51 protein-coding genes (1 of these 51 running past the window's edge) are annotated in these 57671 nt (G+C 60.2%); 32 read left to right on the top strand and 19 right to left on the bottom strand.

The window, feature by feature from the left end; translation table 11 throughout:
• The 5 genes in view from AC1DIS_RS01910 to fabI are tightly spaced (at most 22 nt apart) and all read left to right on the top strand, a layout consistent with a single transcriptional unit that may run on beyond the window.
• Window positions 1-880, top strand: partial view of an extracellular solute-binding protein gene (locus AC1DIS_RS01910; RefSeq protein ID WP_477742984.1) — the end only. It extends 962 nt beyond the left edge of the window; the window shows 880 of its 1842 coding nt (coding positions 963-1842); its start codon lies off the left edge, out of view; its stop codon occupies window positions 878-880.
• Window positions 881-884: 4 nt separating this feature from the next.
• Window positions 885-1958 carry a microcin C ABC transporter permease YejB gene (locus AC1DIS_RS01905; protein ID WP_018929626.1) on the top strand — a complete coding sequence of 358 codons (1074 nt, stop codon included), beginning with the start codon at window positions 885-887 and terminating at the stop codon, window positions 1956-1958.
• Window position 1959: 1 nt separating this feature from the next.
• Window positions 1960-2979 (top strand): ABC transporter permease, encoded by a 1020-nt coding sequence (locus tag AC1DIS_RS01900; protein WP_007906755.1) that lies wholly within the window; start codon window positions 1960-1962, stop codon window positions 2977-2979.
• A gap of 1 nt (window position 2980) precedes the next feature.
• A complete protein-coding gene (locus tag AC1DIS_RS01895) occupies window positions 2981-4591 on the top strand; it encodes an ABC transporter ATP-binding protein (RefSeq protein ID WP_477780732.1) in 1611 nt (536 codons plus the stop codon).
• A 22-nt stretch (window positions 4592-4613) separates the two neighbouring features.
• On the top strand, window positions 4614-5408 hold the full coding sequence (fabI, locus tag AC1DIS_RS01890; RefSeq protein ID WP_007937760.1) for an enoyl-ACP reductase FabI: 795 nt from the start codon (window positions 4614-4616) through the stop codon (window positions 5406-5408).
• Between the two features lie 69 nt (window positions 5409-5477).
• Here fabI and AC1DIS_RS01885 read toward each other — a convergent pair whose 3' ends face one another.
• Entirely contained in the window at window positions 5478-6332 is an 855-nt protein-coding gene (locus AC1DIS_RS01885) for a LysR family transcriptional regulator (RefSeq protein ID WP_477742983.1), read from the bottom strand.
• Window positions 6333-6446: 114 nt separating this feature from the next.
• Between AC1DIS_RS01885 and AC1DIS_RS01880 the strand changes: the two genes are divergently transcribed.
• Window positions 6447-6872, top strand: a complete 426-nt coding sequence (locus tag AC1DIS_RS01880) for a VOC family protein (RefSeq protein ID WP_019579332.1) — start codon at window positions 6447-6449, stop codon at window positions 6870-6872.
• Entirely contained in the window at window positions 6869-8146 is a 1278-nt protein-coding gene (locus tag AC1DIS_RS01875; RefSeq protein WP_477780731.1) for an amidase, read from the top strand. The genes AC1DIS_RS01880 and AC1DIS_RS01875 overlap by 4 nt, the downstream gene beginning before the upstream one ends.
• Here the strand turns inward: AC1DIS_RS01875 and AC1DIS_RS01870 are convergent.
• The 4 genes from AC1DIS_RS01870 to AC1DIS_RS01855 form a co-directional block, all read right to left on the bottom strand.
• Window positions 8137-8745, bottom strand: coding sequence for a GGDEF domain-containing protein (locus AC1DIS_RS01870; RefSeq protein WP_477742981.1), 609 nt, complete (start codon window positions 8743-8745; stop codon window positions 8137-8139). The genes AC1DIS_RS01875 and AC1DIS_RS01870 overlap by 10 nt on opposite strands.
• A gap of 74 nt (window positions 8746-8819) precedes the next feature.
• On the bottom strand, window positions 8820-9398 hold the full coding sequence (locus tag AC1DIS_RS01865; RefSeq protein WP_018929632.1) for a hypothetical protein: 579 nt from the start codon (window positions 9396-9398) through the stop codon (window positions 8820-8822).
• A gap of 1 nt (window position 9399) precedes the next feature.
• The gene (locus AC1DIS_RS01860; RefSeq protein WP_086946056.1) at window positions 9400-11568 is read right to left on the bottom strand and encodes a xanthine dehydrogenase family protein molybdopterin-binding subunit; all 2169 of its coding nucleotides are present in this window, start codon (window positions 11566-11568) and stop codon (window positions 9400-9402) included.
• Between the two features lie 36 nt (window positions 11569-11604).
• Entirely contained in the window at window positions 11605-12060 is a 456-nt protein-coding gene (locus AC1DIS_RS01855) for a (2Fe-2S)-binding protein (RefSeq protein ID WP_007937751.1), read from the bottom strand.
• 265 nt (window positions 12061-12325) lie between these two features.
• Here AC1DIS_RS01855 and AC1DIS_RS01850 point away from each other — a divergent pair, with 265 nt between their 5' ends.
• The 3 genes from AC1DIS_RS01850 (at window position 12326) to AC1DIS_RS01840 (ending at window position 17558) form a co-directional block, all read left to right on the top strand.
• Window positions 12326-12829 (top strand): VOC family protein, encoded by a 504-nt coding sequence (locus tag AC1DIS_RS01850; protein ID WP_477742980.1) that lies wholly within the window; start codon window positions 12326-12328, stop codon window positions 12827-12829.
• Between the two features lie 34 nt (window positions 12830-12863).
• On the top strand, window positions 12864-13697 hold the full coding sequence (locus AC1DIS_RS01845; RefSeq protein WP_477742979.1) for an AraC family ligand binding domain-containing protein: 834 nt from the start codon (window positions 12864-12866) through the stop codon (window positions 13695-13697).
• 177 nt (window positions 13698-13874) lie between these two features.
• On the top strand, window positions 13875-17558 hold the full coding sequence (locus AC1DIS_RS01840; protein ID WP_477742978.1) for a hypothetical protein: 3684 nt from the start codon (window positions 13875-13877) through the stop codon (window positions 17556-17558).
• Between the two features lie 24 nt (window positions 17559-17582).
• Here the strand turns inward: AC1DIS_RS01840 and AC1DIS_RS01835 are convergent, their stop codons facing one another.
• Window positions 17583-18170 (bottom strand): LysE family translocator, encoded by a 588-nt coding sequence (locus AC1DIS_RS01835; protein WP_477780730.1) that lies wholly within the window; start codon window positions 18168-18170, stop codon window positions 17583-17585.
• 241 nt (window positions 18171-18411) lie between these two features.
• On the opposite strand from AC1DIS_RS01835, the gene AC1DIS_RS01830 reads away from it, so the two are divergent.
• Both AC1DIS_RS01830 and AC1DIS_RS01825 read left to right on the top strand, forming a co-directional pair.
• Window positions 18412-18624, top strand: a complete 213-nt coding sequence (locus AC1DIS_RS01830; protein ID WP_007937743.1) for a DUF1059 domain-containing protein — start codon at window positions 18412-18414, stop codon at window positions 18622-18624.
• Window positions 18625-18804: 180 nt separating this feature from the next.
• Entirely contained in the window at window positions 18805-19425 is a 621-nt protein-coding gene (locus AC1DIS_RS01825; protein ID WP_019579340.1) for a LysE family translocator, read from the top strand.
• 3 nt (window positions 19426-19428) lie between these two features.
• On the opposite strand, the gene AC1DIS_RS01820 is transcribed toward AC1DIS_RS01825, so the two are convergent.
• On the bottom strand, window positions 19429-19842 hold the full coding sequence (locus AC1DIS_RS01820) for a VOC family protein (protein WP_086946053.1): 414 nt from the start codon (window positions 19840-19842) through the stop codon (window positions 19429-19431).
• A gap of 126 nt (window positions 19843-19968) precedes the next feature.
• Here AC1DIS_RS01820 and AC1DIS_RS01815 point away from each other — a divergent pair, with 126 nt between their 5' ends.
• The 4 genes from AC1DIS_RS01815 to AC1DIS_RS01800 all read left to right on the top strand — a co-directional run bounded on the left by AC1DIS_RS01815 (window position 19969) and on the right by AC1DIS_RS01800 (window position 23177).
• A complete protein-coding gene (locus AC1DIS_RS01815) occupies window positions 19969-21051 on the top strand; it encodes a bifunctional transcriptional activator/DNA repair enzyme AdaA (protein WP_064618236.1) in 1083 nt (360 codons plus the stop codon).
• 45 nt (window positions 21052-21096) lie between these two features.
• Window positions 21097-21909, top strand: a complete 813-nt coding sequence (locus tag AC1DIS_RS01810) for an isocitrate lyase/PEP mutase family protein (protein ID WP_086946052.1) — start codon at window positions 21097-21099, stop codon at window positions 21907-21909.
• Window positions 21910-21983: 74 nt separating this feature from the next.
• Complete coding sequence (locus tag AC1DIS_RS01805) at window positions 21984-22601, top strand: DNA-3-methyladenine glycosylase family protein (RefSeq protein ID WP_064618238.1); 618 nt, start codon at window positions 21984-21986, stop codon at window positions 22599-22601.
• A gap of 87 nt (window positions 22602-22688) precedes the next feature.
• Window positions 22689-23177 (top strand): GFA family protein, encoded by a 489-nt coding sequence (locus AC1DIS_RS01800; protein WP_019648936.1) that lies wholly within the window; start codon window positions 22689-22691, stop codon window positions 23175-23177.
• On the opposite strand, the gene AC1DIS_RS01795 is transcribed toward AC1DIS_RS01800, so the two are convergent.
• The 3 genes from AC1DIS_RS01795 to AC1DIS_RS01785 form a co-directional block, all read right to left on the bottom strand.
• On the bottom strand, window positions 23174-24460 hold the full coding sequence (locus AC1DIS_RS01795) for an ATP-binding protein (RefSeq protein ID WP_477742977.1): 1287 nt from the start codon (window positions 24458-24460) through the stop codon (window positions 23174-23176). The genes AC1DIS_RS01800 and AC1DIS_RS01795 overlap by 4 nt on opposite strands.
• Window positions 24461-25168, bottom strand: coding sequence for a winged helix-turn-helix domain-containing protein (locus AC1DIS_RS01790; protein WP_064621290.1), 708 nt, complete (start codon window positions 25166-25168; stop codon window positions 24461-24463). It lies immediately after the preceding gene.
• 160 nt (window positions 25169-25328) lie between these two features.
• The gene (locus AC1DIS_RS01785; RefSeq protein ID WP_018929651.1) at window positions 25329-25937 is read right to left on the bottom strand and encodes a MiaE family protein; all 609 of its coding nucleotides are present in this window, start codon (window positions 25935-25937) and stop codon (window positions 25329-25331) included.
• Window positions 25938-26096: 159 nt separating this feature from the next.
• Here AC1DIS_RS01785 and AC1DIS_RS01780 point away from each other — a divergent pair, with 159 nt between their 5' ends.
• The gene (locus tag AC1DIS_RS01780) at window positions 26097-26960 is read left to right on the top strand and encodes a universal stress protein (RefSeq protein WP_018929653.1); all 864 of its coding nucleotides are present in this window, start codon (window positions 26097-26099) and stop codon (window positions 26958-26960) included.
• Between the two features lie 110 nt (window positions 26961-27070).
• Here AC1DIS_RS01780 and AC1DIS_RS01775 read toward each other — a convergent pair whose 3' ends face one another.
• Entirely contained in the window at window positions 27071-27541 is a 471-nt protein-coding gene (locus AC1DIS_RS01775) for a DUF1289 domain-containing protein (protein ID WP_007937731.1), read from the bottom strand.
• Window positions 27542-27950: 409 nt separating this feature from the next.
• Here AC1DIS_RS01775 and acnB point away from each other — a divergent pair, with 409 nt between their 5' ends.
• The gene (gene acnB, locus AC1DIS_RS01770; RefSeq protein ID WP_018929654.1) at window positions 27951-30560 is read left to right on the top strand and encodes a bifunctional aconitate hydratase 2/2-methylisocitrate dehydratase; all 2610 of its coding nucleotides are present in this window, start codon (window positions 27951-27953) and stop codon (window positions 30558-30560) included.
• 147 nt (window positions 30561-30707) lie between these two features.
• Window positions 30708-31388 carry a glycosyltransferase gene (locus tag AC1DIS_RS01765; protein WP_158245534.1) on the top strand — a complete coding sequence of 227 codons (681 nt, stop codon included), beginning with the start codon at window positions 30708-30710 and terminating at the stop codon, window positions 31386-31388.
• A gap of 12 nt (window positions 31389-31400) precedes the next feature.
• Here the strand turns inward: AC1DIS_RS01765 and AC1DIS_RS01760 are convergent, their stop codons facing one another.
• Window positions 31401-32681, bottom strand: coding sequence for a serine/threonine transporter (locus AC1DIS_RS01760; protein ID WP_064618247.1), 1281 nt, complete (start codon window positions 32679-32681; stop codon window positions 31401-31403).
• Window positions 32682-33200: 519 nt separating this feature from the next.
• On the opposite strand from AC1DIS_RS01760, the gene AC1DIS_RS01755 reads away from it, so the two are divergent.
• Window positions 33201-34172: a 2-hydroxyacid dehydrogenase gene (locus tag AC1DIS_RS01755; RefSeq protein ID WP_018929656.1), complete on the top strand. Its 972-nt coding sequence runs from the start codon at window positions 33201-33203 to the stop codon at window positions 34170-34172.
• On the opposite strand, the gene tssA is transcribed toward AC1DIS_RS01755, so the two are convergent.
• The 5 genes from tssA to AC1DIS_RS01730 all read right to left on the bottom strand — a co-directional run bounded on the left by tssA (window position 34169) and on the right by AC1DIS_RS01730 (window position 41730).
• The gene (gene tssA, locus AC1DIS_RS01750; protein ID WP_111453522.1) at window positions 34169-35266 is read right to left on the bottom strand and encodes a type VI secretion system protein TssA; all 1098 of its coding nucleotides are present in this window, start codon (window positions 35264-35266) and stop codon (window positions 34169-34171) included. The two genes, AC1DIS_RS01755 and tssA, sit on opposite strands and share 4 nt — an antisense overlap.
• A complete protein-coding gene (locus tag AC1DIS_RS01745) occupies window positions 35263-39081 on the bottom strand; it encodes a type VI secretion system protein (RefSeq protein WP_477742976.1) in 3819 nt (1272 codons plus the stop codon). The genes tssA and AC1DIS_RS01745 overlap by 4 nt, the downstream gene beginning before the upstream one ends.
• A complete protein-coding gene (locus AC1DIS_RS01740) occupies window positions 39078-39845 on the bottom strand; it encodes a DotU family type IV/VI secretion system protein (protein WP_086946045.1) in 768 nt (255 codons plus the stop codon). The genes AC1DIS_RS01745 and AC1DIS_RS01740 overlap by 4 nt, the downstream gene beginning before the upstream one ends.
• A gap of 18 nt (window positions 39846-39863) precedes the next feature.
• Entirely contained in the window at window positions 39864-41195 is a 1332-nt protein-coding gene (tssK, locus tag AC1DIS_RS01735; RefSeq protein WP_064618253.1) for a type VI secretion system baseplate subunit TssK, read from the bottom strand.
• Between the two features lie 85 nt (window positions 41196-41280).
• Window positions 41281-41730, bottom strand: coding sequence for a type VI secretion protein (locus AC1DIS_RS01730; protein WP_477743226.1), 450 nt, complete (start codon window positions 41728-41730; stop codon window positions 41281-41283).
• A gap of 228 nt (window positions 41731-41958) precedes the next feature.
• On the opposite strand from AC1DIS_RS01730, the gene tssB reads away from it, so the two are divergent.
• From tssB to AC1DIS_RS01680, 10 genes are all read left to right on the top strand, one after another.
• Complete coding sequence (gene tssB / locus AC1DIS_RS01725; RefSeq protein ID WP_026331704.1) at window positions 41959-42507, top strand: type VI secretion system contractile sheath small subunit; 549 nt, start codon at window positions 41959-41961, stop codon at window positions 42505-42507.
• Window positions 42508-42536: 29 nt separating this feature from the next.
• Window positions 42537-44024, top strand: a complete 1488-nt coding sequence (tssC, locus tag AC1DIS_RS01720; protein ID WP_019648924.1) for a type VI secretion system contractile sheath large subunit — start codon at window positions 42537-42539, stop codon at window positions 44022-44024.
• Window positions 44025-44099: 75 nt separating this feature from the next.
• Complete coding sequence (locus AC1DIS_RS01715) at window positions 44100-44597, top strand: Hcp family type VI secretion system effector (protein WP_018929664.1); 498 nt, start codon at window positions 44100-44102, stop codon at window positions 44595-44597.
• 15 nt (window positions 44598-44612) lie between these two features.
• The gene (gene tssE / locus AC1DIS_RS01710) at window positions 44613-45056 is read left to right on the top strand and encodes a type VI secretion system baseplate subunit TssE (RefSeq protein WP_019648923.1); all 444 of its coding nucleotides are present in this window, start codon (window positions 44613-44615) and stop codon (window positions 45054-45056) included.
• Complete coding sequence (tssF, locus tag AC1DIS_RS01705; RefSeq protein ID WP_477742975.1) at window positions 45040-46833, top strand: type VI secretion system baseplate subunit TssF; 1794 nt, start codon at window positions 45040-45042, stop codon at window positions 46831-46833. The genes tssE and tssF overlap by 17 nt, the downstream gene beginning before the upstream one ends.
• Window positions 46797-47822 (top strand): type VI secretion system baseplate subunit TssG, encoded by a 1026-nt coding sequence (gene tssG, locus AC1DIS_RS01700; protein WP_477742974.1) that lies wholly within the window; start codon window positions 46797-46799, stop codon window positions 47820-47822. The genes tssF and tssG overlap by 37 nt, the downstream gene beginning before the upstream one ends.
• Before the next feature lie 2 nt (window positions 47823-47824).
• Window positions 47825-50368, top strand: coding sequence for a type VI secretion system ATPase TssH (gene tssH, locus AC1DIS_RS01695; protein ID WP_019648920.1), 2544 nt, complete (start codon window positions 47825-47827; stop codon window positions 50366-50368).
• A gap of 140 nt (window positions 50369-50508) precedes the next feature.
• Entirely contained in the window at window positions 50509-51960 is a 1452-nt protein-coding gene (locus AC1DIS_RS01690; RefSeq protein ID WP_064618264.1) for a hypothetical protein, read from the top strand.
• A 61-nt stretch (window positions 51961-52021) separates the two neighbouring features.
• A complete protein-coding gene (locus AC1DIS_RS01685) occupies window positions 52022-54031 on the top strand; it encodes a type VI secretion system Vgr family protein (RefSeq protein ID WP_477780729.1) in 2010 nt (669 codons plus the stop codon).
• 12 nt (window positions 54032-54043) lie between these two features.
• Entirely contained in the window at window positions 54044-54586 is a 543-nt protein-coding gene (locus tag AC1DIS_RS01680) for a toxin-antitoxin system YwqK family antitoxin (protein WP_477742972.1), read from the top strand.
• Between the two features lie 194 nt (window positions 54587-54780).
• Here AC1DIS_RS01680 and AC1DIS_RS01675 read toward each other — a convergent pair whose 3' ends face one another.
• Window positions 54781-55176 carry a DUF4280 domain-containing protein gene (locus tag AC1DIS_RS01675; RefSeq protein WP_477780728.1) on the bottom strand — a complete coding sequence of 132 codons (396 nt, stop codon included), beginning with the start codon at window positions 55174-55176 and terminating at the stop codon, window positions 54781-54783.
• Window positions 55177-55364: 188 nt separating this feature from the next.
• Between AC1DIS_RS01675 and AC1DIS_RS01670 the strand changes: the two genes are divergently transcribed.
• The gene (locus tag AC1DIS_RS01670; RefSeq protein WP_477742971.1) at window positions 55365-56432 is read left to right on the top strand and encodes a phosphotransferase family protein; all 1068 of its coding nucleotides are present in this window, start codon (window positions 55365-55367) and stop codon (window positions 56430-56432) included.
• A 25-nt stretch (window positions 56433-56457) separates the two neighbouring features.
• Entirely contained in the window at window positions 56458-57225 is a 768-nt protein-coding gene (locus tag AC1DIS_RS01665) for an SDR family oxidoreductase (RefSeq protein WP_018929676.1), read from the top strand.
• 279 nt (window positions 57226-57504) lie between these two features.
• Here AC1DIS_RS01665 and AC1DIS_RS01660 read toward each other — a convergent pair whose 3' ends face one another.
• Window positions 57505-57666 (bottom strand): DUF3224 domain-containing protein, encoded by a 162-nt coding sequence (locus tag AC1DIS_RS01660; protein ID WP_477780740.1) that lies wholly within the window; start codon window positions 57664-57666, stop codon window positions 57505-57507.
• Between the last annotated feature and the right edge of the window lie 5 nt (window positions 57667-57671).

Genomic DNA, 57671 nt, shown 5'->3' with positions numbered 1-57671 from the left:
GTTCCAGGATGTGCGCGTGCGCCAGGCGCTGACCCTGTTGCTGGACTTCGAGTGGACTAACAAGCAACTGTTCAACGGCGCCTACGTGCGTACCCGCAGTTACTTCGAAAACTCGGAAATGGCCGCCACTGGCCTGCCGGACGCCGATCAACTGGCGATTCTCGACCCGTTCCGCGGCAAGATTCCCGAGCAAGTGTTCAGCGAGGCGTTCCAGAACCCGCTGACCGACGCCAGCGGCATGATCCGCACCCAGCAGCGCAAAGCCTATCAACTGCTGCAAGAGGCCGGCTGGCGGATCGTCGACGACAAGATGGTCGACGCCACCGGCAAACCGGTGACCATCGAGTTCCTGCTGGCCCAGACCGAGTTCGAGCGGGTGCTGCTGCCGTTCAAGCGCAACCTCAGCGACCTGGGCATCGATCTGGTGATCCGTCGGGTCGACGTCTCGCAATACATCAACCGCGTACGCTCCCGGGACTTCGATATGATCGTCGGCAGTTTCCCGCAATCCAACTCGCCGGGTAACGAACAGCGCGAGTTCTGGATGACCGCCGCCGCCGACAAACCCGGCAGCCGCAACTCCATGGGCCTTAAAGACCCAGTGGTGGACCAACTGGTCGAGCAACTGATCAACGCCGATTCGCGCAAAAGCCTGGTGGCCCACGCCCGGGCGCTGGACCGGGTGCTGCAATGGGGCTATTACGTGATCCCCAACTGGCACATCAAGACCTGGCGCGTGGCGTACTGGAACCACATCGGCCACCCGAAGATTTCACCCAAATATGACATCGGCATCAATACCTGGTGGGTCAAACCCGACGCGACACCTGCGATAGAAGTCGAAACAAAACTGCAAGCCGACCCTGCGGGCACGGAGTAATCAGATGCTGGCGTATATTTTTCGGCGACTGCTGCTGATCATCCCGACCCTGTTTGGCATTTTGCTGATCAACTTCGTGATCATCCAGGCCGCCCCCGGTGGGCCGGTGGAACAGATGATCGCCAAACTCGAAGGCTTCGAAGGCGCCACCAGCCGCATTGCCGGCGGCGGAGCCGAAGTGTCGGTGGCAGGTTCCGCCTATCGCGGCGCCCAGGGCCTGGACCCGGCACTGGTCAAGGAAATCGAGCACATGTACGGCTTCGACAAATCGGCGCCGGAACGCTTGTGGATCATGATCAAGAACTACGCCACCCTGGATTTCGGCGACAGCTTCTTCCGCGACGCCAAGGTCATCGACCTGATCAAGGAAAAGATGCCGGTGTCGATCTCCCTCGGGCTGTGGAGCACGCTGATCATGTACCTGGTGTCGATCCCGCTGGGGATCGCCAAGGCGACGCGACACGGCAGCCACTTCGATGTGTGGACCAGTTCGGCGATCATCGTCGGTTACGCGATCCCGGCGTTCCTGTTCGCCATCCTGCTGATTGTGGTGTTCGCCGGCGGCAGCTATTTCGACTGGTTCCCGCTACGGGGCCTGACCTCGAACAACTTTGATGAGCTCAGCACCGGCGGCAAGATCCTCGATTATTTCTGGCACCTGGCTCTGCCGGTCACTGCACTGGTGATCGGCCACTTCGCGACCATGACGCTGCTGACCAAAAACAGCTTCCTCGACGAAATCAACAAGCAATACGTGGTCACCGCCAAAGCCAAGGGCCTGACCCGTCACCGCGTGCTCTACGGCCATGTGTTTCGCAACGCGATGCTGTTGGTGATCGCTGGTTTCCCTTCAGCGCTCATCGGCATTTTCTTCACCGGCTCGTTGCTGGTGGAAGTGATCTTCTCCCTCGACGGCCTCGGCCTGATGAGTTTCGAAGCAGCGATCAACCGCGACTACCCGATCGTCTTCGGCACGCTGTTCATCTTCACGCTGCTGGGGCTGGTGCTCAAGCTGATCGGCGACCTCACGTACACCCTTGTCGATCCGCGCATCGACTTCGAAAGCCGGGAGCATTGAGATGAACCTGTCCCCTCTCAATCGCCGACGTTTCGAGCTGTTCAAGGCCAACAAGCGAGGCTGGTGGTCGTTGTGGCTGTTTCTGATTCTGTTCGGCGCAAGCCTCGGCGCCGAGCTGATCGCCAACGACAAACCGCTGGTGGTGCATTACGACAACGCCTGGTACTTCCCGGCGCTCAAGCGCTATCCGGAAACCGCGTTCGGCGGTGAATTCCCGCTGGAAGCCAACTACAAGAGCCCGTACATCCGCGAACTGCTCAAGGCCAAGGACGCCTGGGTGGTGTGGGCGCCGATCCCCTACAGCTACCAGAGCATCAACTACGACCTGAAAGTCCCGGCCCCGGCGCCGCCGTCCGCCGACAACCTGCTGGGCACCGATGACCAGGGCCGCGACGTGTTGGCCCGGGTGATTTACGGTTTCCGGATTTCGGTGCTGTTCGCTTTGACGCTGACCATTCTCAGCTCGATCATCGGCGTGATCGCCGGCGCCTTGCAGGGCTTTTATGGCGGCTGGGTCGACCTGGCCGGGCAGCGTTTCCTGGAGATCTGGTCCGGGCTGCCGGTGCTGTACCTGCTGATCATCCTCGCCAGTTTCGTGCAGCCGAACTTCTGGTGGCTGCTGGGGATCATGTTGCTGTTTTCGTGGATGAGCCTGGTGGATGTGGTGCGCGCGGAGTTCCTGCGCGGGCGGAATCTGGAATACGTGCGCGCGGCCCGGGCGCTGGGCATGCAGAATGGTGCGATCATGTTCCGCCACATTTTGCCCAACGCCATGGTCTCGACCATGACCTTCATGCCGTTCATCCTGACCGGCGCCATCGGTACGCTGACCGCCCTCGACTTCCTTGGCTTCGGTTTGCCGCCGGGCGCCCCGTCCCTGGGTGAGTTGGTGGCCCAGGGCAAATCCAACCTGCAAGCGCCGTGGCTCGGTATGAGTGCGTTTGCGGTGCTGGCGTTGATGTTGAGTTTGCTGGTATTCATCGGCGAGTCCGCTCGCGATGCCTTCGACCCGAGGAAGTGAAATGAATCAGGACAATCTGATCGAAGTGCGCGACCTGGCCGTCGAATTTGTCGTTGGCGAGCACGTTCAGCGGGTGGTCGAAGGCGTCAGCTTCGACATCAAGCGCGGCGAAACCCTGGCGCTGGTGGGTGAAAGCGGCTCCGGCAAGTCGGTGACCGCCCACTCGATCCTGCGGCTGCTGCCCTATCCGCTGGCCCGGCATCCGTCCGGCACCATCACCTATTCCGACCGGAACTTGTTGGAGCTGAAAGAGAAAACCATCCGCCACATCCGCGGCAACCGGATCGCGATGATCTTTCAAGAGCCGATGACCTCGCTCAACCCACTGCACTCGATCGAGAAGCAGATCAACGAGGTATTGGGCATCCACAAGGGCCTGACCGGCAAAGTCGCGACCAGGCGCACGCTGGAGCTGCTGGAGATGGTCGGCATCYCGGAACCCGAGAAGCGTCTCAAGGCCCTGCCCCACGAATTGTCCGGTGGCCAGCGCCAGCGGGTCATGATCGCCATGGCCCTGGCCAACGAGCCGGAACTGCTGATCGCCGACGAACCGACCACCGCTCTGGACGTGACTGTTCAGCTGAAAATCCTCGAATTGCTCAAGGAATTGCAGGCCCGCCTGGGCATGGCGCTGTTACTGATCAGTCACGATTTGAACCTTGTACGAAGAATTGCGCATCGCGTATGTGTCATGCAGCGCGGTTGCATCGTCGAACAGGCATCGTGCGAAGAATTGTTCCGCGCGCCGCAGCATCCGTACACCCGGGAACTGCTGGCAGCGGAGCCCAGCGGCAAGCCCGCGACCAATGTAATTGGCCCGCCATTGCTGCAGGTCGAGGACCTGAAAGTCTGGTTCCCGATCAAGAAAGGCTTTCTGAAAAAGACCGTCGACCACATCAAGGCGGTGGACGGCATCAATTTCAGCCTGCCCCAGGGACAGACTCTGGGGATTGTGGGAGAAAGCGGTTCCGGCAAGTCGACGCTCGGTTTGGCGATTTTGCGGCTGATCGGCAGCAAAGGGGCAATCCGTTTTGAAGGCAAGCAGCTAGACTGCCTGACGCAGCAACAGGTTCGGCCGCTGCGGCGGGAAATGCAGGTGGTGTTCCAGGACCCTTTCGGCAGCCTGAGCCCACGGATGTGCGTGAGCCAGATCGTCGGCGAAGGCCTGCGGATCCACAAGATGGGCACCGAGGCCGAGCAGGAACAAGCGATTATTGCGGCACTCAAGGAGGTAGGCCTGGATCCGGAAACCCGGCACCGCTACCCCCATGAATTTTCCGGTGGGCAGCGGCAGAGAATCGCCATTGCCCGGGCTTTAGTGCTAAAACCGGCGTTGATTCTGCTGGACGAGCCGACTTCGGCCCTCGACCGCACCGTGCAACGCCAAGTGGTGGAGCTGCTACGTTCACTGCAAACCAAGTACAACCTGACGTATTTGTTTATCAGCCATGACCTGGCTGTCGTCAAAGCGCTGAGCCACCAGCTGATGGTGGTCAAGCATGGCCAAGTGGTCGAACAGGGAGACGCGCAAAGTATCTTTGCCGCCCCCCAACATCCGTATACACAGCAGTTGCTGGAAGCCGCTTTTCTGGCACCAGCCACTGCGCAATAAACCTGAAAGAGAGGAGCAACACATGGGTTTTCTCGCCGGTAAGCGCGTACTGATCGTCGGTGTCGCCAGCAAGCTGTCCATCGCATCCGGCATCGCTGCCGCCATGCATCGCGAGGGCGCTGAGCTTGCCTTCACTTATCAGAACGACAAACTCAAGGGTCGTGTCGAAGAATTCGCACAGGGCTGGGGTTCGAGCCCTGAGCTGTGCTTCCCGTGCGACGTGGCCAGCGATGCCGAAATCGCCAAGGTCTTCGAAGAGTTGAGCAAGAAGTGGGACGGCCTGGACTGCATCGTGCACTCCGTCGGCTTCGCCCCGGGCGACCAACTGGACGGCGACTTCACCGAAGCCACCACCCGTGAAGGTTTCCGCATCGCTCACGACATCAGCGCCTACAGCTTCGTGGCCCTGGCCAAGGCTGGTCGCGAAATGATGAAAGGCCGCAATGGCAGCCTGCTGACCCTGTCGTACCTGGGCGCCGAGCGCACCATGCCGAACTACAACGTCATGGGCATGGCCAAGGCTTCCCTGGAAGCTGGCGTACGTTACCTGGCCGGCTCCCTGGGCCCGGACGGCACCCGCGTCAACTGCGTATCGGCTGGCCCGATCCGCACCCTCGCCGCTTCCGGCATCAAGAACTTCCGCAAAATGCTGGCCGCCAACGAAGCGCAAACCCCGCTGCGTCGTAACGTCACCATCGAAGAAGTCGGCAACGCCGGCGCCTTCCTGTGCTCGGACCTGGCTTCCGGCATCAGCGGCGAAATCATGTACGTAGACGGCGGCTTCAACACCACCGCCATGGGCAACATCGAAGAGTGATCTTCGATTAGCCGTTAAAAAACCCGCCTCTTCAGGCGGGTTTTTTGTGCCCTCAAATTCAAAAGATCTTCACAACAAACACTGAGCAAACAACTGCTGGATCGGCTGTGTACGCTGGCTATAACGCTGCAACAGCACGATCTCCCGGTAGAACGTCAGCTCTCCCAGCGGGATGATCCTGACCTTCGCCCCATGCTCAAGCCACAGCCCCGCCTCGGGCAATAGCGAAACACCCAGCCCGCATTCCACCATCTTGACAATGGCTTCCAGCTCATCCAGCTCCAGAGCCACCTGTACATCAATCTGCTGCTCGCGCAAAAAACGCGTCACCAATCGCCCACCGAATGAATTGCGGTCGTAGCGTACGTGGGGATGGCTGGCGAGTAACTGCAGCGGGTCATCCCCCTCAAGGTCGGCCGGCACGATCAGCACAAACGGCTCCCGGCGAATGACTTGCACCGATAATTCCTTGGGCAGTTCGAACGGCGGCTTGATCAGAATCGCCAGGTCCACTTCGCCAGTGTCCACCTGGCTCAGCAGGTTCAGGGATACCCCCGGCACCAGTTTCGCCTCCAGCGACGGCGCCTGTTGCCTGAGTCGCAACAGCGCCCGTGGCAACAAACCGGTCTGGACGGTGGCCACCGCGCCGATCTTCAATTCGCCACGAAACTCGCTGATGTCATCACTGACGGCCATGCGACTGAAGATCTCGAGCATTTCCTGAGCCATCGGCAACGCTCGCTGCCCTGCGGCATTGAGGAGTGCCTGACGCCCGGTGCGATCGAACAGACGGATGCCCAACGCCTGCTCCAGATTGCGGATCTGCGCGCTGACCGCCGACTGAGTCAGGCCAATGTGCATGCCTGCCGCTGCGAACGTGCCATGGCGCGTCACGGCAATGAAGGTTTTCAGTTCCCGCAGCATACGGCCCCCCAATTGATCGAAATAATTTGAGCTCGCTGCAAAAACTATCGTCTTTCAATCAAAAAGCACAGGACTAAACTCAGCCTCAACGCTCAACCCATCGAGGCACATCCGATGCAACTGTCCCCTTTTCATTTGGCCATCCCGGTTTACGATCTGGACGCTACCCGGCGTTTCTATGGCGAGGTGTTCGGCCTGGAAGAAGGTCGCTCCAGCGATCACTGGGTCGATTTCAACTTTTTCGGCCATCAACTGGTGATTCATCTGGCCCCGAAAAACGCTTCTCAGGAAGCCGCCCATACCAACGCCGTGGACGGCCACGACGTACCGGTGCCGCATTTCGGTGTGGTATTGCCGATGGAAGAATGGGAGGCGCTGGCCGAACGCCTGAAAGCCCTGGGTACACACTTCGTGATCGAGCCGGGCATCCGGTTTCAGGGATTGGTGGGCGAACAAGCCACGATGTTTCTTTTCGATCCCTGCGGCAATGCTCTGGAGTTCAAGGCGTTCAAAAATATCAATCAGTTGTTCGCCAAATGATCCGCCTGCCCCTTGACGCCACCACCCTCAGTGAAGCGGTGGTCAATGGCGAGACCACCGCTGCCATCGTCGTCGAAACCTTTCTTCAACGCTTTCAGGCGCAAGAGCCGGATATCCAGGCTTTTGTCTCGTTCGACGCCCRGCAGGTCCGCGCCGATGCGGCGCAGCACAACGGCCAGGGTCTGCTGGCCGGCGTCCCCGTGGGTATCAAGGACATTTTCGACACTGCGACCCACCCCACGCAGTTCTATTCACCCATCTATACCGACCATCAACCCTCCCGGGACGCCCACGTCGTGACGCTGCTGCGCCAGGCCGGGGCGCTGATCATGGGCAAGACCCATACCACCGAGTTTGCGTACATGCACACCGGTCCAACCCGCAATCCCCACGACCTTACGCGAACGCCGGGCAGCTCCAGCGCTGGCTCGGCGGCCGGGATGGCTGCAGGGTTCTTTGCCCTGGCGCTGGGCACCCAGACCGCTGGCTCGTTGCTCAAGCCGGCATCCTACTGCGGCCTCTTCGCTTTCAAACCGTCGCTGGGACTGGTGTCGCTGGAAGGGGTAAAACCGTTGGCGCCGAGCTTCGACACCGTGGGTTGGTATGGCCAGTCAGTGCGCGACCTGCACCTGGTAGCGCGCGTGTTGATTCCCGGGTTCGTGGTGCCGGACATCGAGCGACGTCCGCTGCACTTGGGGTTCTGCCGCACGTCGCGCTGGGATCAAGTGGACCCCGACGTGGTCCTTGCCCTGGAACAGGCGGTGGATCAGTTGCGCAGCGCCGGCCATCACGTGAGCGACGTACGGCTGCCGGATGAGTTTGCCGGTGTGTTCGACGATCATCAGTTGATTAACGATTGCGAAGGTGCCCGCTCGCTGGCAAAGGAGTTTCAACAACACCGAACACAATTGAGCCCTTCGACCCTGGCCATGTTCGAGCGGGCGGCAACCACAACCTGGCAACAGGAATCCGCTGCCAAGGCGCGCCTGGCCGATCTTGCCCCACGCTTGAGCGAGCTTTGCCGCCCCTTCGACGCCATGCTCGGCGCCTCTTGCGGGATGGTCGCGCCGGTCGGCCTGGAAAGCACCGGGCCGTCGGACTTCATCAAGTTCTGGGGGGCGTTTGGCTGGCCGCAACTGAACATACCGCTGAGGCCCGGCCAAGCCATGTTGCCTGTCGGGCTACAGATGATCGGAAGGTTCAGAGAGGATGGTCGGCTGTTACGAACGGCCGAGCACGTTGCAGCGGTTTTGCAAGGCGCCATTCAAGAATGACGAGCTTCGAACTGTCGGGCACGCAACGCCTTATCGACCAGAGCCAGCAGATCTTGCGCCGTTTGGGTTAGCTGAGCATCAAACTCGATCTGCCCGACACTGAAGCGAATGTCATAACCACGATGCACCGTGGCATTACGCTCATCGAGTATTTCTTCGAGGCGCGCCCTGATTGCGGCAATCTCCACCGTGTTGGCGCCGGTCAACAAGGCAGCAAACTCATCGCTGCCCAGCCGACCGATCACATCGCTTTCACGAAAAGCGATGCGCAGCACGTCGGCAAAGGTTTTCAGGGCGTTGTCGCCCTCGGCACGCCCATACAACCGGTTGATGCACTTGAAGTCGTCAAGGTCGAAAAACAACAAGGTCGCAGGTTGACCCAACTGCCGACAGGCCTCCAGCGCCAATTGGGCCAGAGCCTCGAAGCCATGACGATTGGACAGCAGCGTCAACTCATCCATGCTCGCCATCTGCACGCCCATCAGTTCTTGCTCGGCCTTGCGCGCCAAGTCGCGCAGTACATCGCGGTCCTGCACGGCGCCGTCGAGGACGTTCGGCGTGCCCACGCCGGGTTTGAGCGGTTTGTCTGGGGTTAGCATTACTCACTCCCTTGATGGATATAAACGTTAGAGTCGTTCACACCCGGTTTGACTCCCTATAAACGCGCCGCTGGTCAGCTACCCGCCACCGGACATGGCCCTCCAGCGTCCGCCCAGAGTTTGAACTGGGTGACGAAAATGTCGTGGGGCACCGGCACCGGCGTCCGTCCCTCACCTGGATGCCAGCCCCAGAGCACCAGTTTGTCCTCGCTGACATGTTTGATCAGTGCCGCAAAATCACGATCGCCATTACTGGAACGATCCTTGATCATTGCGCACAACCTGTCGGGCGGCAGGCCGATCCAGGCCATTTTGTGCGCGGCTGGCGGCAGGCTCCAATGCGGCGCTCCGGGCGGTGTGTGAGGCCCATAACTGGCGGGCGGATTGCTGTCGGCATGGCAACTGGCACACGGCAGACCGGCCGCCCCTTTGCCATCCATCCCGCGAACCACCCTCATCGCGTGAGGATTGCCGGCGTCGAACTGTAAAGGCGAATCGCCGGGGATATGGCAGTTCTGACAGCGCGGGCTCTGGAACACCTTCTGTACTGTGTCAAACGCCTTCAGCGCCTCTTTATCATCAGCGAACAGGTCCGAGGCATAGCCAGTCAGCCCGATCAGCACCACCGCGCCCAGCAACAGATGTCGTTTCATGTCACACCCCCGACAATTGCAGCGGCAGTTCCCGCAGACGCTGCCCGGTCAGGGCAAACACCGCGTTCGCCACGGCCGGCGCCACGGGCGGTACACCAACCTCGCCGATGCCGCCGGGTTTGTCGGTGCTGGGGACGATATGCACTTCGACCACGGGCATTTCGTTCAGGCGCAACACCTGATAGTCGTGAAAATTGGATTGCTGCACCTGGCCGTTCTTGAACGTCAGTTTGCTGTGCAAGGTAAATCCGAGACCGAAGGTGATGCCTGACTCCATCTGCGCGGCGATGCTCTGCGGGTTGACCGCAATGCCGCAATCCACCGCACACACCACCCGGTGTACGCGAATCGCCAGGTTGTCCTGCGACACCTCCGCCACATGGGCGACGTAGCTGCCGAAAGACTCATGCACCGCCACGCCCAATGCGTGGCCGTCCGGCAACGGCGCTTTCCAGTCGGCTTTCTCCACCGCCAGATTCAGCACCCCCAGATGCCGTGGATGCGCCTTGAGCAAGGTTCGTCGGTATTCCACCGGATCCTTGCCGGCCGCCTCTGCCAGCTCATCGATCAACGACTCCATGACGAATGCCGTATGGGTATGCCCCACCGACCGCAACCACAGCACGCTGATGCCTGTTTGCGGGGAATGCAGGTCGATCAGGTGATTGGCCAGCCCCTCAAAATAAGGACTGTCGGCCACACCTTCGACGGAGGTTTTGTCGACACCGTCCTTGACCATGGTCGCCTCGAACGACGTGCCGGCCATGATCGACTGCCCGACCAGCATATGCTTCCAGGCGATCGGCATACCGTCGGCGTCCAACCCGATGCGTGCCTGATGCAGGAATGCCGAGCGATAGTAACCGCCGCGAATGTCATCCTCTCGGGACCAGACGGTTTTCACCGGTTCGCCCGCCGCTTTGGCGACGTACACCGCCTCGCTGACAAAATCCGAGGTCGGGTTGGCCCGACGCCCGAAGCCGCCACCGAGGAATTGGGTGTGGATCTCGACCTGTTCGGGTTTGAGCCCGGTGATCTTCCCCGCAATCATCTGATCCAGGGTCTGGAACTGCGTGCCGGTCCAGATTTCGCATTTGTCCTTGGTGATGTTCACCGTGCAATTGAGCGGTTCCATCGGCGCGTGGGCCAGGTACGGCACGCTGTATTCGGCCTCGATAGTCTTCGCCGCCCTGCCCAACATGACCGTCGCGTCCCCGGCCTGGCTGACCGAGGTCCCGGGGGTGGCGGCGAGTTTACGGAAGCTTTCCAGCAGTTGCTGGCTGTCGAGCCCGGCGTTCGGCCCCGGTTCCCATACAACCTTCAGCGCATCGCGCCCCAGCTTCGCCGCCCAATAATGATCGGCAATCACCGCGACTCCCGTGGGCACCTGCACCACTTTGTGCACGCCAGGCACCGCCAGCGCCTCGGCGCCTTCGAAGGATTTGACGCTGCCACCGAACACTGGCGGCCGAGCGACCACCGCAGTCATGAGCCCGTCGAATTGCACGTCCATGCCGAACTTCGCCTGCCCGGTGATTTTCTCCGGGGTATCGAGGCGCTTGGTGGGTTTGCCGATGACCTTCCAGTCCTTGGCTTCCTTGAACTTGATCGAGGCTGGATCCGGCACCGGCAACTTGCCGGCGTCATCCGCCAGTTCGCCGTAAGTGGCGCGTTTGTCGCCGGCAATGACCACGCCCGATTCGGTGCTAATCTGCGAAGGCGCCATGTCGAAGCGCTTGGCTGCCGCGTCGATCAGCATCAAGCGCGCCGCTGCGCCGGCCTGACGATAGCGATCGAACTCCATCCAGGTCGAGGTCGAACCGCCGGTGATTTGCATCCCGCCAAACGCCGGCAGGCCATACTCGGCGGCCGAGGCTGGCGCGTGTTCGACGCGAATTTTCGACCAATCGGCGTCCAGTTCTTCGGCGATCAACATGGTCAGGCCGGTCCAGATGCCCTGGCCCATTTCCGAATGGCCGAGCAGCACAATGACGCTGTTGTCGTTGCCGATGCGTAAAAAGGCATTGGGCGCGAACACCTCTCCTTGATTCTCGGCACCGAAGGCGAAGCGATGGCCGCCAGGAATGACAAACGCCACCACCAGACCGCCTCCCAACACGGCACTGCCCTTGAGAAAACCGCGACGCGAAACAGGGTTGATGCTGTTCATTGCTCAGACTCCCTTCAACGTGGCTTCAACGTCGCCTCACCCGATCTCGGCGGCGCGTTTGACCGCGGCGCGGATTCTTGGGTAGGTGCCGCAGCGGCAAATGTTGCCGGACAGCGCCTGGTCGATGTCGCTGTCGGTAGGCTTGGGGATCTTCGCCAGCAACGCGGCCGCCGACATGATCTGCCCGGACTGGCAATAACCGCACTGAACCACATCGAGTTCGGCCCAGGCTTGTTGCACCGGGTGCGAGCCGTCGCTGGACAGGCCTTCGATGGTGAGAATTTTCTGCCCGTGGGCCACCGCCGTGGCGGGCGTGATGCAAGAGCGCAGCGGCGCGCCGTCGACGTGTACGGTGCAGGCGCCACACTGGGCCATGCCGCAACCGAATTTGGTGCCCGTCAGGTGCGCGACATCGCGCAGAACCCAGAGCAACGGCATGTCCGCGGGGACATCCAGTTCCTGGTCCTTGCCATTGATATTCAGGGTCAGCATGGCTGATTTCCTCAGACTCACGGTGTTCTGAAGGGGCGCCGCTGTGGCAGCGAAATACCTACGCGGCGCCTTGGGTCATCCCTACAGCTAAGCGCAATTTGACCCACAAGCCATGTTCATCGACCACCGGTCGCTCCCGTCCCGTAGCAGCAGCCTCGCGCAGCTCGGCAGCTGCTACGGACTTGTCGATCTACGGCGCCACCCGTCTACTGCGGACTGGCTAATCTGATAATCCAGTGTGTTCAACCTGCCGAGGACAACCGCCATGCAACGCTTTCCAAAAATCACGCCCTGCCTGTGGTTTGACGATCAGGCCGAAACGGCGGCGAAATTCTATTGCTCGATCTTCGATCACTCGAAAATCACCGCCATCACCCATTACGGCAAGGCCGGTCAGGAAATCCACGGCCGCCCGGAAGGTTCGGTGATGACGGTCAGCTTCGAGCTTGATGGCCAGACCTTCACCGGTCTCAATGGCGGGCCAGTGTTCACCTTCAACGAAGCGGTGTCGTTCCAGGTCAATTGTCAGAATCAGGAGGAAGTCGACCACTTCTGGGGCAACCTGTCCGCCGGTGGGCCTGTGCAGGCGCAGCAATGTGGCTGGCTCAAGGATAAATTCGGCGTGTCATGGCAGATCGTGCCGATCGCGCTGATACACATGATGCAAGACCCCGATACGCACAAGTCCCAGCGCGCGATGCAAGCGATGCTGCAAATGAAAAAACTCGACATCGCCGAACTGGAACGAGCCTTTGCCGGCCAGAGCTAATACACTCAGGCACTGGCCCGCCAAGGACATCGAGATGAAGCACACCGTCGCCAAATATGCAGACAAAGCCCCGCGTTTCTGGCGCGACGACGCCCTGCCCTTCATCGAAGCCCGCTCCATCGCCGACGGCCGCGAGGTCTGCTACGCCCGGCATTCCCACGAACACTTTTCCATCGGTGCTATCACCGCTGGGCGCAGCACCTACATCCACGAGCAATCGGAGTTTCAGGTCAGCGCCGGTACCGTGGTGTTGATGAACCCCGGCGATGTGCATGCCTGCAATCCGATCGATGACCAGCCTTGGTCGTACCTGATGCTGTACGTCGAGACGCCTTGGCTGACTGACTTGCAGCATCAGCTCGGCTTCAGCCAGGATTCGGCGTTTCGCCGGTTTTCCATCACCCACAATCGCGATCTCGAGCTGTTCGCCGGCCTGAGGAGCGTATATGAGGTGTTGATCGATCAGCAGCAAGACGTGCTGCGCAAACACAGCGCGGCGGTGGAGTTTTTCACCGAGGTGCAACAGCGGCTCAACCCGGTCGATCAACCGCTGCGCGAACCCAATTTCAAGCTCGAACGGGCCGCCGACTACATCCGCGATAACTGCACGCATCAGCTCAAGCTCGAAGACATTTGCGAAGCGGCGCAACTGTCGCCGTCCTACCTTATCCGCGCCTTCAAACAGCATTACGGCATGACGCCCCATGCATTTCTGGTCAACCGGCGCATCCAGTTCGCCCGGGATCGACTGCGTAGCGGCAGGCTGATCGCCGATGTCGCATTGGAGGCCGGATTTGCTGATCAGGCGCATTTTCAGCGGGCGTTCAAGCAACATCTGGCGGCGACACCAGGGCAATATCGCGGGTAAGTTAATATGTCGACATGCGCCCCCTGTCAAAAACAGGTTAGTTAATATAAACCCACGAGCCATGCCGGTAAAATTCATACAAAGTCATATAACTAATATGACAACACTCCAAACTCTTATTTAAGCTCCCTTCCCTTCCCACGCTACAACCCAATATCAGAAGATGGAGCTTCTTACTTGAACACGCCGAACAACAACGTATTTCATTCCAGCATCCAACGCGAAAAACAATTAGTCATTGAAGCCATCGTCAACTTCCTCAGCGATGAAGACGTCATGGCAACCGTTGGATGGTCGTGGGATCGTGTATCAGTTACCTGTGACCCGAATTCCGACTTCTCCCAACTACATCATCCAGCTACTACCTGCCTGGCGAGGCTCAGCCGGCAACCCGACTTCAAAAAAATCGCGGTCGAACAAGGCATCTCCCGAACAAACATCTTTCATGTCAATGAACACGGCCAACTCTTTTATTCCTATGACAACATCAGTACCCGTGAAGCCAACGGTGAGCTGATCACTGTCAGTTTCTTCTCCGAGCGTAACGATATCGCCCATCACTTCACTGGCGTTGCCGATATCGATGAACAACTACGCCTCCTTTCAGGCAGTGCCAAGCTGACTGGCGGATGGGTGACGTCCACCGAAAAAATCACAATAAGTCAGTGGTTGCGTTTTCACAGCTTGCCACTTCCGGCCAGCGTGGAAAGTGCAAAAGAGTTAATTGATTTACTGAATGCCCCCCCCCTTCCAGCACCGTCGCCCTATGGGAACTACTGGGAGTTGCTGAGCCCTCCCAAAGACTCACCGTTCGAACTCACGGAGAAAAATCGCGCCCTCATTCGCGATGTGATCGAGGAAGAAACCGGAGGCGAACTTCCTTTGGTTTCGCTTTATGGCCATGTGCTGAAACTTGAAAGCTTTTCCGCCGACAAACTGCCCACCAGCCAAGGTTACCGTCTGACACGGCTGATCGATATTGCAGTGTCGAGCGCGAATAATGGGCATGCGTTCATGACGGCATTAGGCTGGTTCGCTGATGAAAACGGCCCCAAGCCCACCGAGCAGTTCATCGAACAGCTGATGATTGCGGTGATGCTGCTTGACCTTGATCCGGAACTGGACAGCGCCAATACCTCGTTTGCAGGTTTTGACCTCTACTCGAAACGTCATTTACTGCTTTCCCCCTCAGCGGTCCGCACGCAACTTGAACAGCATCTGGTCAGCCAACTCAAGCTCGACGCCATGATTGCCCCGCTCGTCGCGGAACTGGTCCTGGGTGGCATGGCGCCGGAATATCTTGCCGATGAACTGCCGTCCAATCTGCGTATCGGCACACCGGCGTGGGTCGTCTTCACCCAGGCCGTGCACTTTGCCGAAGCGATCACCCCCGGTGTTTCCCGGAGCATGACCTCCCAACACCTGCTGGGGTTCGCCCGCGCATCGCAATTGACACCCGAGCTCAAAGCAGTGTTTGCCGCACACTCGGCTGACCCGGTGATCACCTGGGCGCTAATGAACGACCTGATCTCCCGGGATTCAGAGGGCAACCTCAATCAGCAAGCCGTTACGGTGGCGATGGATGAGTACAAGCAACATGCGGACATGATGACGAGCGCCTTGATTGATCTGGGCAAACCGCTGCCCCATCGCAAGGCGCTCGCGCTTAAAGAACTGAAATCCCAAGTGCCGGATTGTGACCCCGAGGAACTGTTGGTCAAACATCGCGGAACGGGCGGCGGCGCAGGAAGGCGGGTATCGGTTGTCGATCTTTACCTGGGCGACGAGCTTCACACCCAGGATTGGGATCGAGCCAAAGGCACCAGCATTTACGAGGCTTTCCCTGATCTGGCTGACATGTACCCCGTTGCGGATTTATTTCAGCAAGCGGTCCACAATCATCACAACTCAATGACCGAAGCATTGTCGGCCATTATCAACGTCACCTTTTCGCAACTAAGCCCGAAGGACAGGTCGTTCATCGAGGACGGCCATCTAGGTATCTATAGTGTTCAGGAATACACAACCACCCGATTTACCAATATTCCCAACCCGACGGGCGTAGCAAGACCAGCGACGCCCGTTCCAGGGAAGACGGGCCGTTATGGCGTTCTCATTTGTGCGGTACTTGATTCAGAGCTTCGTTGTTATCAACTGTTTCCAATGAGGACGGAATGCGTATACAGCGAGGAACTTGGCGAAGTGTTTCGCCCTCTCTTCATGGCCAGTGGGTCCGCTGTAGCGACGTTTGTGAACCACAAACACCATTTGGAAGGCCGTCTGGATATACAGGCTTATCGAGCGAACACGGCCCCCCGCAGCTATTCCCGGTCCGCCTTTTTTATCCGCAAGATCGGAGAATTCAACCCATCGTCGGCCAGTGCAGGCACCCCCTCGCCGAACCGTTACTTTCGTTCCACGCGAAAAGAAGCAATCAGCGACCTTATTGCAAAAGAGAACCCCTATTTCACTGTAGATGAACTGATGCAACTGGGCCTCGATCAGACACGACGGGAAAAAGCGATTGAAAAGACCGACGCCATCTTCACATTCATTCTGAACCTGATCATTCCGTTCAAGGAGTGCGTCGAGGAGCTTTCCTCGGGGGTTCCTGCCCGACAAAACCGCGCTATTCACGGCTGTGTCATGGACGCGGCGGCCCTCGCTGTTTCCTTTGCCGTCGTCGGCATTAAAGTTACCGCTATCAGCGCCAAGGCCACGACCCTGGTCTCCAAACTCCTTTCCACGTCCAAAGTTGTTGGCAGTACTGTCATCAGCCTTTTCAACCCCATTGACGGAGTGCCTCAACTGCTCAAGGGCGGCGGAAAACTATTGGCTCGGGGCGTGAAGAAACTAGGCGCTCATGCGCTCTCCACCCCGTATCTGGCTCGGCGGCAGTTGCGCTATCTGACGGGCGCGAACAGCTATGATCTGCTCCGGGCCATCAACCATACCGGCGCAGGCCCCCGGATTCGAATGTCGCTGGACACGGTTGCCCATGGTCGAGCGCTGTTCAAGGACGACAGCATTCAAACCGTTGAACAGATTGTGACCCGCCTGGGCAACAAGAACAGTCGACTGCCAGATGGCGCTCTGCCGTCCGAACTGGAGCATCTGTTCAACAATGCGCTTGTTGAATCGGCGCTCGGACTCAAGCAAGCGCAAGATCTGCAGGGATTGATCGGTCGAACGCCTGTTGAAGATCTTTTCAAGGCAGTCCTGGAAAAAGCTCAATACAGCTACACCAGCGCCCGCTCCGCATCTGGTGCTCAAGGTTACGCCGATACACTGGCAACCTTTGCCCAGGTCGAAGCGAAAAACGTCACCTACATGAAGAATTACCAACAAAACGTATTACAGCAAGACCTGGGCAAGGTACCGTTTAATCAGGTCATGCCAGAATCAGCCTTCAATCCAATGGGCTTTACCGATAACTCGCAAAGGGCCGGCGCCTGGATCGTCAATGGTTCTACCTCCCCTGGCAACGACCTCGACAGCATCGTTGCGGTACTGCGCGAGTACGCCGGCAATCAAGAAACACTGACTGATCCGACCGTGATCAAACAGCTGCATGCCCGTATCGCGCCAGCCACCTCGGACGTCGTGCGCGTGGGCGTCAATGACAAGAAATACGCTAGCAACATCAGTGGATTCGCCGCGATGGAACAACATCTGAAAACACTGAACTCCAGTCATGAGCATTTCGACAAACAGTTGCTGGCGACCGTCGTAGGTTTCCACGGTCTAGGCGACGGTAATGGCCGTACGGGTCGTGCCCTGTATGCCATCAGCCAGCTTCGAAACAACCGGTTCACACCGCTGACAAAACAAGAGTTCAGTTTGCTGCACGGACTCGATTAAGGTGAATGACTGAGGGTATGTTGCTTAGGAAAGCAACAAATACACCGCACTCAGCCCTAGCAACAATGCCATGAGCCGGTTGAACCATCGCATGCCTACAGGATTATTCAGATAACCCTGCAGGCATGTCCCGGCATACGCCCAACAGCCGACAGACACATAGCAGATCACCAGATACACCGCCGCAAACTGCCAGACCAGCCGCGCCTCGCCGTCCGCGACGAACGCGCCCATACCCGCTACACAGGCCAGCCAGGCCTTCGGATTGAGCCATTGCATCATCGCGCCATATAACATCGACGGCGCCCGGCGCGATTTATCCGCATCGATGCGGCCATCGTCCGCCGCCAGTTTCCAGGCCATGAACAACAGAAACGCAACACCCGCCAGTTGCACCACTTGCGTCAGCGCCGGCCACAACCGCAATACCTCATGCAACCCCAATCCCATCAATACCAGCAATAAAACGAAACCCAGCGTTGCTCCGGYGACATGTCGCTGACTGGCGCGAAAACCGAACTGCGCCCCCGAACTCAACGCCACAATGTTCACCGGCCCCGGTGTAATGGAAGCGACCAAGGCAAACGCCGCCATGGAAAGAATCAGACTCATTGCATACCTTCTTCAATTCAGTTGAACCAGGGGTCAAGGTAAAGAGCCAGGGGAATGCTGTATTGAAGAAAACAACCCTTGCCTGTCCCGCGACGCATGTCACTTCCTGTAGGTTGCAAGACTGTCACGAGGGACCTTATGGCGGGCCTATACTTCAAGAGTCGGCACACTCGATGCGGGGCGCGTCGAGYGATCGTTCACGCAGGCCACAGCCTGCCTTCATCGTAGGGAGGAGAAGATCATGGCGCGTAAATACATCGACTGCCGCGAGTTCCCAAGCGCGTCCAAATGCTCGGTCGCCCTGTCCGCAGACTCTGAAAACGAACTGCTGGAGGCCGCGGCACAGCATGCGGTCAGTGTTCACAAGCACACCGATTCACCAGAACTGCGTGCTCAACTGAAGACAATGTTCCACGACGGCACCCCGCCCGTAGAAGCACCGCGTCCGGCGTAGGAACGCAAAAAGGGACAGACCACGATTCAAGGCAGATGCCGAACAATCGTGGTCTGTCCCGTGTTTTTCTTGGTCTGTCCCGTGTTTTTCTCTGTACGGCTATTTGCATCCACCGCTGTATGGGCCAAATCACCAACCACCCATGATAAAAATACCGCTCTCGTTCYTGGAGCCCCGTTCATGGACCTCGCCACCCTCCTCCTGTTTTTGCCGGCCTGCTTCGCCCTGAACATGGCCCCCGGCCCAAACAATCTGCTGTCGGTCAGCAACGCCACCCGTTATGGCTATCGTCGCGCCTGTGTGGCCGGCGTCGGGCGTTTGCTGGCGTTTGCCGGGATGATCGGCCTGGCCGCCGCTGGATTGTCGGTGGTGCTGAAAACCTCGGAATGGCTGTTCTACGCGATCAAGATCATCGGTGCCGCTTACCTGTTGTACCTGGCGTGGCAACTGTGGCGTGCCAATCCCGAGGCCGAGCAGCACATCACCGGCACGCCGGTGGGGATCCTGGCCCTGGCGCGGCAGGAGTTTCTGGTGGCAGCGGGTAATCCCAAGGCCATTTTGCTGTTCACCGCCTTCCTGCCGCAGTTCGTCGACCCGACCCAGGCGGTGGCTCCGCAATTCGCGGTGCTCGGCGCGTTGTTCCTGCTGCTGGAATGGATTGCCATCAGCGCCTACGCCTACATGGGCCTGCACATGCGCCGCTGGTTCGCCGAACCGCGGGGCAAGCGGATGTTCAACCGTTGCTGCGCGGGGTTGCTGTCGGCGGCAGCTTCTGTGCTGTTGATGGCGAAACGGGCCTGACCTTTACGCTTGGGACGGTCCTTTCAGTTCGACCTGGTTGCCGTCCGGATCGAAGCAATAGATCGACAGCCCGTTGCCTTCGGCACCAAAACGCACCGCAGCTTTCTCGGGTTTCAGGCCGAAGGACTGCAAGTGACTGACCAGCGCTTCCTCGTCAAACGGTTCGATGCGCAGGCAGAAGTGGTCGACGTTGCGCCGTTCGCGACCAGCGGCAGCCCCGCCCGTGCGGCCGAGCTCGCCCTGGATATCGACGAGGTCGATCATCGAGGTGCCCGCACGCAAATGCACCAGGCCCAGATCGTCGCGGCGCTTGACCAGTTCGGCGCCAAGTACCTCGCCGTAAAACGCGATGCTGCGTTCGAGGTCCTCGACGCGCAGGACGATATGATCGATGTGCTTAATCGTGAATGCTTGCATTGGGATGGATTCCTGAAAATATCGTTTACAGCATTGCCGGTGACCCGATGACTGTAGCTCAGGGTACAAAAATTCTCTGTCGATTTTCCGGTGGAGGCGCCAGGCAACGCGGCTTATGCTCAGCCCATGAACCTACAAAACGCTGTGCTTCCGCCCCACGCCGAGATGGTTCGCGCCATGCTCGAACGCGACACCGCCTACGAGGGGGTGTTCTTTACCGCGGTCAAAACCACCGGCATCTTCTGCCGCCCCAGTTGCACGGCGCGCAAGCCGAAGCCGGAAAACGTCGAGTTCTTCGCCCATGCCGATGAGGCGATGTCGGCGGGTTATCGGGCCTGCCTGCGGTGCAAGCCGCTGGACGCCGCGGCCATTGCGCCGGACTGGGTGCAACGACTGCTGAAATCCGTCGACGCCGACCCCGACCAGCGCTGGACCGATGCCCAATTGCTCGCCGAGGGCATCGAGCCGCTGAAACTGCGGCGCTGGTTCAAGCAGCATTTCGGAATGACCTTTCATGCCTGGTTGCGCAGCCGACGCCTGGGCATCGCCCTCGGTGGCATCAAACAGGGCGACTCCATCGACAACGCGGCGTTCGATTCCGGCTATGAATCCCTGAGCGGTTTTCGCGATGCGTTTCAAAAGTCATTCCACATCACCCCCGGTCGCGCCGCCCACAGCGAGCCGCTGCTGTTCACCCGATTGACCACGCCACTGGGACCGATGATCGCCATGGCCGAACGGCGTGGGCTGGTGCTATTGGAGTTTCTCGACCGACCGGCATTGACCAAGGAAATCGAAGAACTGCAGAACCATTATGGCTACGCCGTGGCCCCCGGACACAACGGGCATTTGCAGCAGATCGAAGAGGAACTGGCGCAATACTTCGCCGGCAAACGGAGCGAATTCAACGTGCCCCTGCACCTGCCCGGCAGCGCGTTCGCCAAGCAGGTGTGGAGCGAATTGATGAAGATCCCCTACGGCCAGACCAGCACCTATGGCGCGATTGCCGCGCAACTGGGCAAGCCCGGCGCCAGTCGCGCCGTGGGCATGGCCAACGGGCAAAACCGTCTGGCGATTGTGCTGCCCTGTCATCGGGTGATCGGCGCAGACGGCTCGTTGACCGGCTATGGTGGTGGACAACCGCGTAAAGCGTTTCTGCTCAGGCTGGAAAGCGCCGCGGTGCAAATCACCCAACAACTGGCATTCTGATCACTCCATTGTTTTTCAATAAAAAGTCATAAGGAGGGACATTCAATGGACACACTCGACACTCAATTCCATCAACTGCACCAGAGCGGGCTGTTGATTCTGACCAACGTCGCCGACGCCACCGGGGCGCGACTGGTGGAACAGCTGGGCAGCAAAGCCGTGGCCACCAGCAGCGCAGCGGTGGCCTGGGTGCATGGTTATCCGGATGGCAACACCTTGCCGCTTGAGCGGCTGGTTTCCACCGTCGAATCCATCGCCCGGGTCATCAGCGTACCGTTGAGCGTGGACATTGAGGCGGGTTATTCCGATGACCTGGACCGAGTTGCGCAAGTGGTCGACGCGGTGATCGCCGCCGGTGCCGTGGGGATCAATATCGAGGACGGTGCTGCCTCGCCCGACCTGCTGGCCCGCAAGATCGAAATCGCGCGCCAGGTTGCCAATCGCCGGGATGTGAAGCTGTTCATCAATGCCCGCACTGACGTGTACCTCAGGGGCCTGGTGCCGGCCGAAGATCGCGTCGCCGAGACGCTCAAACGCGCCGCGTTGTATCAGGCGGCCGGTGCCGACGGACTGTTCGCCGCTGGCGTCACGGCGGCGTACGAGATCGACGCCCTGTGCCACGGCACGACGCTGCCGCTGAACGTGCTCGGCTTCCCGGGCCTGCCTTCGCCTGAAGAACTGCAAGCCCTTGGCGTGCGCCGTTTGAGCGCCGGCTCGGGCATCGCCGAATTCCTCTACGGCGCCATGGCCGGCCTGGCCAAAAGCTTTCTGCAAACCGGCACGCTCGACAGCAGTCACCTCAAGGCCTTCACCTACAGCCAAGTGAACGCCCTGCTGGCCCCGACCGGCAAAGTTTGACCGCAAGCAATGGAGTGCGGCGCTGCGGGGAGACGACTAGTCTTCCCGCAGCCACCCGCCCCTCAGGATGCTCCATGCCCGACACCTATCAACTGGCCAGCCAATTCCTCTCGGCCCTCGATGCCGACTGGCAGCGCCACATCAGCGCCATCGGCCCTTGCCTGCATCAACCCCATGCGGCGCGCGATCCTTATGAGTCGCTGGTGCGGGCGATTGCCTATCAGCAACTGCATGCAAAGGCTGGCGATGCGATTGTCGGCCGGCTGCTGGCGTTGTTTCCCGCGAGCACCTTCCCCAGACCCGAGCAGATCCTGGCGACCGACTTCGAGCAGATGCGCGGTTGCGGCTTTTCCGCCAGCAAGATCGCAACCATTCAGGGCATCGCCCAGGCGGCTCTGGACGGCGTGGTGCCGGACTACGCCACGGCGCTGGCGATGGACGATGAAGCATTGATCGAGCGTTTGATCACCTTGCGCGGAGTGGGCCGCTGGACCGTGGAGATGCTGCTGATCTACAGCCTGGAGCGGCCAGACGTTTTGCCGGCCGATGACTTTGGAGTGCGTGAGGGTTATCGCCGGATGAAGGGGCTGGAACAACAGCCGAGTCGCAAGCAGATGATTGATATCGGGCTGGCATGGAGCCCTTATCGGACGGTGGCGTCGTGGTATTTGTGGCGGGTGCCTAACCGGTAGACCGCGATAGCTCGGGTATAAATTCAAGTGCAGAAACGCTTACGGTCTAGTCTGTCTTGAGTCATCCCAACCCCATCGGAGGCCCCCATGCAGCTCGAAGGCTCCTGCCATTGCGGCGCGGTGTCGTTCAGCCTGACCAGCGCCCACCCCTACCCTTATCAGCGTTGCTACTGCTCCATCTGTCGCAAGACCCAGGGCGGTGGCGGTTATGCGATCAACCTGGCGGGCGACGCCCAGAGCCTCAAGGTGCGTGGTCGCAAGCACATCTCGATTTACCATGCGCGGCTCAAGGACGAAGGCGATAAGCGCGCCCGGCGCAGCACCGCCGAGCGGCATTTCTGTTCCCTGTGCGGCTCGGGATTATGGCTGTTCAGCCCTGAATGGCCGGAGCTGATTCACCCGTTTGCCTCGGCCATCGACACCCCGTTGCCGGTGCCGCCCGAGCACACGCACCTGATGCTCGGCTCCAAGGCGCCGTGGGTGGAAGTCGAGGTGTATCCGGGGGACCAGCAATTCGAGGTCTACCCGGTAGAATCCATTGCCCAGTGGCATGAACGCCTGGGCTTGAGCCGCTAATCCAAATGCGCCCAGGTCATGCGAAACGACGCCCCGCCCCACGGCGAATCCGCCACTTCCACTTGCCCGCCATGGGATTGAGACACCCGCCGCACCAGCGCCAGGCCCAGGCCGAAACCACCGGTGCGGCGGTCGCGGCTGGCATCGAGGCGCGAGAACGGTTCGAAGATTTTCTCCCGCCCGTCCAGCGGCACGCCCGGCCCATCATCGTTGACCTGCACTTCGTAATGATCACCGGTGCGCACCAACGACACCTCTACCCTCTGGTCGGCATAACGAATGGCATTGCGCAGCAAATTGATCACTGCCCGGGCCATGAAGCGCGGTTCGATACGAACTTCGTCAACCTGACATTCGACAATCAGCAGTTGCACCCCGGCGGCTTCAGCCTCCAGCGTCACGCTGCCCACCACGCTGTCTAACCAATGGCTGGCCTGAATGTTTTCCCGGGTAATCACCGTGGCACCGCGTTCAAGGCTGGCGTACGTCAGCAACTCGGAAACCATTTCTTCCAGCTCGCCGAGGTCGGCGTACATGTCGGCGATCAACTCGCGGCTCTGGGTTGGGTCGGGCTGTTGCTTGAGTTGGTCGAGTTCGAACGACAACCGCGCGATGGGTGTGCGCAGCTCATGGGACACCGCGTTGGTCAGCTCGCGCTGGTTGGCGATCAGCCCCTCGATGCGCGCGGCCATCAGGTTGAAGTGTTCGGCCAGATCACGAATGTTCGAGCGCTTGGACAGCTGGATGCGCGCCGACAGGTCGTTGTCGCCAAAGCGTTCGGCGGCCAGGCGCAGTGTCTCCAGATCGCGCCAGTGCGGGCGCACCCAGAAAAACAATACAAAACCGATCATCACCGCGATCATCAGATAGGCCGCGGCAATGTAGAACGGCATCAGACTCGGCTCGGCCGGCAGCTTGATGCTGAGCAGTTGCGAACCGTCGTCAATGCGCGAGATGAACTGCGTGTACTTGTCGCGCATCACCAGCAGGCCCTGGGCCAACTCGGCTTGTTCCTGACCGGTCAGAGACAATTGATCGGTCTCGACCAGAGCCAGGCCCAAACCGTAGTGAGGGCGTATGGCTTCCAACTGTCGCTCCCGGGCCGGACTGTCCAGGCCGCGCAATTGCTCGACCAGCGACCAGGCCTGACCACGCACCGCCTCTTGGTTGTAGCTGCGCATCTGACCATCGAGCAGCGCATCGAACGTGCGCTCGACGGTTTGCAGCCCCAGTACCAGGCCAACCGTCATCACCAGAAACAGTCCCAAAAATAACCGCAGCATCTACAGCTCCCACGCAAACGGATTGAACAGATAGCCCTTGCCCCACACGGTCTTGATGCACACCGGTTCGCGCGGGTTGTCCTTGAGCTTGCCGCGCAATTTGCTGATGTACACGTCGACGCTGCGGTTGAGGCCGTCGAAGGCGATACCGCGCATGCGGTTGAGGATGTCGTCGCGGGACAGCGTCTTGCCGGCAGCGCTGGCCAGCAACCACAGCAGTTCGAATTCCATGGTGGTGAGCTCGATGCCCTCGCCCGCCAGGCGCACTTCGCGGCAACTGCGATCGATGCTCAGATGACCGAATTCCAGTGAGCTGCACACACTGCTGTCCGGCATCTGACGGCGTTGCAAGGCACGCAGACGAGCGAGCAGCACGGGGGGCTTGATGGGTTTGATCACGTAGTCGTCGGCACCGGATTCCAGGCCGAGTATGTGATCGAGGTCGTCTTCCTTGGCGGTGAGAATGACGATGGGGGTGTCGGATACGCTGCGGATTTCGCGGCACACGTGCAGGCCGCTCTGGCCCGGCAACATCAGGTCGAGTACGACGATTTTCGGTTTGAATTCAAGGAAAGCGGCTACCGCGAGATCTCCGCGGTGTACCTCGCGGACTTCAAAACCGTGTTGGGACAGGAAATGCGCAATCAGCCCGGCGAGCTTCTCGTCGTCTTCCACCAGCAATACTTTGCCAAAACCCAGACTCTCCATGATGACCGTCTGCCAACCCTTGAATGAAATGGCCGGCATTATGGCGCCAATCGGTGAAGGGACGGTTATCGCAGACAGCAAAAACCGGCCATGGAAGCCGGTTTTTAGCGATGTTTCATTCTTTTAAGAGTTTTTTACAATTATTGAAGATGACACGTTGTCACGCCGCGACCGGCACACCACTGTGAAACCTGAACTCCACATCCGGCGACTCGATCAACGCCTGTTCGGCGTCGCGCACCTTGTCGATCACCTGGGCGATGTCCTTGGCGTCACCGTATTGATAGGCCAGTTTCAGATACCCCTGGAAATGCCGGGCCTCGCTTTTCAGCAGGCCGAAATAGAACTTGCCCAGCTCCTCATCCAGATGCGGCACCAACGCCTCGAAACGCTCGCAACTGCGGGCTTCGATGAACGCGCCGACCACCAGCGTATCCACCAGCTTCACCGGCTCGTGGCTGCGCACCACTTTGCGCAGCCCCGAGGCGTAACGCCCGGCGGACAGCTGGCGCAGTTCAATCTTGCGCCTTTTCATCAGGCGCATGACCTGCTCGTGGTGCACCAGCTCTTCCCGGGCCAGACGCGACATCAGGTTGATCAGATCGACGTGGGAGTGATACTTGGCAATCAGGCTCAACGCCGTGCTGGCCGCCTTGAATTCGCAGTTTTTGTGGTCGATCAGCAGCGTTTCCTGATCGGCCAGCGCGGCCTGGACCCAACCGTCGGGCGTGCGGCAGCCGAGGAACTCGTGAATTTCGGGAAGGATCATGGGGCTCACGGATAAAAGGTTCAAAACGAAGGGCGCCGATTATACCGGCCTGCCGACAGACCACCAGTCGCCACCGTTGATATGCATCAAGTCGCGAATGCCCGACCAGCAACTATAGTTGTCCAACGCAGTGTTTTTACCTTCCTGGAGATCCCGATCATGCAAGCCATTCGCAGCATTCTGGTGGTCATCGAACCCGAACACTCGGAAAGCCTGGCGCTCAAACGGGCCAAATTGATCGCTGGCGTGACCCAGGCTCATCTGCACCTGCTGGTCTGCGATAAAAAGCATGATCACAGCGCGATGCTCGGCGTGCTCAAGGCGGCTCTGCTGGCGGACGGGTACAACGTCACCACCGAGCAAGCCTGGAACGAAAGCCTGCACGACACCATTATCGATGTGCAGCAGGCTGAAGGTTGCGGGCTGGTGGTCAAGCAGCATTATCCCGACAGCCCACTGAAAAAGGCCCTGCTGACTCCGGCGGACTGGAAACTGCTGCGCTACTGCCCGACTCCGGTGCTGCTGGTGAAAACCGCCAAACCCTGGACCGGTGGAGTGATCCTGGCGGCCATCGATGTCGGCAACATGGACGGCGAACACCGCACCTTGCATGCCAGCATCATCGATCATGGCTACGACATTGCCAGCCTGGCCAAAGCCCACTTGCATGTCATCAGCGCCCATCCGTCGCCGATGCTGTCGGCGGCCGACCCGACGATGCAGCTCAAGGAAACCATCGAGGCCCGTTACCGCGAGCAGTGCCAGGCGTTCCAGGCCGAGTTCGACATCGACGACGACCACCTGCACATCGAGGAAGGCCCGGCGGATGTATTGATTCCATTCATGGCCCATAAGCTGGGGGCCTCCGTGACGGTGATCGGCACGGTGGCGCGGACCGGGTTGTCCGGGGCGTTGATCGGCAATACGGCGGAAGTGGTGCTCGATGCGCTGGAAAGCGATGTGCTGGTGCTCAAGCCGGACGACATCATGGATCACCTGGAAGAGATCGTGACCCGGCATTGAGCAAGATCAAGAGATCGCAGCCTCGTTTCACTCGACAGCTCCTACATGGATCGTGTTTCCCTGTAGGAGCTGTCGAGTGAAACGAGGCTGCGATCTTTTGCCTTCAAAGGCTATCCGCCGAAGGCGTCCTTGAGAAACCCCGGCGCAATGTAGCGCTGGTAATGTGCTTCCGAGAGCAGGAAAAATTCCCGATCAATGGCATCGCGCAATTCCGGCAGGTTCCAGTCGCGGAACTCCGGCAGCAGCACCATTCCGTAGGCTTCCAGATTATTGATGACCCGCGCGCCCCGGGCGATCAACTGATAAGCCCAGCAATACTCCGACTGATGCGGCACAAAGCGGATCTTGCGCTGTTCCAGCTGCATTCTCAGCAGCGCGGGATCGAAAATTTCTACCTTGGCAGCCATCACCTGCGACAACAGCTGCTCAAGCCGCAACCACACCGCGCGTTTTTCTTCCTCGTTGTAACCGTTCCAGTGGATCACTTCGTGATGGAAACGCTTGCAGCCACGGCACACCAAATCACCGTAAACAGTGGAGCAGAGGCCGACGCAGGGGGTCTTGATGGTCTGATTGGGCATAGGTAGACAAAACACGGGAAAGCAGAACAGGTCGGCATGTTAGCCCTTTGTCTAACATTCATCACCCCTCAAAGTTTTGGACCTAACTTACCTTTCAAATTTTTTTGCCGTAGAATCAGCCAGCCTTTTAAGGCGCCAATGTCCGTTAAGAAGCTGTTTTCAAAGCGTCACGAGCACAGTCGTTCCTTCAGAGCGGTGTTGGCGAAGGGTTTTTCCAGCGGGGAAAAGCCCAACGCCAACCCTCATCAGCTCCCCGTTCTGCAGGCGTAAAACTTTGAAAGCAGCTTCTGTAAGGAATTGCCGGTAATTCTGGCTAAGCGGCCCACAACGCCACGCAGCGCATGAGTACGGTAATTTCGGGATGAGCGTCCCGGACACCCATTTGGGACCACTGATGAGGGTAATAACTGTGCTTGAAGCCTACCGCAAACATATCGAAGAGCGCGCAGCACTGGGTATCGTTCCCCAGCCGCTTAACGCCGAACAAACTGCAGGCCTGGTCGAGCTGCTGAAGAATCCCCCGGCTGGCGAAGAAGCTTTCCTCGTTGACCTGATCACCAATCGCGTTCCGCCAGGAGTGGACGAAGCCGCCTATGTAAAGGCCGGTTTCCTGTCTGCCCTCGCCAAGGGCGAAGCCAAATCCCCTCTGATCGACAAGAAGCGCGCTGTTGAACTGCTCGGCACCATGCAGGGCGGCTACAACATCGTGACCCTGGTAAACCTGCTGGACGACGCCGAACTGGCGCCAGTGGCTGCCGAAGAACTCAAGCACACCCTGCTGATGTTCGATGCCTTCCACGACGTGGCTGAAAAAGCCAAGAACGGCAACGTTCACGCCAAGGCCGTGCTGCAGTCCTGGGCTGACGGCGAGTGGTTCAAGAAGCGCCCGGTGCTGGCCGACAAGATCAGCCTGCGCGTCTTCAAGGTGACCGGCGAAACCAACACCGACGACCTGTCCCCTGCTCCAGACGCCTGGTCGCGTCCAGACATCCCGCTGCACGCCCTGGCCATGCTGAAAATGGCCCGTGACGGCATCGTTCCGGACGAGCAAGGCAAGACCGGCCCGATGAAGCAGATCGAAGAAATGCGCGGCCAGGGCTTCCCTATCGCCTACGTCGGTGACGTGGTCGGTACCGGTTCCTCGCGTAAATCCGCTACCAACTCGGTACTGTGGTTCTTCGGCGACGACATTCCTTACGTGCCTAACAAGCGCGCTGGCGGTTTCTGCTTCGGCAGCAAAATCGCTCCGATCTTCTACAACACCATGGAAGATGCCGGCGCACTGCCAATCGAGTTCGACGTTTCCAACATGAACATGGGCGATGTGATCGACCTGTACCCGCATGCTGGCAAAGTCACCAAGCACAACAGCGACGAAGTCCTGACCACCTTCGAAATGAAGACCCCGGTTCTGCTGGACGAAGTCCGTGCCGGCGGCCGTATTCCGCTGATCATCGGCCGTGGCCTGACCGAAAAGGCTCGCGCCGAACTGGGTCTGCCACCGTTCGACCTGTTCAAGAAGCCTGAAGCACCGGCCGAAAGCACCAAGGGCTTCACCCTGGCGCAGAAAATGGTCGGCAAGGCTTGCGGCCTGGCAGAAGGCAAAGGCGTTCGTCCTGGCACCTACTGCGAACCGAAGATGACCACCGTGGGTTCCCAGGACACCACCGGTCCAATGACCCGTGACGAACTGAAGGACCTGGCGTGCCTGGGCTTCTCCGCTGATCTGGTGATGCAGTCCTTCTGCCACACCGCGGCTTATCCAAAGCCGATCGACGTGACCACCCACCACACCCTGCCTGACTTCATCATGACCCGCGGCGGCGTTTCCCTGCGTCCGGGCGACGGCATCATCCACTCGTGGCTGAACCGCATGCTGCTGCCAGACACCGTGGGTACCGGTGGCGACTCGCACACCCGTTTCCCGATGGGCATCTCGTTCCCGGCCGGTTCCGGTCTGGTCGCGTTCGCCGCAGCCACCGGCGTCATGCCGCTGGACATGCCGGAATCGATCCTGGTGCGCTTCAAAGGCAAAATGAAACCTGGCATCACCCTGCGTGACCTGGTTCATGCCATTCCTTACTTCGCCATCCAGAATGGCTTGCTGACCGTCGAGAAGAAAGGCAAGAAAAACGCCTTCTCCGGCCGCATCCTGGAAATCGAAGGCCTGGAAGGCCTGACGCTGGAACAGGCTTTCGAGCTGTCCGACGCGTCGGCCGAACGTTCGGCTGCCGGTTGCACCATCAAGCTGTCGAAAGAGTCGATCACCGAGTACCTGCAATCCAACATCACCCTGCTGCGCTGGATGATCGGCGAAGGCTACGGCGATGCACGTACCCTGGAGCGTCGCGCTCAAGCGATGGAAGCCTGGATCGCCAACCCGCAACTGATGGAAGCCGATGCCGACGCCGAATACGCCGAAGTCATCGAAATCGATCTGGCGGACATCAATGAGCCTGTGCTCTGCGCACCAAACGATCCGGACGACGCCCGTCTGCTCTCCAGCGTTGCTGGCGAGAAGATCGACGAAGTGTTCATCGGTTCGTGCATGACCAACATCGGTCACTTCCGCGCTGCCGGCAAGTTGCTGGAACAGGTCAAAGGTCAGCTGCCAACCCGTCTGTGGCTGTCGCCGCCGACCAAAATGGACGCTCACCAGCTGACCGAAGAAGGCTACTACGGCATCTACGGCAAGGCCGGCGCACGCATGGAAATGCCAGGCTGCTCGCTGTGCATGGGTAACCAGGCACGTGTAGAGCCGAACTCCACCGTGGTGTCGACGTCGACCCGTAACTTCCCGAACCGTCTGGGTGACGGCGCGAACGTCTACCTGGCTTCGGCCGAGCTGGCGTCCGTTGCGTCCATCCTGGGTCGCCTGCCGACCGTCGAGGAGTACATGGAATACGCTGGCAAGATCGACAGCATGGCGGCCGACGTTTACCGCTACCTGTCCTTCGACCAGATCGCCGAGTTCCGTGAAGCTGCTGCGAACGCCAACATCCCGGTCGTTCAAGCCTAACGCTACAAAGCCATAAAAAACGCCGCCCATCGTGAGATGAGCGGCGTTTTTTTATGCCTGACGCCGATTACCCAGCTATCTTTGCCTGATGTCGGCACCAGGACGGCGTGCCACGAGGCCCCACGGGCCTTATCTCAAGGAGGAGTCATGCGGGTCATCCTGATCGCCATCGGTTCGCCCGGTGACGTTTTCCCCTTCATTGGCCTGGCCAATGCGCTGAACCTGCGCGGTCATCGCGCGACCTTGTGCAGCCTGCCGGCGTTCAAAGCCACCGTCGAACAGTACGGGCTGGAATTCGAGCCGTTAGGCCAGCAAGCCTGCGACGACACGCCCCGCCCGCGAGACTCGAAAAGCGCTTTGGCAGAGCAGTGGAACGCAGTCTCGCACCTGCTCGAACCGACCTATGACTACATCGCAGCGCGGCGCCATGAGGATATCGTGGTGGTGGGCTCGTTTTGGGCGTTGGGCGCACGTGTGGCCCAGGAGACGTTCGGCATTGCCTACCTTTCGGTACAGATTTCACCGTTCTTGCGCGAGGTCCATCGGCTGGCGCTGGACCAGCTCTGTGCGCCATCACTTAACGCCTTGCGCGCCAGAAAGGGCCTGAGCGGGACGGTTCAACACGTTATGAGCCAATGGATGCATTCGCCGGACGGCGTGATCAGCTTCTGCCCCGAGTGGTTCGCACCGCAGCAAGCTTCTGCGCCGGCCACGCTGTGCAAGGCCTGCGAAAAAGCCGTTGCGGCTATCGAGCATTGCCGCCAGCGAACCAAAGGTCGTCTGGCCGGGCATTCGAAGGGGGCGATCAACCGGGGCAGCTCCGATTGATCGCCCGCTGTTTCAGGCGCTGAGCGAGTAGATCAACGCCGAAATGGCCACCAGGCCCACCAGCGTCACGAAGACGTTGGAGGCTTGGCCACGGTAACGCGCCATCGCCGGTACTTTGCGGATCGCGTACATCGGCATCAGGAACAGAATCGCCGCGATGACCGGGCCACCGAGGGTTTCGATCATGCCGAGAATGCTCGGGTTCAGGGTCGCGACGACCCAGCAGACCACCAGCATGAACGCTGCGGTCATGCGGTCCAGGGTCTTCGGCGCCGGGCGTTTGCCGCTCTTGACGATCAAGCCCTTCAAGCCTTCGCTTGCGCCGATGTAGTGGCCCAGGAATGACTTGGAAATGGCCACGAAGGCAATCAACGGCGCCGCGAAGGCGATGGTCGGGTTGCTGAAGTGGTTGGCCAGGTACGACAGGATCGACAGGTTCTGTGCCTTGGCTTCCGCCAGTTGCGCCGGCGACAGGGTCAACACGCAGCTGAAGACGAAGAACAGCACCATCACCACCATCAAGAGGTGGGCGCGGGACAGGATCTGCGAACTGCGCTCTTGGGCATGCGTGCCGTAGCGACGTTTCTGGTCCACCGCGAACGCCGAAATGATCGGCGAATGGTTGAACGAGAACACCATCACCGGAATCGCCAGCCACAGGGTGTGCAGCAGCGCCGACGACTCAGGCAGCGTGGACGCGGTGCTGAGGATGCCGCCATTCCAGTGAGGAATCAGGAACACCGCCAGGAACAGCAGCGCGACGATGAACGGATACACCATCAGGCTCATGGCCTTGACGATCACCTGCTCACCGCAACGCACCACCGCCAGCAGGCCGAGAATCAGCACGAACGACAGCACGGCGCGCGGTGGCGGCATGATGTGCAGCTGATGTTCGAGGAAACTGCCCACGGTGTTGGTCAGGGCCACGCTGTAGATCAGCAGGATCGGGAAGATCGCGAAGAAATACAACAAGGTGATCAGCGCACCGGCCTTAATGCCGAAATGTTCTTCCACCACTTCGGTGATGTCTGCACCTTCACGACCGGACAGCACAAAGCGGGTCAGGCCACGGTGCGCGTAAAACGTCATGGGGAACGCCAGCAATGCCAGGATCAGCAACGGCCAAAAGCCGCCCAGCCCCGCGTTGATGGGTAAAAACAGGGTACCGGCCCCGATTGCCGTGCCAAACAGGCCCAGCATCCAGGTGGTGTCATGGCGATTCCAGCTTTCGAGGCTCGCTGGTGTCGCCGCTACATAGCGTTCGTCGACGCTATTGGCCTGATCATTCATCCGGTCGGATCTCCGCTTTCCGGTCACTTGCCACTCGGTCAGGACGCGTCGGAAAAAACCGACAGACATGCTCCGGCCGAAACAGGGGCGGGATTCTCCGCGATAAACGAGCAGAAGCAAAGGCTTAGCTGAGCAATGGTTGTGGGAGCAGATCAAAGGCCTGTCGCTTTTAGAAAAATAATTGTCGGCAGCGGGTATGCGATGTGTCGTTTTCTGACACGCTTTAGTAAACCCTAATGTACGGTGTGCCTGACGAACCGCAGCGCCTGACTTTACGACTGCTGCGCAGCCGAACGCAGGCTCGACAGCTGCTGCGGCAATTTCATCGCGGACAAATCCTCTCCACCTGCCGCGCACTGATCTAGTGTTGTATCTAAGAAGCTCGCCGGTATCGCCAACGCCTGCACAGGTGCTTGCCAACCAATAGCCTATGATCTCGGACCGTTGCCAATCTGCTCTGGAGTCAGCAATCTGACGCGACGTTCGAGCCCCACACTCCGCTGCCCACAGGAGCCCAGCATGACCGCAACCGTTCTGGTACTGGTTGAAACCATCAATGAATACCTGCCGATTCTCGAACATCAGGGGTTTCATTTGATCCTGGCCCCAACCCCGGCCGAGCGCGCTGCCGCCATTGCCCGGCAGGGCAGCCAGATCGATGCGGTGCTGACGCGTGGCCCGTTGGGCCTGTATGCCAATGAAATCGCCGCCCTGCCCAACCTCAAGATCATCTGCGTGATCGGCGCCGGTTACGAACACGTCGACCTGCAGGCCGCCGTCAACCGAGGCATCACTGTCACCAACGGCGCCGGCGTCAATGCCTCCTCCGTTGCCGATCACGCCATGGCGTTGCTGCTGGCACTGGTTCGTGACATCCCTCGGGCAGATGCTGCCGTCCGTCGGGGCGAGTGGCCGAAGATCATGCGTCCTTCGCTGGCCGGCAAACACATAGGCATCCTCGGCCTCGGTGCCGTTGGCCTCGCTATCGCCAAACGTGCCGCCAACGGCTTCGATATGAGAGTGAGCTACCACAACCGCCAGCATCGCAGCGATGTGCCGTACAGCTATTGCTCGACGCCTACCGAGCTGGCACGCCAATCAGACTTTCTGATAGTTGCCACCCCGGGCGGGATCGGCACCCAACACCTGATCAACCGGCAAGTGCTCGACGCCCTGGGGCCCAACGGATTCCTCGTCAACATCGCCCGAGCCAGCGTGGTCGTCACGGCGGACCTGATCACCGCGCTCGAACAGCGGCGGATCGCCGGTGCCGCGCTGGATGTCTTCGACCACGAACCCCAGGTACCGGACGCCCTCAAGGGGTTGGCCAACGTGATTCTGACTCCGCATGTCGCCGGATTGTCCCCGGAGGCCACCCAAGGCACCGTCGAGCTGGCCGGCAAAAACCTGACGGCGTTTTTTTCCGGTCAACCGGTACTGACGCCCATTGCGTTACCGCCACCGTCGACAACCACCCGGCTCAATCACTAAAGAACGCCCAACAGTGTCCAGAGTCGTCGGGATTCGGCATCGGCGCTGATCAGTTCGCCCAGCAGCTCGCTCAGGGGCTTGTTGCCCCACTCCACACCCCGCTTGATCAGATAGGGCACCGGGCTGTGGGGTTCGGTGCGCGCCAGGTACTCGGCGATCAGCAGCAATTGCCGGTACGCCTCTTCACGATTCGCCGGTTCGCTGAACACTTGGGGCACTGCAAGGACTTCAGACGCGGCGGTCGGGCTGGGGCTCGATGCAGCCACCACTGGCGTTTCGACCGGAGGCGCCGGGGTCGGTTTTCGTGGATGCATGGCGATAAACTCCTGAACCAGGGTCAACAACGCGTCGATCACGTCCTGCAGCGCCTTAAAGCCTGGGGCCTGATTCCCGAGAAAAGCGTCGCTCCACACCTCCAGGCGCTGCAAGTGCTGCTGACTGAGCAGCAGACTGCCCTGGCTGCGCAACCAGAATGACAACGGTGTGGCACGAATCTGTTCGGTGATTTTTTTCTGTTCGTTGCGCGCGTTCTCGGCCGAGGTCTTGGCCGCTTTACTGTCGCTGCCCTGCACCTGTTGCAACTGCAACCGGCGCCAGGCGTCCAGACAGAAGCCGTCGAATTCGTGGTTGTGCGGTTCGAACAACGGCACTCGGGTCAGCAACACTTCAGCGTAGCGTCGAGCCAACCATTCCAGCGGTATCACTCGCCACGACAGGTCGCCATCCTCAGCCTGTGGGTGCAGGTGTTCGGGATAGCGTTCGCACAACCCGGCCACCAGCGCCAGGCTGCCCGGCAACCCATCGAGCCCGTCCTGATGCAGCCAGGCCTCCCCCAGCCAGGCGCTGAGCATCAAATCCTTGCTGCGCTCGAGCAGCAGGCTCGTGGCCAGTTTTTCCAGCTCCGGCCACTGGGCGCGCTTGATCGACGACTGCCACACCCCCGTCGGCAAACTGGTGTCATCCTCGCGGCGCAGTTCGCGCAACCGGTCGAACTCGGGTTCATAACGCAAATCCTGACCACAAGGCGCCTCCTTGCTGATCGGTTCGAGCAGTTGCGTAATCAGTTCCGGCAACGGTGTTGATGGTTGATTCACAGGCCCTCCTCCTCATGGGATTCAATCGCCGCGGTCGAGCGCGTCACCAGGAACGGTGAACGCGGAGCCCGGGTCGGCAAGGGCTGAATGGACAACGGCAATTTCGAGCCCTGGGTCATCAACGACAGGCGCACAAACATCAGGGTTTGCTCCGCTGCGCTGGCCTGCGTGGTCACGGGCAGGCGCAAGGTCAACGGAAAATCCGTGTAGTCCAGGTTCGGCTGGCGCTGCACCGACACGTGCGAACGCATCAAGCGCAACAGCGACCATGGACCGCTGTACTCCCAACCCGCTTCCAGATCACGCACCACCAGGCTCGGCTGTAACGGATCGTTGGCCGGACGCTGATAGCCATTTCTGGCCCAACGCAAGGTCAGCCGGACTGGTTGGCCGACCATCCAGCGCAGGTTCTGCTGAGCTTCGCCGGGGTAGTTGATCTGTTGATTCCCGGCATTCAAGCCCCAGGCAATCACCTGGTCGGCACCGCGCTCTTCCTCCCGATCGGTACGCCAGCGCACATCCATCTCCACCCCCAGCACGCCGCTCTTGTCGCGCACGAACATCGGCCCCAGCCAGGTGCTGGCTTGCTTCAGACGATTGAGAAAGTCCTCGGCGGCCAGGCGTTCCGGGGTCTGGCTCAGAGCCAATCCGGCCTGCGCCACCGGCAAACGCTTGTCGATCAGCTCCAGCAAATGCTGGACCCGGGCCGGGTCGGCGTCGCTGGCCTGCAAGCCATTGGCAAACGGAAAGCGCTCTGCCAGGTACTGGTTGAAATAATTGGCCAGCTCATTCCAGGCCGCCGCAGCCTGCTGCTGTTGCAGGAACTGGCAGCGTTGCATGGCGGTTTGTTGCAGATCCACGGCGCGCAATGCCAACGTTCCGCGCCCACCGGACAGGTTGGCGGTTTGCAGGATCTGGCCACAGGACGCGACGTCCATTTCGATGAAGTCGCGGCTCACCAACTGCTCGATCTGCGCTGGCGAACTGGCGGGGTTCTGTTCTTTGTATTTGAGCAGTTCATCGTTGAGCGCACTGAACTGCGTCACCCGTTCGTAATCCAGCGCCGAGAGGTTCTGTTGCTGGACTTTCAGCCATTCCAGCGCCGAAGTGCGGCGTTCGGTGATGCCGAGCATGGTATTGAACTGCTGCTTGAGGCTCAGTTTCAGATCCTGAACGTCATTGGCGCCATACAGTTGCAGGCCGAAGTTTTTCGAGCCGTCCCACTGGCTGATTTCGGTGCGCCCGCTGAACAGCGGCTGGGCGACGATTTCATCGAGGCCACTGACGATGTCGGCCAGGGCGCGGCGGTTCAAAGCGGTTTGCAAACGCGTGGCCAGATCGCTGCGGCGCACTTCGACAAAAGCCTTTTGCAAGGCAATCGCCTGAGAGGCCTGCACATTGAAGACACCACTTTGGACCTGCGCATTGTGCTCGCGCAGGCTCGACAACATGGCCTTGACCACCGCGCCTTCGGCCGCTTGCAGCAACGCGCCGCGATACGCCGGGGGGATGCGCGGCAGCTCTTCGGCGGCATAACTCTTGTAACTGGCGAAGTAGTTCAGCGCACTGTCGAGGTCGTCGCCATCAACACCGCGCCCCTGTCCATCCGGGACGTCGGACTGATCCGCCTGCAAGGCGATGGCGACGAAATCACGCTTGAACAGTGCCTGCACCGCGTTGTTCAACTGCACCACATGCTCCTGCAAGACCAGTTGCCCGCTGCCTTGCTGAATCAGCAAATTGTCCCTGGCCCCGGCCTGGGTGATCCACTGGTCACGAAAGCTCTGCTGCAACTTCGACGCCTGTTGATCCAGTTGCTGTTCGACCTGCGGACCAAGCAATGTGCTTTGGCGCACCTTGTCCATCATCGCCCGGTAACCGGGCACCAGATCCTGTCCCTTGCCCCGGCTCCACGCCGAGTTGGTCAAGCCGACCAGCGCTTGCAGGTCGTCGATCAACGCCCGCAGATCTTCCAGCTCGGTGAGGGAATTGCCGCTGCCGACCTCTAGCCGCTCCAGGTGCAAACGTAGATAACCGGCCTGACGGACAAAGTTGTCAGCGAGAAAATACTGGTCCAGCCAGCGCTCCATGAGCCCGAGGAAGTTCTCCTCGATCTGCGCGCGCTCGACGGTCAGGTCAAGTGGTTTCAACTCACTGTTGTCGACATCCAGCAGCGCCCGGTTGTAAAAACCGGCGCGGTGCAACGTGCCAGCGTTGAGGTTCAGCGACAGGGCGTTGTTGCTCAGCAACACCAGGTCTTCGAGCGGCGCCTTGGTGTTGTTCAGCGCCTGACTGAACCACTGGTTCTGCTGCTCCAGACTCACCGCACGCTCGACCAGCTCCGTGGCCTTGACGTAGTTTTGCCATTGGGCCGGGTCTTCGCTTTCGACGTTGCCCCGTCGTTCGGTGTTGCGAATGGTCTTGAGTTGCGCCAGATCCGCGCTCAACAGATCGCGCAGCGGCAACAACAAGTGACTTTGTGCGGTCAGGCGCAATTCGTTCTCCAACTGCGCATCCAGCGAGGAGAACCAGGAGGTCGGAAACACCACCGAGGTGAAGCGCCAGCGCTGCGCCTTCTCCAGCACCCGCCAGAAACCCTGGACGTTGCGCCGGGTCGCCTCCAGCCGATGAGATTCATCCGTGACCGCCACGTAATTTTTCTGCGCCCCTTGCATCAGGCGCGACAACTCATGGGCATCCTTTTCCGAGTCCTGCCACACCCACAGCATGCCAGCGCCCCACAGCAGCGCGACCACCAGCGCCACCCCACCGGTCACGCGCTGCCAGCGCTGACGCAGGCGTAACAGACGCGGCACCACCTGAGCCAGACCGCGCTCGGCGACCACCCGCCGCTGCCACAGTTGCCGGGCGAAAGCGCTCTGCTGCAAGCCGGTGTCGTAGGCCGAAAACCCGTCGGCGCTGTCATCCGAGGGCTGGTTGGCGGTGAAATAAACCCCGCGAAAACGCGGTGCTTCGCCTTGCGCATTACCCTGGAAAACCGGTTCCAGCAAGGATTGCAGATTGCGCCGCAAGGCTTCGAAGCGTTCCGGCAAGCCGTACAGATCGACGCTCAATTGCCCGGACAAGGCGCCGATTTCGATGATCGATTCCGCCAGGGCCCGGTTGACCTGATCCAGCGCCTGATCGCTCCATTGCGCCTGCCACACCGCATCGGGCCCGTGGGGCGAGGACCAGCCGAGCGTACGTTCGCGAGCCTCGACCGGCAGCGCGCTAATCAACTCCTGAAAACCCGGCAACTCTTCCATGCCGGTAACGACCACGTACACCGGCAGACTCAAACCGAAGCGCTGCAATAGATCGATAAAACGTCGACGCGCCGCCAGGCCGAGGGCCGCCGCCTGCTCGGCATTACCCAGCCGACTGATCGGCACCGTCCAGATCACGCCGTCCAGCGGACGCTGACTGCGCAAGCGCAGGATCAAACCCAGCAAGCGCCACCAGCCACCCCGTTGCAGGTGCATGCCTTCATCCGGCAAAAACAGCGCCTGGGGCACCACCAATACGGCACCTTCGGGGTCCGACCACCAGCGACCGAACCAGCCCGGTTTGTCGGTGGGCTGCAAGCGCCACTGGGTGCACAACTGCGTGCCCTGAGTCTCGTTGCCGAGCATCAGCAGCCAGGGAATCTGGTAGCGATCCCGGGTGCCCTGCTCCTGCTCCATCTGCCGCACCGCCAGGTAAAAACTGCGGATCGCCGCGCCGCTTTGCGTGCGCAACCACCAGACCGCCACGGCGACAATCGCCAGCACCAACAGCACGACGATGATCAGGCCGATAATCCCCAGCGTGCTCATGAGTCTTGCTCCGAGGTGACCACCGAATCGGTCAGTTGCAAGACCGGTTCGAGCTCCTGGCGAATGTCACGCCAGAACAACTGCCCCAACCCGGTCAGCAGCAGGACCACGGCAAGAATTCCCAACCCCAGGCGAAAGCCATCGGGCAACGAAAGACGCACCGGCAATTGCAGCGGCGTCACCGCCGAAGGTTGTTCGAGCCGGGCGCTGACATCGGCATAATCCGCCTCGTGCTGCCAGGCAAAGGTGAACAGCGCCAGGCGCCATTTTTCATGCTGGGCCTGATTCTGTTCACCCCGCAGACGCCCCTGAAAGCCCAGCACCAGGCACTGCAAATAGACATTGGCCAGATCGCGAGTGGTAGGGATTTGCTCATCCAGCAGTTCCTTGATCGCCAACGGTATCCGCTCGCCGGCCTGACGACTGGAGTACATCCGCGATTCCAGGGGTTTATCCTGCCAGGCCGACTGGCCCGGCCACGGCGTGAACAGCAAGGTTTCATCGACCAGCGCGACAAAGGCATAGACCAGCGCTTTGACTTGTTCAGTGGCGGCGTCACCGACTTTGGCGAAGGCCGTTCGCCAGAGGCGTTGGGAGATTTGCGTGGAGAGTTCGACCACCGCTTCCACCAGCGCTTCGTCTTCGCTGTCCTTGGGCAACTGGCTCCAGTCCTGGGACCATTGCTGCCAGGCCTGGCGAAAAGCACTGCTCAGCGGCGCTTCGTTGAGGCCGCGTGTACCTGTCCCGGCATTCCCCTCAGACATATGACGTTCCTTCCTCGATCAAGCACTTTCACTCGCCTGGGCCACAAACAACACCACTTGCCATGGACTGCTGGCCAGCCTGGAAGCCGGTGCGGCAATCAGCAACGGCAACTGCCCGTCGAACCATTGGCCTTCGGCCGTCACCACGAACAACCGCGTATCGTCGCCGACGCCGTAGGCCACTTGCTCATTGCGACTCATGGCCTGATGGGACAAACCGCTCATGCGCTGACGGCTGAGCAATGGGATGTGCGGCTGCGAGGCGATGATCGCTCCGCTCAACCATTCGCTGGCGGCCTGTTCGCTGGCGCCATTGGGCATGCGCAAACCGATGACCAGCCGTTGGCTCGGTTGGTCGTCGGGCAATTGAATCGAGAAGGATTGTTCGTTGCGCTCGAACGCCAGGCTGCGATAGCCGGCGCGGATCAGTTCGAGGGTCTTTTCCAGCCAGTCGAGCACCGTTTCATAGCCGCGCTGCAACTCCAGAAAATCCAGCGGGGCGAACGCCGGAACACCCGCCAATGGATCGAGCGCCGACCAGGCGCCGGTCAGCCCGAGCAGCGAGCCATACAGCGCCTGCGGCGTGGCCACGCGACTGTTCAGCAGACCTTCGACTTCCGGCAACCGCGCCCACAGCGCGGTCAACTGACGCCGGATTTCCATCGAATCATCCTGATTGCCGGCCTGCTGCGCCTGGCGCAAGCGACCGGCGAGGAACATGCATTTCTCCCGCGCCCTGGCACACAGTCCCGCCACGCGCCGGCCCACCACCGATTCGGGTAACAGGCACGGCGTCGGTGGTGTGTAAGGCAACGCAAGAAAACCGCCGCCTTCCTTGCGAATTCTCAGCAGCGGCAGGCAGACCGAATCGGCCTTGTTCAGTTGCGTGCACAAACGCGGATTCGGGCGCCACACCGTGATCGATTCGGGGTACTCGCCGCTGGTGAGATCCGGTAGCGCATCGCCGACCACCGACTGCAATCGCCCCTTGAGCGGCAGTAACTGACCGGCACGCCACAGCGGACTGACCGCCAGGTAAACGGTGACAGTGGCGTTGTCCGTGGCGTCGATCGCTTCACTGACGTCGAGCTCCAGCATCGGCCCGACACCGGCCTGCAAATTGACCGGCAAACCGTCCGGCAACGTCGCCTGCAAATTGAGCAGGCGCACCAGCCCGGCGCTCAGTGCCGAGGGATCGAATTCAACGCGGGTCACGCCCCAGAACCACGGATTACATGCTTGGGCGAAATGCGCTACCAACGCCTCGGCCCGGAGCCCTTGCAACTGAAAATGCTGGGGCAGCAACTGCATGCCCTCATGCCAGCAAACCGCGTCAGGAAGCAGACTCATACGATTCCCTTCGACCTCTCGTGACGCCGCACCAATGGCGGCCTGGCTCCTACATGTCTGTTTACGCGCCTTAATCCCCCGGTGTTCAGTTCGGGGGATCGCTGACCAGTGTCATCTCGCGACTGTCGAACTTGAGCCAGGCGTTGCTTTGATCGTCCAGCCGCAACCGGTGTGCTCCGGGAGTGGTATAGCTGGCGAAGACTAAAAGTCCAGCCGCCCGCTTCCCCCCCAACGGAAAGGGTTGTTTGTCGATGAATTGACCCGGCACCAGCTCCAGTCCCCAGACTGTCATCAGCTGTCGGTAGTCGCGCTGATACTGCTCACGCTCGGCGAACCACTGGCGGGCGGTGATACCCGACAATTGCTTGAGCAGATCTGCGTCGTTCACCGCAATGAAGTCCACCGCAATCGGGGTGTCGTCGTTGGCGCGGGGCGCGACGTCCAGCGTCAGGTTATCGAGATCGACGCGAGGCCCGAACAACGAACACCCGGCGAGTGAGAGGAGCAGAACCAAAGAAAAAAGACGTGCGTACAAAATGAATTTTCCTTTTCTCGACACGGTCCAAAAACGTTTTTCGTTTGCTTTTTTATAGACCTGTTCTAGCGTCTTGGGTAGTTCGGTCGGCACGACGAATTCGGAAGGTTCGTCAAAGGAATGACAGGTCCTCTGCCCTCCCTTTCTAACCTACGGTCCAGTAAGGGAATGCGATGAAACGGGCCTCCCGATGCATTGCTCCCGCCTCATGCATCGGAGTCAGCCACCATGGCAGAAAGTACTCAGCACAAGCTAGACAGGGTTCGCCCACCCCGGGTGCAAATCACCTACGACGTCGAAATCGGCAACGCGATCGAGAAGAAAGAATTGCCATTGGTTGTCGGTATTCTTGCCGACCTCTCCGGCAAGCCTCTCGAACCACTCCCGAAATTGAATGAACGGCGTTTCACCGAAATCGACCGCGACAACTTCAATGAAGTCCTCGCCTCGATCGGCCCGCGCGCCACCTTGCAGGTCAACAACACCCTCAGCGGCGACGACAGCAAGCTCAACATCGAGCTCAACTTCAAACACATCGATGACTTCGACCCGGTCAAGGTGGTCGAGCAAGTCACTCCGCTGCGGCGTCTGTTCGAAGCTCGCCAGCGTCTGCGCGACCTGCTGACCAAACTCGACGGCAACGATGATCTGGACAAGCTGTTGCGTGACGTCATTGCCAACACCGAGGGACTGCAAGAGATCAAGTCGGCTCGTCCGGACACCGCCGCTCCCGCTCCTGCTGGCGACAGCGAAGCACCGGCTGAACCGCAAGCCTGATCGCTCATCCACCCAGGGAGAATTTTGCCATGCCCGCCTCATCCGCCGCCCAGACCCAAGCCAGTGACAGTGCAAGCGAGACCTTGTCCTTGCTCGATGAAATAATCGCCAAAGGCCGCATGGCCCATGACGACAGCCAACAGGATTACGCCCGCGACATGCTCGCGGAATTCGCCACTCAGGTCCTCGATGAAGGCATGGCCGTCGACAAGGACACCGTGGCGATGATCAACGACCGCATCAGCCAGATCGACGAGCTGATCAGCGCTCAACTGAACGAAGTGCTGCACCACCCGGACCTGCAGAAACTTGAAGCCTCCTGGCGCGGCCTGCACTTGTTGGTTAAGAACACCGAGACCAGTTCCCGGCTGAAATTGCGCCTGCTCAACGTGACCCAGAAAGAGCTGCAGAACGACCTGGAAAAAGCCGTCGAGTTCGACCAGAGCGCGCTGTTCAAGAAGATCTACGAAGAGGAATACGGCACCTTCGGCGGCCACCCGTTCAGCCTGTTGGTGGGTGACTACACCTTCGGCCGGCACCCGCAGGACATCGGCCTGCTGGAGAAACTGTCGAACGTCGCGGCGGCCGCCCATGCGCCATTCATTGCCGCCGCCAGCCCTCGGTTGTTCGACATGAACAGCTTCACCGAACTGGCCGTGCCACGGGATCTGTCGAAAGTGTTCGAGAGCCAGGAGCTGATCAAGTGGCGCTCGTTCCGTGAAAGCGAAGATTCGCGCTACGTATCGTTGGTGCTGCCGCACTTCCTGCTGCGCCTGCCTTACGGTCCTGACACGTCGCCGGTGGAAGGCATCAACTACGTCGAAGACGTCAACGGCAGCGACCACGGCAAATACCTGTGGGGCAACGCCGCGTGGGCCTTGTCGCAACGGATCACCGAAGCCTTCGCCAAATACGGCTGGTGCGCGGCGATTCGCGGAGCCGAAGGCGGTGGTGCGGTGGAAGGCTTGCCGGCCCATACCTTCCGTACAACCTCCGGTGACCTGTCGCTCAAATGCCCGACCGAAGTGGCGATCACCGACCGTCGCGAGAAAGAGCTCAACGACCTCGGTTTCATCGCCCTGTGCCACAAGAAAAACAGCGACGTGGCGGTGTTCTTCGGCGGCCAGACCACCAACAAATCCAAGGTCTACAACACCAACGAGGCGAATGCCAACGCGCGGATTTCGGCGATGCTGCCGTACGTGCTCGCGGCCTCGCGTTTCGCGCACTACCTGAAGGTGATCATGCGCGACAAAGTCGGCAGTTTCATGACCCGCGACAATGTGCAGACCTACCTCAACAACTGGATCGCCGACTACGTGCTGATCAACGACAACGCGCCGCAAGAGATCAAGGCGCAGTACCCGTTGCGTGAAGCCCGGGTGGATGTGACCGAGGTCGCCGGCAAGCCCGGAGCCTACAAGGCCACGGTGTTCCTGCGGCCGCACTTCCAGCTTGAGGAACTGACCGCGTCGATCCGCCTGGTCGCGACCCTGCCGCCACCGGTAGCCGCCTGACCTGCCTCCCGCCGGGGTCAACCCGGCGGGATTCCCCTGCTTATCTAGCACGATTACTTTCAGGAGTTTCATGCGATGGATGCAATCATTCTCGACCTCGGCGGCGACATCAAAGGCGATAGCTTGCTCGAGGGTTACAAGGACAAGATCGAAGTCATGTCCTACAGCCACAACGTGGCCATGCAGGTGACCAACGACGTCAGCAACTCGGAGCGCACTTCCGGCAAGCCGCACATCGGCGAGTTCACCCTGACCAAGTTCGTCGACAGCTCGACGCCTTCCCTCAACGAATATTGCTGCGCCGGCAAACCGATCCCCGAAGCCAAGATCACCATCGGCCGTAACGCCGCCGAAGGCAGCGGTAAGCTGATGCCGTTCATCATCTACACACTGACCAACGTGGTGCTGTCCAATGTCAGCGTCAGTGGTGGTACGGGTGGCAAACCGGTGGAAACCATTTCCCTGAACTTCACCAAGATCAAGTGGGAGCTCACCGCCCAGAAAGACGACGGCACCAAGGAAGGCACGGCCGCCTCGACCTGGGACATGGCCGCCAACAAGCTCGTCAAGTAAGCGGACGCGTCGGCCATGGCAGGCACCGGCATGCTCCCACCGTTGTTCGAGCGCCTCGCCGCCAGCGAGGTCGACACCGTGCAGGTGTTCGATCGCCAGGGGCTGCTCGACTCGGTGCACACGGAGTTGCTGCGCCTGTTCAACACCCGACGCGGCTCACGTCCGCTGACCTCCCCACCGAGCATTCTCGACTACGGCATCGCTGACTGGACGGCCTTGCAACAGCAGCGCAGCGATGACCGTCGTCAGTTGGCGCGGGAAGTGCGCGAGGCCATCAGCCATTTCGAACCGCGCCTGCAACTGGGCGAGGTCCAGGTCAATCCGGTCCCCGGCCATCCGCAGCAACTGAGCATTCGGCTGGTGGGCGAATTGCGCAGCGGCCAGCAGCACTGGCCCGTGGCATTTGTCATCGAGAAGGCCAGCCATGGTCTTGAGGTGCGTCATGAGCGACTCGATTGACCCGCAACTGCTCGATTACTACCAACGCGAACTGACCTGGCTGCGCCACGCCGGGAGCATTTTTGCCGAGCGATATCCCAAGGTCGCCAGACGCCTGGAACTGTCCCCCGGTGAATGCCCCGACCCACATGTCGAACGGCTGCTCGAAGGTTTCGCCTTGCTCGCCGCACGCCTGCAACGGCGACTCGATGACGACTACGCCGAATTCAGCGATGCCTTACTCGAACAGCTTTACCCGTTGGCCATGCGGCCGTTGCCGTCCTGCGCGATCGTGCAGTTCGAGCCGGACCCGAGCAAGGGCAACCTGAACGATGGTTATCCATTGCCCCGCGACACACCGCTATTCGTCACCACCAGCAAAGGCGAGAGCATCCACTTTCGCACCAGCGCCGCGGTTCGATTGTGGCCRGTGGAAATCAACGAAGCGCTGCTGCTGGGCAGCGACGAAGCCCAGGCCCTGACCGGTGTGGCGCAAGCGCGTTCGGCCCTGCGCCTGAGCCTGCGTTGCCTGGGTGAAAGCCAATGGTCGACGCTGGCCATCAAACAATTGCGCGTGCACCTGGCCGCCTCGCCGGTGATCAACGCCTGCCTGTATGACTTGCTCGGCGCTCACGCGGTAAAGGTGCTGGCCGGACCGGTCGGCAGCGTGCCGGTCATGCTGGAGGGGTTGCCGCAAATCGTCGGTTTTGCCAGCGACGAAGTGCTGTTGCCGGACGAGGACGGCGTGCATCCGGGCATGCGCCTGCTCGCCGAGTACTTTGCGTTCCCGGACAAATTCAACTTCTTCGACATTCCATTGGCCGGCGCCGCCAGCGACAGCCAGACGCTGTACCTGTACATCGTGTTCGACCGCGCCCCGGCCAACCGCCTGCACCTTCAGGCCAGCGACTTCGCCCTGGGCTGCGCACCGGTGATCAACCTGTTTCCACGAACCTCGGAACCACTGCGCCCGGACGGCACCCGCAGCGAGTATCGCCTGGTCGCCGACAGTCACCGGGAAAACAGCGTCGAGATCCACAGCATCCGCGCCATGCGCGCCAGCTCAAGCCAGGGCGTGCAACGGGTGCCAGCGTATTACGGCAGCCAGCATATCGGCGGCGACAAACAGTGCTATTGGCATGCGCGACGGGTCAGCGGCATGACCCCTAATCGGCTGGGCACCGACCTGATGGTGAGCCTGGTGGACACCCGGCTCGATCCGCTGACCGAGGCCAGCGAATACAGCCTCACCGCCGAACTGCTGTGCACCAACCGGCATCTGGCCCAGAGCCTGCCGGCCGGCACGCCCCTGGGTTTCGAACGACCGGGGCCGGTGGCCTGGGCCCGTTTGCGTAACCCGCCGAGCCCGCAGAGTTTGCCGCGACTGGATGGCGAATCCCGTTGGCGGCTGGTGTCGCAACTGACCCTCAACCATTTGTCACTGGTCGAGGGGCCGCAAGCGCTGGATGCCCTCAAGGAAATCCTCCAGTTGCACAACCTGCGTGACGAGGCCAGCGCCTTGCGGCAAATCGACGGTTTGTTAAGCCTCGGCTGCGAACGGGTGATCGCCCATGTTGGTGAAGACGCGTGGCGCGGCTGGCGCAATGGGCTGGAGGTCCGGCTGCAACTCGACCCACAGCATTTCGTCGGCAGCAGCGCCGTGCTGTTCTCAGCGGTGCTGGCGCAGTTCTTTTCACTCTATGCCACGGCCAATCGCTTCGTGCGCACGGTTCTGGTCCAGTCAGACAAGGAGGTCAAGACATGGCAACCCCAAGCCGGCATGCCGCTGTCCCTCTGAGTCTGAGTCAGAAGCTGCGGCGCGATCCGCAGGCGTTCGAGTTGTTGCAGGCGTTGTTGCTGCTGGAACGCGAACACCCGCAAGCCGAATCCCTGGGCAGCGGCACCGCCCCTCAAGCGGAAGCCTTGCGCCTGCGCGGGCCGTTGACGCCGCTGTTTTCCGCCAGTGAAATCGAAAGTCTGACTCAGGAAGCTGACCAGCCACCGACGCTCACGACACCAGTGTTTGGCCTCGGCGGGCCGGACGGCCCCCTGCCCTACGCCTATCAGGAATGGCTGCAACAACGGGCCCGGGCCAAGGATCACGCTCCGGCCGAATTCCTCGACCTGTTCCAGCATCGCTTGCTCAGCCTGCTGTACAAGGTGATGCGCAAACACCGGATCGCCGTTGGCTTCACAGCCCCCGGCGCGTCGCCGGTGCAGGCGCAACTGCGAGCGCTGACCGGGCTGTTGCCCAAAGCCTTGCAGGAACGCCAGGCCGTACCCGACTCTGCGGTACTGGCGTGCAGCGCGCTATTTGCCGACGGTCGTCGTTCCCTGGCCGGCTTCGCCGCGATCGTACGCGAGCACTTCGAACTGCCGGTAGAACTCAGCGCCTATGAAGGTGCCTGGCGGGAAATCCCACCGGCCAGTCGCAGTCGACTGCAACCGGGTGGGCGCAACCTGCAACTGGGTCGTAACGCGGTGGCCGGCACTCGGGTCTGGGATGAACACGCCGGCATCCGCCTGACCCTCGGCCCGCTGACCTCGGCGCAGGCGGCGCGGTTTCTGCCGGACGGTGAAGCCCATCCGGCGCTGGCCAGTCTCAGCGCGCTGTATTTCGGCCCCGACCTGGATTGCACACTGGTGCTGTTGGTGCGCGGTGCCAGTCCGATGAAACTCGGTCGCCAGGCCCCGCCCCTGCTCAGTTGGAACGGCGGCCTGCAACGCCAGACCAGCCTTGCCGTGCAACGGATCGAAACCCGCCTTCGTCAGCTGGAGATCACCTGAACATGGAACTGGCCAGCCTGATCGGACGCCTCAACCCGGACAACCGCCGCGCCCTCGAACGGGCCGCGCAGCGCTGCCTGCAACGGGGTCATCATTACGTCGAAATCGAACACTTGCTGCTGGAGTTGCTGGACATCGAGGGCGGCGACTTCGCCTGGCTGCTGCCGCGCTTCGGGCTGGAGCGCGATGCCCTGACGGCGGAAATCAACAAGGCCCTGGAACTGTTCAAATCCGGCAGCACCCGCACCCCGGCGCTCTCGGCGCACACCATCGGCCTGCTGGAAGACGCGGTGGTTCAGGCCAGTGTGCTTGGCCTGGAGAGCATTCGCTCCGGTTTGCTGCTACTGGCCCTGCTCGACCGTGATGAACGTCGCAGCCTGCTGCTCAATAGCGCCTCGTCGCTGTTGAAAATTCCACGGGAAGCCTTGCGCAGTAATTTGCTGGAGTGGACCGAAAACTCGCGCGAACACGTTGGCGGCACGCGGCCGGTCAGTACCGGCCATCCGCAACCGAAACAGGATTCGGTGCTCGACCAGTTCACCCAGGACCTGACCGCCGATGCCCACGCCGGGCGCATCGACCCCATCGTCGGCCGCGACGGCGAGATTCGTCAGTGCATCGACATCCTGCTGCGCCGTCGGCAGAACAACCCGATCCTGGTCGGCGCACCGGGAGTGGGCAAAACGGCGGTGGTCGAAGGCCTGGCGTTGCGCATTGCCGCCGGGGATGTGCCGCCGTCGTTGCAGGAAGTCAGCCTGCGGGTACTCGACCTCGGTCTGTTGCAAGCTGGCGCCGGGGTCAAGGGCGAGTTCGAGCAGCGCCTCAAAGGCGTGATCGACGCGGTGCGCAGCGCCGACAAACCGATCATTCTGTTCATCGACGAAGCCCACACCCTGATTGGTGCTGGCGGCGCGGAAGGCGGCAGCGACGCGGCCAATCTGCTGAAACCGGCGCTGGCCCGTGGCGAGTTGCGCACCCTGGCCGCGACCACCTGGCTTGAGTACAAAAAATACTTCGAGAAAGACCCCGCCCTCGCCCGGCGATTTCAGTTGGTGCAAGTCGAGGAGCCGGACGAAATCACCGCTGTGGAAATGCTCCGTGGCGTGGCTGCGAAACTGGAACAGCATCACGGTGTGCAGGTGCTCGACGCGGCGATCCACGAAGCGGTGAAACTGTCCCACCGCTACATCTCCGGGCGCCAGTTACCGGACAAGGCCATCAGCGTGCTCGACACCGCGTGTGCCCGGGTCGCCCTCGGCCAGCATGACGTGCCGCCACCGCTGGAAAGCCTGCGTCACCGCCAGCAAAGTCTCAAGGAGGAAGTCGAACGCCTGCGCCGCGAACAGGCCACCGGGCTTGATCACCGTGAACGCATCACCCTGCTGGAAACCGAATCCGTGGGTAACGTGCAGGCCATTCGCGAACTGGAAACCCGCTGGAACGAAGAACGGATCGCCGTGCGCGAACTGCTGGAAACCCGTCGCGAATTACTCACCTTGAGCGAACGCGCCGACAACGACAAACCGGACGAAGCCACCGACAGCCGCATCGATCATCTGGCCGCCGAACTGGTACGCCTGGAGGCMGGTCTGGACGCCATTCGCCAGGATGATCCGCTGGTGCCGGAACAGGTCGACGGCAAAACCGTGGCTGCGGTGATCGCCGGCTGGACCGGCATCCCGGTGGGCAAGATGCTCGCCGACGAAGCCCATGCCGTGCGCACCCTCGGCCAGCGCATGGGCCTGCGCGTCATGGGCCAGAGCACCGCGCTGAACACCATCGCCCAACGCCTGCAAGCCTACCGCGCCGGCCTCACCGACCCGCAAAAACCGGTCGGCGTGTTCCTGCTGGTCGGCCCCACCGGCGTCGGCAAAACCGAAACCGCTTACGCCCTGGCCGACGCGCTGTATGGCGGCGAACGCAACCTGATCAGCATCAACCTTTCCGAATACCAGGAAGCCCACACCGTCAGCCAACTCAAAGGCGCCCCACCCGGCTACGTCGGCTACGGCAGCGGCGGTGTACTCACCGAAGCGGTGCGGCGCAAACCCTATTCGGTGGTGCTGCTCGACGAAATCGAAAAGGCCCACCCGGACGTGCTCGAAGCTTTCTACAACGTCTTCGACAAAGGCGTGATGGAAGACGGCACCGGGCTGGTGGTGGACTTCAAAAACACCGTAATGCTCGCCACCAGCAACGTCGGGGCTGAGTTGCTGCTCGACACACCGACCGCGCAACTGGGCACCGATGCCTTCAACGAAGCGCTGCATCACGTGCTGCTGAAAGCCTTTCGCCCGGCGTTTCTGGCGCGCATGACGGTGGTGGCGTATCGGCCACTGGATGAAGCGACGCTGGAAGGGATTGTGCTGGCGAAGCTGGAGAAATTGCGCGGCCGGTACAAGGCTGCGACCGGGAAACAGTTTGAGTTCGATGCCGGGATTGTGCAGGCGGTGTTGGCCAAGTGCAGTGCGGCGGGTGCGAGGGATGTCGAGAATGTGTTGATGACGCAGGTGACGGGGAAGTTGGCGGAGTGGGTGTTGGAGTAAGTCCCGGACGACTGACTCTCTTGTGTAAACAGGAGCAAAGTGTAAACCCGAAGATGTCGCATAGCAGAGGAAGCAGTTGCCATGTGCTGTGCTGGTTATTTTTCGATGAAGGTAGTGCAGCCAATATGAGGTAAGTCATCATGCCGACCCGACTGATAATAGGCGCAGGCGTTTCCGCTGCAGTGTTCCTGAACACCTCATCCGATGGCTATAAAACTGTAGTTGTCGGTGAGGATGGACTATGGGCAAAACTCGTAGAACACCCCATGGGCCAGCCCGCCCACCTCCTGCACTTACCGGGTTCTCCACCACCGTCGTTCACGGTTGCCAATGGTGAAATGAGCCTGGACAACTTCCTCTCCTCAGGTGTTTTTCAGCAAGGCGTCAGTGAAATCGTCAAAGGTAGTCGCTACGGTCACAATCCTTCACGCAAGGTACGGCGGATATCCAAGTCACTCACCCAACCAGGAAATTACGTCGCCTGGTTTGATACCTCGCATGCCTTAATCGTTGAAAAAATAGTGATTGCCACCGGCATTGGCGCCCAACGTAAACCGCCCAAAATAACAGGAACACCTGCGCCCGGTGTTGAATACTCACAAGTTATCGAAGGTATCGAATTTCTTGAAGACGAGGAGCAACAAGTTCCCAATATTGACCGCGCTATCTACGGCGGTAGCGCCACCGCCGCCTGGGTGGTCGATATTGCCAGCAAACACTCGCCAAAGATGAACTGGCTTGCCCGCCCCGGYGGCTCCGAATTCACGGGAGCAGTACTGCCTGGGGCCAGGAATGCAAAGATCATCAAGCTTTGCGAAACTCACAACCTGCAGTTATTAAAAGAGGTTACCGAGGTCGAATATGTTGGTGAACGGTTGCATATACACGTCAAAGACGAAGATTTCTGTTATATCGCCGATCAGTTCATTTATTCATTAGGCGGGGACGACAACCCTACTGTTACGGATCATATCTATCAGGTAATGGACCCAGACATCAGGGATGACCTTTCTCCTATCCTCGACGCCAGCGGTGCATTAGGCACGCAATACAAAAGTGTATTGGCACTGGGCACCAGTGACAACGGAGTGATGATTGTCGGTGCTGCCACTTACAACTTCACCGCCATGACAGTCAATCCTACCTCAGGAAAACCGGTTCCCACTAAAAAGAAACCGGCACCCATGGCCCATTTACCCTGGAATGCTCAAGTTCCCGATGGTATCGCCGTGGTGGTGGCCAGTATTTCTGCCCTGAACCACTATATTCCCATCAAACAGCGTCTGACACTCAACTATCAGAACACCTATCAGGAATATGCCATTACTGAAAACAACACCAACATAAATCTGGCAGACGCCAACCAATTAGCCGTATTGTTCACCTTAATGTTTGACGAGTTATCGGCCAATCAGATCAACGATCTTGTGATTCGGACCATCATGGCCCGCAGCAGAAAAACCAAGGGTAGCACTGAGGTATTCGGCCTCAGCAAACGCGACTTCTACAACCTTATCAAGTCGAGAATTAGTTTCATATCAGACACTTCAATAGATGAACGCTGCTCATTGGCCGGACTTAAGCTTAGTTGATGCCGCCGCGCCAAGAATGGTTCGCTGCGAAGCTGATTCATTGACCACCTGAGGCTACTTGATGCCCCGCTCCGTCGATGCCACCACCAGCCTTTCCCTCACCGCCGCCTCGCTGTCGGCGCTTTACCCTGAATCCCTTTCCGGCGAAGAGGCCCTCAACCAGCTCGGCTCGCAAATTCTCAACGGCCTCAACGACGGCTCCTCGCTCACCCTGACCACCGCCGTCGCCACCCACGTCACCGCCACCCTGCACAACGACGCCCTCACCCGCCCGCTGGACGCGCTGGTCGCCGAAATCCGACAACTCCCCGCCGACGCCACCGCCGAGCGCTATCAGCTTGTACTACGGCCATGGCTCTGGTGGCTGACCCTTGCCAGCAACAACCGCGTGTTCCAGAACCTCAGCACTTCAGACATCGTCACCACGATTTTCAAGGCCCACGCCTTCACCGACTTCAAGCTCTCACTCACCGGCAGTTACACCCCGCGCGAATACTGCGTGCAGTACGGCGAAACCGATTTCGCGTTCGTCTCGCGGTTGCTGGAGGAAGAAGGGATTTTCTGGTTTTTCACCCATGAGGACGGCAAGCACACGCTGGTGCTGGGTGACAGTAACGATGCGTTTGTGCCGATTCCCAATGGACCCAAGGTCAGCTATCTCGGCCAGCAACTGGGCGAACGTGAACTGCACGGCATTCGCTCCGGGCAGGTCTGCGTTCAGGCCGTGGCTGGTGTGTATCGGTCGACGGATTATGAATTCACCACCCCGACCACATCGCTGTACGGCCAAGCCGAAGCGGTGGCCGGGCCGCGTTCGATGTATGAGCATCCGGGCGGCTACAACGCCAAGGCGCGCGGCGATGCATTGACCAAGCAGCGGGTCGACGGCTTGCGCAGTCAGGAGAAACGCTTTGTCGGTGAAAGCGACTGCCGCTGGCTGGTGCCGGGGCACTGGTTCACCCTCGCCGGGCACGATGATTCAACGTTGAACATCGATTGGGTAGTGACGGCGGTGACACATGACGCCAGTCACGACAGCTATCGCAATCGCTTCGAGGCAATCCCCAAGGCCACGCCGTACCGCCCGGAACGCATCACCCCCAAACCGCGCATGCACCCGCAAACGGCAATTGTCGTCGGCAAGTCGGGCGAAGAAATCTGGACCGACGAATACGGCCGGATCAAGTTGCAGTTCCCTTGGGACCGCGACGGCAAGAACGACGAAACCAGTTCCTGTTGGGTGCGAGTTGTATTGCCCTGGAGCGGCAAGGGCTTCGGCATGCAGTTCGTGCCGCGCATCGGCCAGGAAGTGATCGTGACCTTTATCGATGGCGATCCGGATCGACCGCTGGTAACCGGCTGCGTCTACAACGGTGACAACGCGCTGCCCTATGCGCTGCCGGCGAATCAGACCCAGTCGGGAATCAAGACCCAATCGTCCAAGGGCGGCGGCGGTTTCAACGAGTTGCGCTTCGAGGACAAGAAAGACGCCGAAGAGGTGTTTTTGCAGGCGCAGAAAGACCTGAAGATCAACGTGCTCAACGACACCACCGCCACGGTCGGCCACGATGAAACCCTGACCGTGAAGAACGCTCGCACGCGCACGGTGAAGGACGGCGACGAGACCGTGACCCTGGAGAAAGGCAAACGCAGCGTGACCATCCAGACTGGCAGCGACACGCTCGATGTGAAGGACAGCCGCACGGTGACCGTGGGCGCCGACCAGACCCACAGTACCGGTGGCAATTACACGCACAAGGTCACCGGAGATTACAGCCTGACGGTGGACGGCAACCTGACCATCAAGGTGACCGGTACCCTGACCTTGCAAAGCGGCGGCAGTTTTTCGATCAAGAGCGGCGCCGATCTGGCGGCCGAGGCCAGTACGTCGATCAGCCAGAAGGCCGGGACCTCTCTGAGCAATCAGGCTGGCACCTCGCTGGAAAACAAGGYCGGCACGACCATGACCAACGATGCCGGGATCAGCCTGACCAACAAGGGCGCCGCTTCGCAGACCGTGGATGGTGGCGGCATGCTGACCATCAAGGGGGGTCTGGTGCAGGTCAACTGATCAGGAGAAGCCATGGCCATCACGCCGCTGGATTTGCAACAGAACGATAAACAGCTCAAAGGGCGCCTGCTCGATGGCCAGCTCGACGGTGCGCTGCACATCAAGGATGACGGGCGTGCGCAGGCTGATTTGCACTACAGCCACGGCGAGCTGCAAGGCACCACCCTGCTCTACCACCCCAATGGCAAGGTCTCGGCGCAGTTGCCGTTTGTGCGTGACAAGCTGCAGGGGGTTGCCAGTTTCTATGCCCCCGAAGGCAGTCTGCAGCGCAAGGCAACTTATCGCCGAGGGCTGTTGCATGGCGAGGCGTTCAATTACTTTCCCGATGGGCAACTGGCGGAGGTCGAGTTTTACCGCGACGGCGTGCGCGACGGGCGCTATCAACGCTTTCATCCGAACGGCAAGCCGGCCGTCGAGGCTCGATATCTCAACGGTCAATTGCTGGAACCGGAACAGGGCTTCGCCAGCGACGGACGACCATTGGACGCCGACGGCAAGCCGATCTCACGGGTGCGCTGGTGGTTCAGACGCTGGAGCGATCCTTCTCAAGCCTGAGCTCTGTAGCAGCTGCCGAGCAACGCGAGGCCGCGTTCGGCTGCGAAGCAGTCGCAAGTCCGGCTGACGCAGTCTGCCTGATGTACCGCAGTCTCAGGTTTTACGACTGTTTCGCAGCCGAACGCAGCCTCGCAAGCTCGACAGCTGCTACGGCCAAACACAGGCTTCGCCAGCTGCTACAGAGGTTGTGGCGATCAGGGAATCAGCATCYGCATCTGCCCCGGCATCACGATTTTGATCACTCCGGCCCAGTTGCACATCAAGGTGCTGTTGGCATCGATGGCCGGCATGCCGCCCAGCAGCAGGGTCGGCGCGCCGCCAGGGATCCATGGGGTGGCGGTGGCCGGGATGCACGGCATCGGTGTCAGCACGCCAAGTGCCGCGGCGGTGGCGGCCRCGACCATCGGGTTGGCCATGCTCATGCACGTGCCGAACGGCATGACGTTCACCAACGGAATGTGGTCCATGATGTTCGCCGCCGGCATGCCCCCGGTCATTGTGCGGTTCACTGGCAGCACGTTGAGTACCGCCGGCGCCGCGCCGAAACTGCATTGCAGGGTCGCGGTGGCGCAAACTTGCGGACAGCCCATGTTGAATCTCCTTCCTGGAAGCGACGCTCCCTGAACCATAGTCCGCCGCGCCTGTTCGCGCACATCAGGAACGCTGATTATCCGGCAACACGCTAACCTATAAGACCGTGCCGCGCTTGTGGCCACCCCGGCGCGCCATTAGATTAGTCAATGATGTCTGGCCTCCAAAATAAGCAGAAGGGATAAGCATGGCGCTTACTGACCAGTCCACCCGTATCCGCTCTGGCGAAGAACTCGATGCCAGCCTGATCGATCCATACCTCAAGGCGCACATTCCGGGTCTGAGTGGTTTGCCTGTGATCAGCCAGTTTCCGGGCGGTGCGTCGAACCTGACTTACCTGCTGGAATACCCCGAACAGGAATTCGTCCTGCGTCGGCCGCCGTTCGGCCACAAAGCCAAGTCCGCCCACGACATGGGCCGTGAATTTCGCATCCTCAATCAGCTACGGGACGGTTTTCCCTATTGCCCCAAAGCCTACGTGCACTGCACTGACGAATCGGTGATCGGCGCCGAGTTCTATGTGATGGAACGGGTCAAGGGGATCATCCTGCGCGCCGAACTGCCACCGGAACTGGGCCTGGATTCGGCGAAGACCGAAAACCTGTGCAAGAACTTCATCGACAAGTTCGTCGAACTGCACCGTGTCGACTACAAGGCTTATGGCCTGGGTGACCTCGGTAAACCCGAAGGTTATGTCGCGCGGCAAATCAAAGGCTGGAGCGAGCGCTACGAAAAAGCCCTGACCCCGGACGCGCCGAAGTGGGAAGCAGTAAAGGCCTGGCTCAACGACAAAATGCCAGCCGATCACCCGACGTCGAGCATCGTCCACAACGATTACCGCTTCGACAACGTGATCCTCGATCCGAACAACCCGATGCAGATCATCGGTGTGCTGGATTGGGAGCTGACCACCCTCGGTGACCCGCTGATGGACCTGGGCAACACCCTCGCCTACTGGATCGAAGCCGACGACCCGGCACCGGTGCAACTGATGCGCCGCCAGCCAAGCCACGCCCCCGGCATGCTGACCCGCCGCGAATTCGTCGATTACTACGCCGAGCGCGCCGGCATCCAGATCGACAATTTCGACTTCTACTACACCTATGGCCTGTTCCGTCTGGCCGGCATCGTGCAGCAGATCTACTACCGCTTCTTCCATGGTCAGACCCAGGACAAACGCTTCGCACAGTTCATTCACATGAACAAACTGCTGGAGCAGATGAGCTTGCAGGTCATTCAGAAATCCAGCCTCTGATCGGGCCCCATAACAAGGAAAAATCATGTCCAAGACTCAGTTGTTCGACCTCGACGGCAAGATCGCTTTCGTCTCAGGTGCCAGTCGCGGCATCGGTGAAGCCATCGCCAAACTGCTGGCGCAGCAAGGTGCCCACGTGATCGTTTCGAGCCGCAAGCTCGACGGCTGCCAGCACGTCGCCGACGCGATCATCGCCGCCGGCGGCAAGGCCACCGCCATTGCCTGCCACATCGGTGAGATGGAACAGATCACCCAGGTCTTCGCCGCCATCCGCGAACAATTCGGGCGTCTGGACATCCTGGTCAACAACGCCGCGACCAACCCGCAGTTCTGCAACGTGCTGGACACCGACCTCAGCGCCTTCCAGAAAACCGTCGACGTGAACATTCGCGGCTACTTCTTCATGTCGGTGGAAGCCGGCAAGCTGATGCGCGAACACGGTGGCGGCAGCATCATCAACGTCGCCTCGATCAACGGCATCTCGCCGGGGATCTTCCAGGGCATCTACTCGGTGACCAAGGCAGCGGTGATCAACATGACCAAGGTGTTCGCCAAGGAATGCGCGCAGTTCGGCATTCGCTGCAACGCCTTGCTGCCGGGTTTGACCGACACCAAGTTTGCATCGGCGCTGGTGAAGAACGAGGCAATTTTGAACACCGCATTGCAGCAGATTCCACTCAAGCGCGTGGCGGATCCGAGTGAAATGGCCGGTGCGGTGTTGTACCTGGCGAGTGATGCTTCCAGCTATACGACCGGGGTTTCGCTGAATGTGGATGGTGGGTTCCTGTCCTGATTCGGTTTTGCGAATAAACCGAAGGCAGCCTCAGGGCTGCCTTTGGTGTTTGATCGGCGGGCTCGTGGAAGACTCTCGCCTGTTTCTGAGATGCATCGGGTGTCGGGTAATGGTTTGTATTCGAGGGACTGGACCCAGGAACGACTCTATTCCCCCTGCACAAACTCAACCGGCTTCCCAGTCAAATCCAGCGTAAGCATCCGGTGAAGACACCCACCCTGATGCAACATCTAGGGCAACGGGGTCCTCTGCGGCATTACCTCAAAACTTACTTCTGACCTATTCGAGTTGGTAATTCAACCAAATATGGTGCGTGCCATCGGTATCGACTTTGATCCCTCCTGATCCCGATATCCCTCTCAAATCGCCTGTACCACTGCCTCCGACTATGCAGAAAAACTCATCTGCCCGATCAGTGCCGGTTGTGGAGGCAGAGTGGATGAAAT

The sequence above is a fragment of the Pseudomonas sp. 05N433 genome (assembly GCF_056396925.1).
Note: the sequence above shows the minus strand (reverse complement) of the source record. Positions and strands in the feature narration are given on the sequence as shown.

What these genes read in the sequence shown, in the direction of transcription:
- AC1DIS_RS01905 (WP_018929626.1), top strand. Translation starts at nt 885, where the DNA reads ATGCTGGCGTATATTTTTCGGCGACTGCTGCTGATCATCCCGACCCTG.
- AC1DIS_RS01900 (WP_007906755.1), top strand. Translation starts at nt 1,960, where the DNA reads ATGAACCTGTCCCCTCTCAATCGCCGACGTTTCGAGCTGTTCAAGGCC.
- fabI (WP_007937760.1), top strand. Translation starts at nt 4,614, where the DNA reads ATGGGTTTTCTCGCCGGTAAGCGCGTACTGATCGTCGGTGTCGCCAGC.
- AC1DIS_RS01885 (WP_477742983.1), bottom strand. Translation starts at nt 6,332, where the DNA reads ATGCTGCGGGAACTGAAAACCTTCATTGCCGTGACGCGCCATGGCACG.
- AC1DIS_RS01880 (WP_019579332.1), top strand. Translation starts at nt 6,447, where the DNA reads ATGCAACTGTCCCCTTTTCATTTGGCCATCCCGGTTTACGATCTGGAC.
- AC1DIS_RS01870 (WP_477742981.1), bottom strand. Translation starts at nt 8,745, where the DNA reads ATGCTAACCCCAGACAAACCGCTCAAACCCGGCGTGGGCACGCCGAAC.
- AC1DIS_RS01865 (WP_018929632.1), bottom strand. Translation starts at nt 9,398, where the DNA reads ATGAAACGACATCTGTTGCTGGGCGCGGTGGTGCTGATCGGGCTGACT.
- AC1DIS_RS01860 (WP_086946056.1), bottom strand. Translation starts at nt 11,568, where the DNA reads ATGAACAGCATCAACCCTGTTTCGCGTCGCGGTTTTCTCAAGGGCAGT.
- AC1DIS_RS01855 (WP_007937751.1), bottom strand. Translation starts at nt 12,060, where the DNA reads ATGCTGACCCTGAATATCAATGGCAAGGACCAGGAACTGGATGTCCCC.
- AC1DIS_RS01850 (WP_477742980.1), top strand. Translation starts at nt 12,326, where the DNA reads ATGCAACGCTTTCCAAAAATCACGCCCTGCCTGTGGTTTGACGATCAG.
- AC1DIS_RS01845 (WP_477742979.1), top strand. Translation starts at nt 12,864, where the DNA reads ATGAAGCACACCGTCGCCAAATATGCAGACAAAGCCCCGCGTTTCTGG.
- AC1DIS_RS01830 (WP_007937743.1), top strand. Translation starts at nt 18,412, where the DNA reads ATGGCGCGTAAATACATCGACTGCCGCGAGTTCCCAAGCGCGTCCAAA.
- AC1DIS_RS01825 (WP_019579340.1), top strand. Translation starts at nt 18,805, where the DNA reads ATGGACCTCGCCACCCTCCTCCTGTTTTTGCCGGCCTGCTTCGCCCTG.
- AC1DIS_RS01820 (WP_086946053.1), bottom strand. Translation starts at nt 19,842, where the DNA reads ATGCAAGCATTCACGATTAAGCACATCGATCATATCGTCCTGCGCGTC.
- AC1DIS_RS01815 (WP_064618236.1), top strand. Translation starts at nt 19,969, where the DNA reads ATGAACCTACAAAACGCTGTGCTTCCGCCCCACGCCGAGATGGTTCGC.
- AC1DIS_RS01810 (WP_086946052.1), top strand. Translation starts at nt 21,097, where the DNA reads ATGGACACACTCGACACTCAATTCCATCAACTGCACCAGAGCGGGCTG.
- AC1DIS_RS01805 (WP_064618238.1), top strand. Translation starts at nt 21,984, where the DNA reads ATGCCCGACACCTATCAACTGGCCAGCCAATTCCTCTCGGCCCTCGAT.
- AC1DIS_RS01800 (WP_019648936.1), top strand. Translation starts at nt 22,689, where the DNA reads ATGCAGCTCGAAGGCTCCTGCCATTGCGGCGCGGTGTCGTTCAGCCTG.
- AC1DIS_RS01795 (WP_477742977.1), bottom strand. Translation starts at nt 24,460, where the DNA reads ATGCTGCGGTTATTTTTGGGACTGTTTCTGGTGATGACGGTTGGCCTG.
- AC1DIS_RS01790 (WP_064621290.1), bottom strand. Translation starts at nt 25,168, where the DNA reads ATGGAGAGTCTGGGTTTTGGCAAAGTATTGCTGGTGGAAGACGACGAG.
- AC1DIS_RS01785 (WP_018929651.1), bottom strand. Translation starts at nt 25,937, where the DNA reads ATGATCCTTCCCGAAATTCACGAGTTCCTCGGCTGCCGCACGCCCGAC.
- AC1DIS_RS01780 (WP_018929653.1), top strand. Translation starts at nt 26,097, where the DNA reads ATGCAAGCCATTCGCAGCATTCTGGTGGTCATCGAACCCGAACACTCG.
- AC1DIS_RS01775 (WP_007937731.1), bottom strand. Translation starts at nt 27,541, where the DNA reads ATGCCCAATCAGACCATCAAGACCCCCTGCGTCGGCCTCTGCTCCACT.
- AC1DIS_RS01765 (WP_158245534.1), top strand. Translation starts at nt 30,708, where the DNA reads ATGCGGGTCATCCTGATCGCCATCGGTTCGCCCGGTGACGTTTTCCCC.
- AC1DIS_RS01760 (WP_064618247.1), bottom strand. Translation starts at nt 32,681, where the DNA reads ATGAATGATCAGGCCAATAGCGTCGACGAACGCTATGTAGCGGCGACA.
- AC1DIS_RS01755 (WP_018929656.1), top strand. Translation starts at nt 33,201, where the DNA reads ATGACCGCAACCGTTCTGGTACTGGTTGAAACCATCAATGAATACCTG.
- AC1DIS_RS01745 (WP_477742976.1), bottom strand. Translation starts at nt 39,081, where the DNA reads ATGAGCACGCTGGGGATTATCGGCCTGATCATCGTCGTGCTGTTGGTG.
- AC1DIS_RS01740 (WP_086946045.1), bottom strand. Translation starts at nt 39,845, where the DNA reads ATGTCTGAGGGGAATGCCGGGACAGGTACACGCGGCCTCAACGAAGCG.
- tssK (WP_064618253.1), bottom strand. Translation starts at nt 41,195, where the DNA reads ATGAGTCTGCTTCCTGACGCGGTTTGCTGGCATGAGGGCATGCAGTTG.
- tssB (WP_026331704.1), top strand. Translation starts at nt 41,959, where the DNA reads ATGGCAGAAAGTACTCAGCACAAGCTAGACAGGGTTCGCCCACCCCGG.
- tssC (WP_019648924.1), top strand. Translation starts at nt 42,537, where the DNA reads ATGCCCGCCTCATCCGCCGCCCAGACCCAAGCCAGTGACAGTGCAAGC.
- AC1DIS_RS01715 (WP_018929664.1), top strand. Translation starts at nt 44,100, where the DNA reads ATGGATGCAATCATTCTCGACCTCGGCGGCGACATCAAAGGCGATAGC.
- tssE (WP_019648923.1), top strand. Translation starts at nt 44,613, where the DNA reads ATGGCAGGCACCGGCATGCTCCCACCGTTGTTCGAGCGCCTCGCCGCC.
- tssG (WP_477742974.1), top strand. Translation starts at nt 46,797, where the DNA reads ATGGCAACCCCAAGCCGGCATGCCGCTGTCCCTCTGAGTCTGAGTCAG.
- AC1DIS_RS01680 (WP_477742972.1), top strand. Translation starts at nt 54,044, where the DNA reads ATGGCCATCACGCCGCTGGATTTGCAACAGAACGATAAACAGCTCAAA.
- AC1DIS_RS01670 (WP_477742971.1), top strand. Translation starts at nt 55,365, where the DNA reads ATGGCGCTTACTGACCAGTCCACCCGTATCCGCTCTGGCGAAGAACTC.
- AC1DIS_RS01665 (WP_018929676.1), top strand. Translation starts at nt 56,458, where the DNA reads ATGTCCAAGACTCAGTTGTTCGACCTCGACGGCAAGATCGCTTTCGTC.